Raw genomic sequence first — 57,671 nt, 5'->3', positions numbered from 1 at the left:
AAAGGTAAAGCCTATGTTGACAGTCAATCTTCAGATGATATGGCCATTCAAAAAGGTACACCGACGCAACCGGGAGTGGATGGGCCTTACAGAAATCGTTCAGTTGAAGAGAATTTAGAATTGTTTGAAGGCATGAAAAATGGCAATTTTCCGGAAGGAAGTCATGTTTTACGTGCTAAAATTGATATGACCTCAACTAACATGTTGATGCGAGATCCGTTGATGTATCGAGTTTTACACCGTCACCACCACCGAACCGGAAATGACTGGAAAATCTATCCCATGTATGATTATGCACATGGCGAAAGCGATTATATTGAGCAAATTTCGCATTCTATCTGTACGCTGGAATTTGTGATGCATCGGGAACTATACAATTGGTTTTTAGACCAAATTTATGTCGAAAATAAAGTAAGACCTCACCAATATGAATTTGCCCGTTTGAACTTGAATTATACCGTAATGAGCAAACGAAAACTTTTGCAATTGGTTCAGGAAAATATTGTAAACGGTTGGGATGACCCGAGAATGCCTACTATTTCCGGATTGAGAAGACGTGGTTACACGGCAGCTTCTATCCGTAAATTTTGTGATATTATAGGTGTTGCCAAGCGTGAAAACGTGATTGATGTTTCATTATTGGAGTTTTGTTTGCGGGAAGATTTAAACAAAACCGCTCCAAGGGTAATGGCAGTTTTAGATCCGATAAAGTTAGTGATTATCAACTATCCAGAGGAAAAAGAGGAATGGCTTGAAGCCGAAAACAATCAGGAAGATGAAAGTGCCGGTTATAGAAAAGTACCATTTTCAAGAGAACTTTACATCGAAAGAGAAGACTTTTTAGAGGAAGCTCCTGCCAAATTCTTCCGTTTGTCGATAGGAAAAGAAGTACGTTTAAAAAATGCCTATATCATTAGAGGCGAAAGTGTTGTAAAAGATGCAAACGGAACGATTACTGAAATTCATGTTACTTATGACGAAGATTCCAGAAGCGGGAGCGGGAGCGAGTCCAGTCAAAGAAAAGTGGCCGGAACCCTGCATTGGGTATCTATTAAACACGCCATTGAAGCCGAAGTTCGTTTGTATGACCGCTTGTTTATAGACGAAGCTCCAGACAGTCACAAGGAGAAAAACTTCTTGGATTTCATGAATGCCTCTTCTTTACAAATCGCAAAAGGTTTTGTGGAACCTAGCCTAAAATATGTAAAATCAGGAGATAAATTCCAGTTCCAACGTTTGGGTTATTTCAATGTGGATAAAGATTCTTCCACCGAAAAATTAGTTTTCAACAGAACTGTTGGGTTAAAAGACGCTTGGGAAGAAAAAGGCAAAAAAGAAGAAAATTTGTTGATGAACACACAAAAAGAAATTAATAAATACGTCAAGGAAAAAGATGAAAACAATGCCGGTTTGATTCTTACGAATATTGTTGATAACATCAAAAGCATTGATAATTTTAGTTTGTTAATTCAAACAGTAGTTAAGAATGTTAAAAATGACAACAATTCCTTATTGTTTGCTAATTTAATTTTAAACTATTCTGACAATGTTTTTGCAAAGGATATTGAACCGGAACTTTTGGCAAAATTATATGGAATGTCATTAAAAAGTCAATTGCCTTTAGTGAGGGTTTCTGTCATCTTAAATTTAAAAAAGGACTTGATAAATTTAAATAATTTCAAAACACAAGTATCCGAATTAATGCTGACCGAAAAAAACGAAAAAGTTTTGGAAGTATTAAATGAACTGCACTTTTAATAATTAAATTCACAATTATAGATATTAACAATGAAAAGCGCTTTTTACAAGGCGCTTTCTTTATTATTATATATTCTTATATAAAATACAATCCACATAAATTTTAACTATCAAAACCAGCCTCTTTAAACTGTTTTTAAAGACACTTTACAAACTTTACCACATCAACCACATTTATTATTTTTTCTTTTAAATATGAAGTTTTATTTGGTTTTTTGTAAATACTAACCGTCTGTTTTAACATCTTGTTAACAAAGTGCGGCTATTATATTTTGTAACTTTAATGTAGTATTAATTTAAAAAGTAAAGTCATGTCAAACAACACAGGTAACACATTAATAGCTCTTTTAGCAGGAGCTGCAGTTGGAGCAGGTATTGGAATTTTGTTTGCTCCAGATAAAGGAACTAACACTAGAGCAAAATTGAAAGAAGGCTATGGTGATGCTAAAAATAATTTTTTACACAAATTAGAAGAAGCGTCAAAAGGTATTAAAAGTAAGTTTTCGAGTGCCAAATTAGGCTTTGAAGATTCCTACGAAGATTTGGTCTCTAGCATGAATAACAAAAGTGAAGATGTAATCTCTTTCTTAGAAACAAAACTATCTGATTTGAAAGAGCAAAATGCAAAACATCACAATTAGATTCCAATCGGTATTGAAAACCTAAATAAAACGTTATGGCTTTTGAAGGACTGAAAGAAAACGCAGAAATTATTCAAGACCAAGCACAAGCTTTTATTGAGAGTAATGTGGCCTATTATAAATTATGGGGTTTTAAAGTGGCAATGAAATCCGTGACCATGATTTTAAAATTCATCTTAGTTTCGTTTTGCTTTTGCTTGGTCTTGTTATTTTTTTCTATTGCTGGAGCTATAGCTATCGGAAAAGCCATAGACAGTTATGCCTTGGGATTTTTAATCGTGGGTGGCGTCTATTTGCTTGTCATGGGGTTAATATTTTTATTTAAGAATAAAATAGTGGAAGGTCCAATCTTAGAAAAATTTTCGGAAATCTTTTTTAACGATTAATTTATGGCAACTAAAAAATATTCTTCGTACGCACAAATTAATAATGAATTAGAGATCTTGAAACTAGAGAAGGAAATCCATTATCGCAAAATAATTAACAGTGTCCAAAAAACCAAGGACAGTTTTGCGCCTAAAAATATAGTAACCGATTTAATTAGTTCTTCTAATTCCATGCTAACGGGGCCATATGGGGTTGTCCTAAAAATGGCAACCCCTTTTATTTTAAACAAAGCAATTCCGTTTTTTAAAAAATGGGTATCAAAAAAGAAAAGAGGCAATTAAGCCTCTTTTAATGGTTTGCATTGCAATTAAATTTCCGGTTCAGGAGTTTCCGGCGCTTGATGGCCTGAATGGTATTCATCCGTTTTTGGTTTTACTTTTTTGTTGTTTTTCTTCATCAATTCTCCCATTTGGTTAGAGGCTGTAAAAGAAGCCACCATATTATTGAGCATATCGCTTCCGGCCTGAGGTGAATTAGGCAGCAATATTAAATTTGAATTTGCGTCGGCTCCAATAGCTTGTAAAGTATCATAATGTTGGGTAACGACAATTAGGGCCGATGCTTCCTGAGAATTGATTCCTACACGGTTCAAAACCTCCACGCTTTCTACCAGCCCACGGGCAATTTCACGTCTTTGATCTGCAATTCCTTGTCCTTGTAAACGCTTGCTTTCCGCTTCCGCTTTGGCTTTGGCCACAATCCGAATTCGGGTGCTTTCTCCTTCAAATTCGGCAGCCGTTTTCTCTCTATCTGCGGCGTTAATGCGGTTCATTGCGTTTTTTACTTGAATATCGGGATCAATATCGGTAACCAAAGTATTGATGATATCGTAACCATAAGTGGTCATTGCTTCATTTAATTCCCGTTTTACGGCTATGGCAATATCATCTTTTCTTTCAAAAACATCGTCTAATTTTAGTTTTGGAACCTCGGCCCGAACCACGTCAAAAACATAAGCCGTAATTTGGTCGTGCGGATATTCTAGTTTATAAAAGGCATCATATACTTTATCCTGAATGACTTTGAACTGAACCGAAACTTTCATTTTCACGAATACATTGTCCTTAGTTTTGGTTTCGATAATCACATCCAGTTGTTGAATTTTGAGGTTTACCCGTCCGGCTATTCGATCAATCAATGGGATTTTTAATTGTAACCCCGAATTTCTGACGCTCAAGAATTTCCCAAAACGCTCGATAATCACTGAGGATTGTTGCTTGACCGTAAAAAAGGCAGATAGAAAAATAAATAACCCGAATACTAAAATAATAATAGAGGCAATGTTCATATAACGTTGAATTAAGTTAATAAATTAGGGTCAAATTACAAAAAATATTTTACGTTTGTTGTCAGTTAACATTATTATATGAAATTGCCATGATTCCAAATCACAAATAATGATGAAGAAAGGCGATACCATATTCCTTTAAGAAATAAATAGTATCCACAAATGAAAAAGAATTTTCTTCTTGTAACCTTTGTCCTGATGACAATTGTTGCATCTGCCCAGTATGGGTATAGAGACGGCAATAGAATTGGAATTACCCTTGGGATAACCCAAATGTCATTAGCCACAAATAATTTTAAAACAAAGCCTGAATTAGGATGGGTAGGAGGAATGGCAGTTCGGGGAAATTACTATGATAATTTCAGTATGATTTTTGGAATGCAGTTTACTGAAAGTAGTTTTTCGGTAGCAACCAAAACAAAAACATTTCTTAAAAATGAGGACGTAAAATATACATTGTCGGGTGCACAGATTAGATTGATATTGAGTTACAACATTATTAAAGACCGCGTTTCAATAGATCTTGGACCTATTTTACAAGTGAACGGAAAACTGAGAATCGACGCTAAATCTGAAAACAATATTGTTTTGGACAATTCAGGTAAACCAACAACTTTAATCGCAAAAGATATTATTGACGTGACAACCATTAATGGGAATCTTTATGCGGGAATTTCCGCAGGAAACAGACGTGTTCGCGCCATAATTTGTTATCAATGCGGGATGAATAACATGCTAAACCATTTGAATAAAGACCCGGAATTAATTACAAAAAATAACGGGAATAGCTTCAAAGGTCATTTAGGAATTTTAAGCGGACAGATCTTGTTTAATTTGTAAACAAAAAGCTCCTGAAATTTCAGGAGCTTTAATATCATTACTTAACCCTTTCAGAGTTTCAAATTCTGAAAGGGTTTTTTGATTATAATGAATCTATCGCTTTCTCTATTCGCTTAATCGTTTCCTCTTTTCCAATCAATTCTACAATATCAAATAAATGTGGGCCTTTTAAAGCACCCACCAAACTCAAACGGAAAGGTTGCATTACTTTTCCCATCCCAATTTCATTTTTCGTCATCCAGTCTTTTACGATGGTTTCTATATTTAGGGAGGTGAAATCAGTAATTTCTTCCAGAACCGAAATCAATTCCTGCATTAAAACCGGTGTCTCTTCCTTCCAGTTTTTTGATGCTTTTTCGTCATAAGAACTTGGAGCAACAAAAAAGAAATCACTTAAATCCCAAAACTCAGAAACAAAATGCGCTCGTTCTTTGATTAGAGAAACAATTTTTATTAAAATAACTTCTGGTACAGAAATCCCTTTTTCGGTTAAAAAAGGAGCAAAGGCTTTCGCCAAATTGGCATCATTTTGTTGAACCAAATACTGGTGATTGAACCATTTGTTTTTTTCCGGATCAAATTTGGCACCCGCTTTATGCACGCGGTTCAAATCGAATTTATCCACCAATTCTGCTAATGAAAATAACTCTTGTTCGGTTCCGTCATTCCAACCCAATAAAGCTAGAAAGTTGATCACCGTTTCCGGGAAAAACCCTTTTTCTCTATACCCTGACGATTTTTCTCCAGAAATTGGGTCGGTCCAATCTAAAGGAAATACAGGAAACCCTAATTTATCGCCATCACGTTTAGATAATTTTCCGTTCCCAACTGGTTTCAATATCAAAGGCAAATGCGCAAATTCCGGCGCTTCCCATCCAAAGGATCTGTACAATAAAACATGCAAGGGCATAGAAGGCAACCATTCTTCACCACGAATCACGTGCGAGGTTTCCATTAAATGATCATCGACAATATTTGCCAAATGATAGGTTGGCATACCGTCACTTTTAAATAAAACTTTATCGTCTAATAAATTGGTTTCAAATTTTATATCGCCCCGAATGAGGTCATGCAATTGTAAAGTTTCGTTTACAGGAGTTTTAAAACGAATGACATAATCTTCTCCATAAGTGATTCTCTTAGCAGTTTCTTCGGTAGAAATGACTAATGAAGTATCTAATTTTTCCCGGTTGTGCCAATTGTAAATAAATGTTTTTCCCTGTTCTTCGTGTTGTTTTCTATGAAAATCCAACGCTTCTGCAGTGTCAAATGCATAATAGGCATTTCCGGAATTAATTAATTGGTCAGCATATTCTTTATACAAATGTTTTCTTTCCGATTGACGGTATGGACCAAATTTTTCATTCTTTCCAATAGTTTCATCCGGAGAAATTCCCAACCATTCTAGCGCTTCAAGTATATAAGCCTCTGCTCCTGGAACAAAACGATTTTGGTCGGTATCTTCAATTCGCAAATAGAAAACGCCATTATTTTTTTTAGCAAAAAGGTAATTAAATAAAGCAGTACGAACACCGCCAATGTGTAATGGTCCCGTAGGACTTGGCGCAAAACGCACCCGAATTGGTTTAGACATTGTATAAAAATTTTAACTTAGTTCCTTTCAGCTTTTTGCCTAGGGTTGTGCAAAGATACGTTTTCATGCCGTCAATTGTAAAATGAGATAATCCTTTTTATAGCTTAAAAAGTTTGCGATTTTTTTAACGTTTTAGTATTCATATAAATTATTACTTTTATAGGTTATAAAAATAAATTGGAATCATTGGAATCTTCAAGCGCTATTTATCAAAAATTAGAGGCTTTTATTAAAAAATATTATACGAATGAACTAATCAGAGGAAGTATTTTCTTTGTTGGTTTAGGTTTGTTGTATTTCTTGTTTACGCTTTTCGTGGAGTACTTTCTTTGGCTCAAGCCAATGGGAAGAGCGTTTTTGTTTTGGACTTTTGTAGTGGTGGAACTTTTCCTAGTGTTTCGATTTATGCTATTTCCGCTTTTCAAATTATTCAAACTCCAAAAAGGAATTGACTACAAGGAAGCGTCAACAATAATAGGAAATCATTTCACGGAAGTCAACGACAAGTTGACCAATTTTCTTCAATTGTCGGATTTAGAAATCCACCAAGAGAAATCGGAATTGCTATTGGCATCCATAGAACAAAGAGCCAATTCATTGCAACCGATTCCTTTTGGTAAAGCTGTTGATTTTAAAACAAACAAGAAATTTTTGCCATTGGCGATACTACCCATTTTGTTTTTTGCTTTTTTTTATCTCTCTGGAAACAGCATGATGATTTCCCAAAGTTTAAACAGGGTAGTTCATTTTAAGGAACAATTTCTTCCGCCTGCACCTTTCAAATTTGTAGTGTTGAATAATCATTTGCAAACGGAACAAAACAAAGATTTTATACTTAGAGTAAAATCAGAAGGAAAGATAATTCCAGAAAATGCCATGATTTTCATAGACGATGAAAGTTATTTTATGGAAACGATAAAGGCAGGTGAATTTCAATTTAAAATTTCGAAGCCATTAGCCAACGTTTTGTTCCACGTGGAGGCCAATGCGGTTTCTTCCTCTGAATTTGAATTGAATGTAGTAACGGTTCCTTCGATTGCTAATTTTGAAATGCAGTTGAATTTCCCTTCTTATTTGAATAAAAAGCCAGAAATTGTTAAAGGTACTGGAAATGCTATTCTTCCTGAAGGCACTCGCGTAACATGGAAAATGAATACGCAAGCCACTCAAAAAGTAGATTGGACGGATTTGAAGTCGAATTTTTCTTTTTTGAAGTCGGATAACACTTTTACGTTATCTAAAAATATTTCACAAAACACAGAATATCAAATCTGTACGTCAAATGATAAGGTAAAAAACTACGAAAAACTAAATTATCAGATCTCGGTTATTAAAGATCAGTTTCCTACTATCAATGTTAATCATGTTCCTGATAGCTTAAAAACAGAAAAGAGTTATGTTTTAGGGCAAATTTCAGATGATTATGGCTTGTCTAAACTACAAGTGATTTATTATGAAAAAGACAAACCACAAAATGCCAAACGTGGAACAATTGCCGTCAGGAAAGATATTTTTGACCAATTTGTATTTTCTTTCCCAAGCACGCTTCCGGTTGTTGAGGGCGTTTCTTATGAATATTATTTTGAGGTTTTTGACAATGATGCCCTTCATAATTTCAAAAGCACCAAGTCTTCTGTTTTCTCAAATAGAATAGCGACTGATGTTGAAAAAGAAGACCAACTTTTGCAACAGCAAAACGACAATATCAATAGTTTACAAAAGTCATTAAAGAATCAGGACAAGCAAATATCTGAAATCGAAAAACTACAGAAAGCCGGAAAAGAGAAAGACAATCTTGAATTTAAAGACCAGCAGAAAGTGAATGATTTTATCAAACGTCAGAAACAGCAGGACGACATGATGAAGGAATTTGCCGAAAAAATGAAAGACAATTTGGATAAATTCAAAACCGACAAGAAAGACGATTTTAATGACGAATTGCAAAAACGGTTGGATAATGCCGAAAAGGATTTAGAAAAAAATCAAAAACTTTTAAACGAACTCAAAGAGTTGAATGATAAAATCAAGAATGAAGAATTGATGGAGAAGTTAGATCAATTCAAGCAAAACAGTAAAAACCAAACTAAGAATTTAGAACAGCTTGTCGAGTTAACCAAGAAATATTACGTCGAGAAAAAGGCAGAACAACTTGCTGATAAGTTAGAGAAACTTTCTGAAAAGCAAGAGGAATTATCAAATAACGAAAAGGAAAATAATGCCGTTAAGCAAGAGGAAATTAATAAGGAATTTGATAAAATTCAAGAGGAGTTAAAGGAATTAGAAAAGGAAAACAAAGAATTAAAATCGCCTATTGATATCCCTAAAGATGCCGATAAAGAAAAAAGCATTGATGAAGATTTAAAGAAAGCTTCGGAAGAATTGCAAAAGGAAAATAAAGGCAAGGCCAAACCGAAACAAAAAAGTGCATCCAAGAAAATGAAGGAAATGTCCATGAAAATGTCCGAAAGTTTGGAAAGCGGAGATATGGAACAAATAGAAGAAGACGTGAAAATGTTGCGCCAAATTTTAGATAATTTATTGGCATTCTCATTTTCACAGGAGGATTTAATGAAGGAATTCAAAGGATTGAAAAGAGGTGCTCCTTCGTTTAATAAAAATTTAAAAATCCAACAAGATTTAAAACAACAGTTCAAACATGTTGATGACAGTTTATTTGCTATGTCTTTGCGTAACCCAAAAATTGCCGAAGATGTTACCAAAGTAATAGGGAACGTCCATTACAATATTGATAAAGCGATAGAGAATTTAGTAGAAGCACAAATCCCAAAAGGATTGTCTCATCAACAATACACTATTTCGGCTTCCAATAAATTGGCTGATTTTTTGAGTGACATTCTTAATAACATGCAAATGTCACTTTCCGGAATGGGTACAGGTAAACCTAAGCCCGGTAACGGTGAAGGACAAGGCATGCAATTGCCCGATATCATAAAAAAGCAAGATGGGATAGGGGATAAGATGAAAGAAGGTATGAAAAAGGGATCTAAGCCGGGTGAAGGCAAGAAACCCGGTGAGGGTAAAAAATCAGGAGAAGGAGATAAAGGCAATTCTGGTAAGGACGGTAAAAGTGGAAATGGAGATTCTCAAGGTGGCAAAGGCGGTGAAAACGGGGATGATGGTGAAGGAGATGCAAAGGCCATTATGGAGATTTACAAAGAACAAAAACAGCTTCGGGAATCCCTTCAGAATGAATTAAATAAAAAGGGTTTGGGCGGAGTTAGTCAAAACGCATTAGATCAAATGAAGGAAATTGAAAAGCAATTATTGAACAAAGGTTTTAAAAATGAAGTACTCCAAAAAGTGTTAAATGTAAAGCAAGAATTGCTCAAATTAGACAAAGCCATACAGGAGCAAGGAGAAGAACAAAAGCGCCAATCGCAAACGAACAAGAAGGAGTTCAACAACCAAAGCAAGGCCTTGCCGTCTCGTTTACAAGATTATCTGAACAGTATAGAGATTTTAAATAGACAAAGCTTACCTTTGCGCTCCAATTTTAACCAGAAGGTTCAAGAATATTTTAAAAACAATGATAACTTTTAATTACGAAACCGAATTTGAATTACCCAACGAAACACAGATTTCAGATTGGCTCTCCCAAGTCATAATTTCCGAAAACAAGAAAGAAGGGGATATCAATTACATCTTTTGTGACGATGAATATTTGGTCCAAATCAACCAACAATACCTCGATCACGATACGTTGACGGACATTATTAGCTTCGATTACTCCGTAGGAAACGAATTACACGGAGATATTTTCATTTCGATCGAGAGAGTTCGTGAAAACGCTCTGGATTTTGGGGTTTCTTTCAAGGAAGAATTGCAGCGCGTATTGGTACATGGCGTTTTGCATTATTGCGGCTACAAGGATAAATCAGTAGCAGACGAATTGGTAATGCGGGGTAAAGAAGATGAAAAAATAAAATTGTTTCACGTGGAACAATAACAACTCTTTCCTGAATGGAATAATTGGAAGTGAATAGCTAGGGCTTTTTCATAATTGCATTTCCCGCTTTCATTCCAAATCTCCCGAAGAAAAATCAGGAGGATTTTCCCTTCAATCGAAACTTATAGAATAAATGGGGCTGACTATCTAGGAATGGCGGTCAATATAAAATAAAATGTTTCACGTGGAACAATAGTAAAAAACAAAGATTTTAATTTCGGTTTGTTGAGCCGGAAATCAAAAATCAGAAATCAAAAATAAAATGTTTCAAGACACATACGATGTAATAGTGGTGGGCGCGGGTCACGCCGGTTCGGAAGCGGCGGCGGCGGCGGCGAACTTGGGCGCCAAAACTTTGTTGGTTACCATGAGTTTGCAAAACATTGCGCAAATGTCCTGTAATCCGGCAATGGGCGGAATCGCGAAAGGACAAATCGTTCGGGAGATTGATGCGCTTGGCGGCTATTCCGGAATTGTATCCGACAAAACTGCAATCCAATTCAAGATGTTGAATAAGTCTAAAGGTCCTGCAATGTGGTCGCCTAGGGTTCAAAGTGACCGGATGCGTTTTGCCGAGGAATGGCGACTGATGTTGGAGCAAACCCCGAATCTTGATTTCTATCAAGAAATGGTCAAAGGATTAATCATCGAAAACGGAAAAATTAAGGGAATTCGAACTTCCTTGGGTATTGAAATCAAAGCCAAGTCTGTTGTTTTAACCAATGGAACTTTCCTTAACGGATTGATCCATATTGGAGACAAACAATTTGGCGGGGGCAGGGCAGGTGAGAGTGCGGCATACGGAATTACCGAAGATTTAGTGAATGCTGGTTTCGAATCTGGAAGAATGAAAACTGGAACGCCGCCAAGGGTAGATGGTCGATCGCTTGATTACTCCAAAATGAATGAGGAAAAAGGGGATGCAAAACCCGATAAATTCTCTTATTCGGACGTCACAAAACCATTAGTAATTCAGAAATCCTGTCACATGACGTACACTTCGCTTGAAGTTCACGACATTTTAAGAGAAGGTTTCGATCGTTCACCCATGTTCAACGGAAGGATTAAAAGTCTCGGGCCGAGATATTGTCCCTCAATCGAGGATAAAATTAACCGTTTTGCCGACAAGGAAAGGCACCAATTGTTTGTAGAACCTGAAGGTTGGAATACGTGTGAAGTGTATGTGAACGGATTTTCTACATCTCTACCTGAGGACATTCAGTTCAAAGCCTTGCGCTCCGTGGTTGGTTTTGAAAACGTAAAATTCTTTCGTCCAGGTTACGCAATAGAATACGATTATTTTCCGCCAACCCAATTAAAACACACTTTAGAAACAAAACTAGTGGAAGGATTATATTTCGCTGGGCAAATTAACGGAACTACCGGATATGAAGAGGCGGCTTCTCAAGGATTAATGGCAGGAATCAATGCGGCGTTAAAAGTACAGGAAAAAGCACCAATGATTTTAAAAAGAGACGAAGCCTATATCGGTGTTTTAATTGATGATTTGATTACAAAAGGAACTGAAGAGCCATATAGAATGTTTACGTCTCGAGCTGAATACAGAACACTTTTACGTCAGGATAATGCCGATTTTAGACTAACGCCTATGTCTCATGAAATAGGATTAGCTTCTGAAAAGCGTTTGAGAAGGATGGAACATAAACTAAATGAATCGGAGAAAATGGTTGTTTTTTTCAAAGAAACCAGCGTTACCCATTTAGAAGCGAATCCAATTTTGGAAGCAAAGGAAACAGCTTTAGTAAATCAATCGGATAAAATGTTCAAGATATTCTCCCGTCCCCAAATTGATTTGGAAGACATGATGAAGTTTGAAAAAGTGGCGGCATATGTCGAAGCGAATGAGGTGGATCAGGAGATTTTAGAACAAGCTGAAATTCAAGTAAAATACTCGGGTTATATCGAAAAGGAAAGAAACAATGCCGACAAACTAACCCGTTTGGAAGACGTAAAAATCCCGGAATCTTTCGATTACAATAAAATCAAATCGATGTCGATTGAGGCCAAACAGAAGTTAAGCAAGATTCGTCCGGTGACGATTTCCCAGGCTTCAAGGATTAGTGGCGTTTCACCAAGTGACATTTCGGTGTTGTTAATTTATATGGGAAGATAAGTGCCCAAGCCCCCAAAGGAGGAAAGTAGGTGTTTAATAGTTCTTTAAACTTTTGTTTCACGTGAAACAAATCTTGTTAGCCCTTGTTATGATTAGGAAAGTTATATTGTTTTTTGTTTTTATTGTTCTAAACAGTTGCGTTGGAATAAGACCATCCGTTCAAATTACGGATTATGTTTTAGTTCCAAACGGAAAAGAAATTATTGGAAATAATAACCTGACAGCTTTCATTTTTGAAAACAATGTAAAGAAATTGCCTATTGAACAATTCCTTTCCGCTAGATTCAAAACGGATAATTATCTTCAAAACGAGTTCTGGATTACTATCGACAAGGAGAGATACAAAATTATTATTTATGACAAAGCCGATTTTGAAAAGTATTTTATCAATTCTAATTTTGCTGTTGTAAATCAAGAACCAGAAAATGCAAGATCCAACGACCAGAGGAAATTTATTGCCATTTCGATGATTAATTCCAGCAATGAAGACTGCCTGAAAGACGGCTCTTTGTTTCAAAATATAGCCGTAACCTATTTAAAAAGTTTAAAAGACGAATTTTACAATCAATAAAGGACATGTCAAAACAAAAATTATTTCTTACTGTAAATGATCATTCTGTTTCCAAAGAAACGTTTGAATTGTATCGTGATGAAAAACTAGATTTGGTATATACGCACCCGCAACCAGATGAAATCCATTTGCCGAAATATTATGAAAGTGAGGATTATATTTCCCATACAGATGGAAAGCGATCTGTGTTTGAAAAAGCGTATCACTTTGTGAAAAATATTGCTTTAAAAAACAAACTCAATTTAATTAATAGTTTACAGGGTTTAAAAGGATCAATTCTCGATATTGGTGCTGGAACGGGAGAGTTTTTGAACGTTGCAAATGAGGATGGTTGGAAATGCGTTGGAGTGGAACCTAATGGTAAAGCAAAGGCAATTGCGGTTAAAAAAGGAGTTTCATTTGTTGATAATACGAGTCTTTTAGAAGACCAATCTTTTGACGTAATTACCATGTGGCACGTTTTGGAACACGTTCCAAACATCGAAAAACAAATAATGGAATTGAAACGATTGCTAAAACCTAACGGAACGATTCTGATTGCGGTTCCTAATTTCAATTCTTTCGATGCAAAATATTACGGAATTTTTTGGGCCGCTTATGACGTCCCAAGGCATTTGTGGCATTTCTCGAAAACAGCCATAAAAGTGCTTTTTCAAAAACAGGATATGGAAACGATAAAAGTCTTACCCATGAAATTTGATGCGTTTTATGTCTCCTTACTTTCAGAAAAATACAAATCCGGAAAAATGAATTTCATCAAAGCTTTTTTCATTGGTTTACAATCCAATTGGAAGGCGAAACAAAATTTTGAGTATTCTTCTCATATTTATGTGATAAAAAACGCTAAAAATTAAAATAAAAGCCTTGGTTCGATAATTTGCAACATTAACAGTCATTTGTTGTCGTTAAAAAGAAAGGCTTTTAAATCGTTTTATTTGAATCCAAAACCAATAGTTTTAAATTATATAGTATTTCAAAGTAATAATCGTACCTTATAGTTAATAAAACTATAAAAATCCCCTGAAATTTTTTAACGTGTAAAATTTGTAACTTAAATTTTTATACTTTTGAGTCCAAATAAAAAATCAACTTATAAAATCCCATAATGAAAAAATCATTAATAATTATCGCATTAGCATTTTCTATCATTTCATGTAATAATAAATCGGCAGAAGTCAAAGAAATTAAAACTGCTTATGTGGATACTTCAAAACTATTGCAAGAATATACGGAAGCCAAAGATATTGATGCAAAATACAAAGCCAAATCGGAAGAAATGGGTAAAGAATTAGAAGGAGAAGTAGCCCGTTTTAAATCGGACGCTGCTAATTTTCAAAAAAACGCGCAAGCCAATGGTCAGGCATGGGCACAACAAAACGGTGCAGCTTTACAAAAAAGGGAACAGCAGTTGAGTTATGCTCAGCAAGCAATGATTCAACAATTACAACAAGAAAGCGGAGTTGAAATGGATACTTTGGTTAAGAATGTAAAAAAATTCATTAAGGGTTACGGTAAGGAAAAAGGGTATGCTTATATTTATGGAACAGGCGAGGCGGCTTCTATTTTATATGCTGAAGATAAATATGATATTACAAATGAAATCGTTAAACTCTTAAATGAAAAATACAAATCGGCACCAACAACAGATGTTAAAGCCGATACCAAAGCGGAACTGGAAGCGATTGAAAAAAAGAAATAAATCCTAAATAAGCAAAATTTTAAAAGCCTTCATCTGATTTAGATTGAAGGTTTTTTTGTAGGTTATATTCTGAAAAACAATAATCTAAAAACAACTCCATTAAATTATTTTGAATATTTTAGCCACTTAATTACACGCCAAATGGAAAACCTATCTGAGGCAGCAAAATACACGCTCCAATTCATCAATCAAACGCAACGATCCATTTTCCTTACTGGGAAAGCCGGAACTGGAAAAACCACACTTTTAAAAGAAATTATTCAATCCACACATAAGAATGTGGTGGTGGTCGCGCCTACAGGTATTGCCGCTTTGAATGCTTCCGGTGTGACGATTCACTCCATGTTTCAGTTGCCTTTTGGCGGTTTCATTCCCGATAATTCAGCTCCGCATTTTTCCGAATCGGTGAAGTTTGAAAGCAAAAGCACTTTAGCCAGACATTTCAAAATGAGCGGTTTGAAGAAAGCGGTTATAAGAAACATGGAACTGCTTATCATTGATGAAGTGAGTATGCTTCGTTCCGATTTGTTAGATGCGATGGACTTTATGATGCAATCCGTTCGGAAAAAAAGAATCCCTTTTGGCGGCGTTCAGGTTTTGTTTATTGGTGATTTGTTGCAATTGCCGCCTGTAATTCGGGATGAGGAATGGAGAACTTTGAAGAATTATTACAAAGGAAAATTCTTTTTTCATTCCCATGTTATCCAGCAAAATCCGCCTTTGTATATCGAGCTTTCCAAGATTTTCCGTCAAACGGATGATGTATTTATCTCGATTTTGAATAATCTGCGCAACAATCAAATTTCACAGGAAGACATTCAGAATTTGAATCAATATGTAAAACCTGATTTTGATTTAAAAGCCAACAAAGGCTACATCACTTTAACAACCCATAATGCTAAAGCGGATGCGATGAATGCTCAGGCACTTTCGGACTTGGAAGGGAAATTAGTGAAATACAAACCCGAAATTGTGGGTGATTTCCCAGATAAAATTTATCCTGTCGATGAAAATTTGCAATTGAAAGTAGGGGCACAGGTCATGTTTATAAAAAATGATTTGTCACTTGAAAAAAAATATTTTAATGGTAAAATGGGCTTCATTAAATCACTTTCTGGGCAGGAAATTCTCATTCACTTTCCAGAGGAAAACAAAACCATTGAAGTCGAAAAATACGAATGGCAAAACATTCGCTACAAGGTTGATGAAATGACCAAGGAAATCGAGGAAGAGGTTTTGGGAACTTTTGTGCATTATCCCATAAAACTGGCTTGGGCCATTACAGTTCATAAAAGCCAAGGGTTAACTTTTGACAAAGCAGCTCTTGATGTTTCGCAAGTTTTTCTTCCGGGTCAGGCTTATGTCGCGTTGTCGCGTTTGCGCTCTTTAAACGGCTTGATTTTACTTTCTCCACTACGAATGAATGGCATTTCGAACGATCAAGAGGTGATGGATTATGCCCTAAATAAAGCCAGTGAGGAAGTCTTGAAAAATTCTTTGAAATTGGAAACCAAAAACTTTATTCATAATTACCTTAAAAACACCTTCGACTGGGGTGATTTGGCACAGGAATGGCGCAATCACCAGTTTAGCTATAGTGAGAAATCAGAAAGTTCGACCAAATCAAAGCATGCGATTTGGGCCAAAAACAATTCAGAAACTGTAGGACAATTGGTAGAACCAGCAAGAAAATTTCTTTCACAATTAGACAAGCTTTTTGCAGCAGATATGTTTGACGTTAATTTTGTTTCCGAACGGATTCAAGCGGCATTTGATTATTTTTTTCTTCCGATGGACAACTTAGTCAACGAAATTCTTTGGAAACTAGAAGAAGTAAAACGCATCAAGAAAGTGAAAGCTTTTTATGATGAATTAATCCTCTTGGAAGATTTACAGGTAAAAGTAGTTTTACGATTGATGAGAGCCAAATTATTAATCAATACAATTGCTTCTGGCGAAACGATCTCTAAAGAAAAATTAATTTCGGAAGAAATTAAATATTACAAAATCCGGAAACTGGAACGGATTCAGGAAGATTTCAAAAAGATAAATGTCACGCTCATTGAGGACGAATATGACATTGAACGATACAATTCTAAGAAATCATCTAAGACAAAAGAAACTAAAAAATCTACTGTTCAAGAAACATACGAATTGTGGCAGCAAAACAAATCGATTCAGGAAATTGCAGCAATCAGAAAACTCACGCAACAAACTATAGGCGGGCATTTTGCCAAACTTATTGAAGCTAAAACCGTCTCCATATCAGACATATTAACAGAAGATAAAATTCAAGAACTAGCCAAAGCATTTGAGGGATATACCGAAGATTCCTTAAATCCTTTAAAGGAAAAATACGGCAACACCTTTACTTGGGACGAGTTAAAAATGTTCAAAGCAAGTTTGAATATGAAGTAAATTACATGAATTGGGTTCATGGATGTGTTTTGATGTCACATATTTATTTAATTCCTTTTTACATTCCTTATATACTCTACTAATTTCAGATTTTATCCTGACGCTGTTTTTTATGTTAAAAAAAATAGCTTATATGTTAAAAAAATATATATCTTAGCGAATTATCTTGCTATTTATATACCATTTGAAATCGCAAGAGCTAAATTAAGTTAAAAGGAATAAGCCGAAAATCCTAAACAGAGTAGGCAACCAAAAACCAATTAAATATGAAGAACAAATTACTACTGTTGCCCTTTTTATTTATTTTATTTACCGTTAATGCTCAGGATAATGGTAAAATTTCAGAAACAAAGAAAGACCAAAAAAATGCGATTTTGCTTAATTTTGGATCTTTAGGATTAGGCTTAGGATATGCAAGATCGTTTACAGATCATTTGTCGGTAAGGGTTCAAGGATCCTATTTAAATATTCATCAGAAACGGGATGGAGTTAAATTAAACGACAGACTTATTGATGTTGACGCTAATTTCAAATCTATGAATTATGAAGCTTTGTTAGATTATACCCCTTTTAAAAAGAGTTCCTTCAAATTGGTTTCTGGGGTGTCCCATATTTCGACCAAGGGAAGTGCCATATTAATACCCGCTGGTGAAGTTAAGTACGGTGATATAGTAATACCAAAAGACAAAGTAGGAGAAATAAATACAAGTGCCGACTGGGCTGGAATAGCTTCTTACGCAGGTATAGGCTTTGGAAGAGCGGTTCCAAAACACAAATTGGGTTTTGGTTTTGAAATGGGTGGTTATTTTCTAAAAAAACCTAATTTTATCTTTGATGCAACAAAAATGCTTACTCCAAATGAAGAACAAGAGAAAGAAAGTCATGAAATTCAAAATTGGTTGAATAAATTTACATTTTTGCCAAGTATTATGTTTCATATTAACTATAAATTGTAAAACCAAAAACTATGAAAAAATTATTTATTATTCCCATTTTAACAGTCTTGTTGACTGGGTTTTTCACTAATTGTGATATGCCTAAAACGGACGTAATTGTATCTCAGGATTTCATGACGCACGTGGCTCAGGTAAGTTTCGTTAATGACGTTTCAAATGTAGCGGCAGGTAAATTGAATACAGATTTAGACAACACAACCGTTAAAATTACAGGTCCTGATGCTGCAAAAGTTTGGAACATTGAAGGTAAAAAAGTATTTACTATTCAAGGAGGTACATTGCAACTGTTGTTAGACCCATCAGTTGAATTTATAACAGATTCAAAAACGTATACCGTAAATCTTATTGTTGAAGCTACGGGGTATTTAAAAAGAAACGTGCCAATCACTTTTGTTAAAGACATTAATAATGCTTTTGTTGAAGTTGCTATGGTAAAAAAAGCAACTTTGCCTGCTGGAATTAGACTAGCTACTGACACTTCTGGAAATGTAAGTGATCTGACGGGTTTAAACAAAGTAATTAATATAGTTGCCAGCAACACTTTGACTAACGGAGTTACTACAGAAATAACAGTACCTCTTGGCGTTAAAATGAGAGATGCAGACGGAAATCCATTGTCTGGAGCATTAAATACTGAAGTGATTAGTTTTTCTGAAGGGAATGACGGAACGGCTTATTTCCCTGGAGGATTAACGCCAGACAATGTTAAAATGCTAGACGGAACGACTGCATCTGGTGCGTTTGTATCGGCAGGTTTTGCGGCCATTAACATGACGATTGGTGGTAAAAATGTAAGGACTTTTGAAGGAGGAAAAGTTGCGGTAAAAATGACATTAAGTAAAACGAACTTTAATCCAGAAACAAGCCAAGCCTACAAAGCAGGTGACAATCTTGATATTTGGAGTTATGAGGATGACAATGGACAATGGAAATTGGAATCAACAGGTAAGGTAAAAGCAGATACGGACGGTTCACTTTATGTTAGTTTTGAAACAAGTCACCTGAGTTATTTCAATTTAGATTATTTTGGGTCTTCAAGCAGATGCGATTTAGCAAAAATAAAATTAAAATGGAATGGTGCTACTACTCCTGTAAACTGCCGTTTAACAACTAGATATACCTATTATCCATATACCTGGTATCAGTCAATTCATTCATCAGAGACTCAAATTCAAGATGGAACAGAAGAGATGTTTTTAAATGCTCCAACCAATATGCCTATAGAAATCGAAATATTTGATATTGACAACAATAGATTATTAGTTAAAAAGATTTTTGCAAAAGGAGATTTGTGTAAAGGTGGTACGATTGATATTACTGCACCTGTTATAAAAAAACAATTGGTTTCGTTAACCTACAAAGGAATGTGTTCTAATACCATAATTTATCCTCCAGTAGGTACGAGAGTATATTACAGAGAAGTGGGAGGAGCTTGGAAATTATTTCATTATGTGTACTATGCCAACCGTTTTGACAACAAAATTGTAACAGATAAACTTAAAGTAGGTCAAACCTATGATTTCATGGTATTTGCGGGAAATAAGTCACAACTAAGAACAATTACTATAGCAAAAGCCGACAATAATATCGAGGTTACACTTTCGGATGCACTTTGTAAGGCATTACTAAAAGGATAAAAATGGTCGTCTAGATTAATGCCTAGACGGTACCAAATTTTTTAAACACTTAGAAACATAGGGTTTAAATTCAGTGATTTTAATAGATTTTTTTACATGGATTTCATTAACCATGAAAAAATTTATTATCATGAGTTGTTTTTCCTATGTTCCTAGGTGTTTTTTTATGGAAATTTCACAAGTAATCTTTTTACCCATTTTATAAACCGTCATTAAAGCTAAAACAGCATAATATTCAATGACCAGAAACAGTAAATAAAAATTTCATTATTTCTCAATTCATTAATTCATAATTAGTCCTAAATTTGCACCCGACCCAAAAGGGCGAATGAATGAAGTAATCTAAAATACAAATAATGTATAGAAGTCATAACTGTGGCGAATTGAACGCCTCGCATATAAATTCCGAAGTTACACTATCAGGTTGGGTACAAAAATCACGAGACAAAGGATTTATGAATTGGGTCGATTTGCGGGATCGTTACGGCATTACTCAATTGGTTTTTGATGAAGGTCGAAGCAACAAAGCTGTTTTTGAATTAGCCAAAACCCTTGGTCGTGAATTTGTAATTCAAGTAAAAGGAACCGTGATTGAGCGTGAAGCCAAAAACAAAAATATGGTGACTGGCGACATTGAAATTTTAGTTTCAGAATTAAATATTTTGAATCCAGCACTTACGCCACCATTCACGATTGAAGATGATACCGATGGAGGAGAAGATATTCGGATGAAATACCGGTATCTTGACATTCGAAGAAATCCCGTAAAAAACAATTTACTTTTCCGACATAAAGTAGCTATGGAAGTGCGAAAATACCTTTCAGATTTAGATTTCTGTGAAGTAGAAACCCCTTATTTAATCAAATCGACTCCAGAAGGTGCCAGAGATTTTGTTGTTCCTTCAAGAATGAACGAAGGGCAATTTTATGCTTTGCCACAATCGCCACAAACTTTCAAACAATTATTGATGGTGGGCGGAATGGACAAATACTTCCAAATCGTAAAATGTTTCCGTGACGAAGATTTGCGTGCAGATCGACAACCGGAATTCACCCAAATCGATTGCGAAATGGCGTTTGTAGAACAAGAAGATATCTTGAATGTTTTTGAAGGATTGACACGCCATTTGTTGAAAGAAATAAAAGGTATTGAAGTGGAAAAATTTCCTCGGATCACCTATGACTATGCCATGAAAACGTATGGAAATGACAAACCGGACATTCGTTTCGGAATGGAATTTGGTGAATTGAACGAATTTGCACAACACAAAGAATTCCCGGTTTTCAACGCTGCAGAATTGGTTGTGGGAATTGCAGTTCCTGGAGCTGGAAATTATACTCGTAAAGAAATTGACGGCTTGATTGATTGGATAAAACGTCCACAAATTGGCGCCAGCGGAATGGTGTATGTAAAATGCAACGAAGATGGAACGTTCAAATCATCTGTTGACAAATTCTATGACCAGGACGATTTGACGAATTGGGCAAAAATAACTGGAGCCAAAGCTGGCGATATGATATTTGTGCTTTCTGGCCCCGCCGATAAAACCAGAACACAACTTTCTGCTTTAAGAATGGAATTGGCGACTCGTTTGGGATTGAGAAACCCAACAGAATTCGCTCCACTTTGGGTGGTCGATTTCCCTTTATTGGAATTTGACGAAGAAAGCGGCCGTTATCACGCCATGCACCATCCGTTTACTTCACCAAAACCGGAAGATCTGGAACTCATTCATTCCAATCCGGGAAAAGTTCGTGCAAATGCCTATGATATGGTATTAAACGGAAATGAAATTGGAGGTGGTTCAATCCGAATTCACGATAAAGAGTTGCAAAGCCGAATGTTCTCTTTATTAGGATTTACACCAGAACAAGCCGAAGATCAATTTGGTTTCTTGATGAATGCGTTCCAATTTGGCGCTCCGCCACACGGAGGTTTGGCTTTCGGATTAGACCGATTGGTGTCTATTTTAGGTGGACAGGAAACGATTCGTGATTTCATCGCTTTTCCAAAAAATAATTCCGGACGCGATGTGATGATAGATGCTCCTTCCGTAATTGATGAAACCCAATTAAAAGAATTACATATTAAGTTGGTTTAAAATAATTTTTATTCAATTTAAAATTGGAAAACGCTGAAAATCAATAATTTTTATAAAAAATTAACACATTAGCGTCTTTCGTATGAAATTAAAGATTACATTTGCCTCATTATAAATTATTATTACTATTACAATGCGTACAGGTACAGTTAAATTTTTCAATGAATCTAAAGGTTACGGATTTATTACAGACGAAGAAACAGGAAAAGACATTTTTGTTCATGCATCAGGAATCAACGCAGAAGAATTGCGTGAAGGTGACAGAGTTAGCTATGAAGAAGAAGAAGGAAGAAAAGGAAAAGTTGCTGCGAAAGTAGCAGTTTTGGACTAATAAAAATAAAATTATTTTTATTACCTAACAGAATGTTTAAAGCGTTCCGATTCGTTTCGGGACGTTTTTTTTTGCACATATTTTATTCAAAACAAAACTTTTTTTAGGTTTGGATTCAACTAAACTTAAACACTTCTTAAAGTAAAAATTTTTTGTTATTTATAATTAATAAAAATTGTAAATTTGCATCTATATAGTTACAAGGAAATTTATACTTTTCATTGCCAATTAATTCTTGACGACTATCTTTGTGCCAAATTTTTTCGATTAATAAATTTACGTAATTATGCAATCAACCCAGTCGGATTATATTCCAATTTTAATACAACTTCTGGTAGCAGTAGGTTTTGTTGTTAGTATGATATTGATTTCTGGGAAATTAGGTCCCAAAAGATCTTCTGCCACCAAAGACAAAAATTTCGAATGCGGGATTGAATCTGTGGGAAATGCGCGTATTCCCTTCTCTGTAAAATATTTCCTTGTTGCCATCCTTTTCGTGCTTTTTGATGTGGAGGTTATTTTCCTATATCCTTGGGCAATTAATTTTAAGGAATTAGGAATAGAAGGAATGGTTAAAATGGTCATTTTTATGCTTTTGCTTTTGGTGGGTTTTTTCTACATCATCAAGAAGAAGGCATTGGAATGGGAATAAAAATTATTTTAAATGTTGAATGCTAAATTTTAGATGCTATTCATTTTTAATTCAAAATTCAAAATTTTTAATTCAAAACAATAAAAAATGAGCGATTCAAATATAAAAATGGTTGCCCCGCCAGAAGGAGTTGTCGGAGAAGGTTTCTTCGCTACAAAACTGAATGACGTTGTGGGTTTGGCTAGAGCTAATTCTCTTTGGCCTCTTCCTTTTGCCACTTCTTGTTGTGGAATAGAATTTATGGCCACCATGGCTTCACATTATGATTTAGCAAGATTTGGTTCTGAACGGGTAAGTTTTTCTCCCCGTCAAGCGGATATGCTAATGGTAATGGGAACGATATCCAAAAAAATGGCCCCTATCTTGCGTCAGGTTTATGAACAAATGGCAGAACCCCGTTGGGTTATTTCCGTTGGTGCTTGTGCCTGTTCAGGTGGTATTTTTGATACCTATTCCGTTCTTCAAGGGATCGACAAAGTGATTCCGGTAGATGTTTACGTTCCGGGTTGTCCGCCTAGACCCGAACAAATTGTGGATGGCGTGATGAAATTGCAAGAATTGGTAAGAAGCGAATCTGTAAGAAGAAGAAGTTCGCCTGAGTACCAAGAATTATTGGCTTCTTATAATATCAAATAACGAAATGGCTTTAGAAAATACAGACATTCAAGATAAATTGGTTGGAACATTTGGCGAAAGTGCTTTCAATTTTCAGCAAGAAAGAGACATTTTTTCTTTTGAAATCAAAGCGGACAAAAATACTGCTATTATTTTGTTCTTGAAAAATGATCCAACCTTACAATTTCATTTTTTGACTGATTTATGTGGTGTTCATTATCCAGATAATGATGAAAACCATCAGTTTGCAATAATATATCATTTGCACAATTGGTACGAAAACAAACGTATCCGAATTAAGGCATACCTCAATGGAACTCCGGAAATAAAAACTATTTCAAATATATTCCTTTGTTCCAATTGGATGGAAAGGGAAACGTATGATTTTTACGGTGTAAATTTCATAGGCCACCCGCAATTGAAACGCATTTTGAATATGGATGAAATGATTTCTTTCCCAATGCGGAAAGAATTTCCGATGGAAGATGCAGGAAGAACCGATAAGGATGATAGATTCTTTGGAAGAACAACAATAAATAGCTAAAAAATATAATTTTTCACATTCTATAAATGTCAGAACTATTATTACCACCAGAGCATCGATATGCTAAGATAATACAGGAGAAACTAAACGAAGACGGAAGTGAACTTTCGATTCTAAATTTAGGGCCTACTCACCCCGCAACACACGGTATTTTCCAAAATATTTTGTTGATGGATGGAGAGAAAATTCTCGAAGCGGAACCAACTATTGGTTACATTCACAGGGCTTTCGAAAAAATTGCCGAAAACCGTCCTTTTTACCAAATTACGCCACTTACGGACAGAATGAACTATTGTTCTTCACCCATCAATAACATGGGATGGTGGATGACATTAGAAAAACTGTTAGGTGTTGAAGTTCCCAAAAGAGCCCAATATCTTAGAGTTATTGTAATGGAATTGGCACGAATTACAGACCACTTGATTTGTAATTCCATTCTTGGTGTAGATACGGGTGCATATACCGGATTTTTATACGTTTTCCAATTTAGAGAAAAGGTGTACGAAATCTACGAAGAAATTTGTGGAGCTCGTTTAACAACAAATATGGGAAGAATTGGCGGTTTCGAAAGAGATTGGTCGCCAGAGGCTTTCCGTAAATTAGACGTGTTTTTAGAGGATTTTCCAGTTGCTTGGAAAGAATTTGAAAACCTATTTGAAAGAAACCGAATTTTTATTGACCGAACCGTAAATGTTGGACCAATTTCTGCTGAAAAAGCAATGTCTTACGGATTTACAGGCCCAAACTTACGTGCCGCAGGAGTTGATTATGACGTTCGTGTGGCGCATCCTTATTCGTCTTATGAAGATTTTGAATTTATCGTACCCGTTGGAAAATCAGGCGATACGTACGATCGTTTTTGTGTTCGTAACGCCGAAGTTTGGGAAAGTTTGAGTATCATTCGTCAAGCATTGGCCAAAATGCCTGAAGGAAACGAATATCACGCAGAAGTCCCGGATTACTACTTGCCTCCAAAGGAAGATGTGTATCACGATATGGAATCCTTGATTTATCATTTCAAAATTGTGATGGGTGAAATTCCCGTTCCGGTTGCAGAAATATACCATGCAGTGGAAGGTGGCAATGGAGAATTAGGTTTCTATTTGGAAACTGACGGAAGCAGAACCCCATATAGATTGCACTTTCGCAGACCTTGTTTTATTTATTACCAAGGGTATCCAGAAATGATAAAAGGTGCATTATTATCTGATGCAATTGTAATTTTGTCCAGTTTAAATGTAATTGCTGGAGAATTAGACGCATAAATTATGGAACATACACATTACAAACAAGAAATAAACATGACTCAGGAATTGATGTCTCGCATCAATGAATTGATTAGTCATTACCCTGAAGATAAAAGAAAATCAGCTTTGTTGCCCGTTTTACACGAAGTTCAAGATGCTCACGAGAATTGGTTGAGTCTTGAATTAATGGATAGAGTTGCTGAAATTTTACGCATTAAGCCTATTGAAGTATATGAAGTGGTTTCGTTCTATACGATGTACAATCAAAGACCAATTGGGAAATACATGTTCGAATTCTGTCAAACTTCTCCATGTTGTTTGAACGGGGTGGAAGACTTGATGGATTATACTTGCGACAAATTAGGCGTAAAAATAGGCGAACCCACCCCCGACGGACTCTTTGAAGTAAGAGGCGTGGAGTGTTTAGGCGCTTGCGGATATGCTCCAATGATGCAATTGGGCGATTTTTACAAAGAGCATCTGAATAAAGAAAAAATTGACCAACTGATAGTTGATTGTAGAGATAATAAAATTACGTTACACGATAAATAATATGTCACAAAAAATATTATTAGACAAAATAAATGTTCCAGGTATTAAAACCTATGAAGTGTATCGTAAAAACGGCGGTTATGCTTCTGTAGAAAAAGCCTTAAAAACATTAACTCCAGACGAAGTGGTTGAAGAAGTGAAAACTTCTGGATTACGAGGTCGTGGTGGTGCAGGTTTCCCAGCAGGAATGAAATGGAGTTTTATTGACAAAAAATCAGGAAAACCAAGACATTTGGTTTGCAATGCCGATGAATCGGAACCAGGAACTTTTAAGGATCGCTATTTGATGGAATTTATCCCTCATTTATTGATTGAGGGAATGATTACTTCCAGTTATGCTTTGGGAGCTAACCTTTCTTATATCTACATTCGTGGAGAATACATGTGGGTTTATAAAATATTGGAGAAAGCCATTAACGAAGCCAAATCTGCTGGTTTTTTGGGAAAAAATATATTAGGTTCTGGATATGATTTAGAACTTTATGTTCACTGCGGTGCCGGAGCTTACATTTGTGGAGAAGAAACAGCGTTGATTGAATCTTTGGAAGGCAAACGTGGAAACCCAAGAATCAAACCGCCGTTCCCTGCCATTTCTGGACTTTGGGCTAACCCAACCGTGGTGAATAATGTAGAAACCATTGCTTCGGTGCCTTGGATTGTCAACAATTCGGGTGCGGATTATGCAAAAATTGGAATAGGTCGTTCTACGGGAACCAAATTAATCTCCGCTTCCGGACATATTAAAAATCCCGGAGTTTATGAGATTGAATTGGGATTAAGCGTCTACGAATTCATGAATTCCGATGAATATCTAGGCGGAATGAGTTCCGACAGACCATTAAAAGCATTCGTTCCGGGAGGAAGTTCTGTTCCCGTTTTACCAGCAAACTTGATATATAAAACCGCTGCAGGCGAAGACCGATTGATGTCTTACGAAAGTTTGAGTGACGGTGGATTTGCAACTGGTTCCATGTTAGGATCGGGAGGGTTCATTGTTTATAATGACACTGCTTGTATCGTTCGCAATACCTGGAATTTCTCGAGATTTTACCACCACGAAAGTTGCGGACAATGTTCGCCTTGCCGTGAAGGAACCGGTTGGATGGAAAAAGTATTGCACCGAATAGAAAATGGTCACGGTCGTGAAGAAGACATCGATCTACTTTTAAGCATTCAGAGTAAAATTGAAGGAAATACGATTTGTCCGTTGGGTGATGCAGCAGCCTGGCCTGTAGCAGCCGCAATTCGTCACTTTAGAGATGAATTTGAATACCACATCCGTTTCCCGGAAAAAATAAAAAATAGAGATCATTTTGTAAATGAGCCTTTTTCGAAAGTCGTAATGTCCTAAAGTTGAAAGTCATAACGTAAAGAAAGAATGGGGAAATTTAAATCTTTTGAAGAGATTAATTCTTGGCAAAAATCTAGATTATTTAATAAAAGGATTTATGAAATAACAGAGAATACAATTTTTAAAAAAGATTTCGATTTAGTTAGACAAATTAGAAGAGCTTCAATTTCAATTTCTTCAAATATTGCCGAAGGTTTTGAAAGGAATACAGATAAAGAATTTGTTTATTTTTTGTATGTATCAAAAGCATCAGCTGCCGAAGTAAGGTCGCAATTATATTTAGCATTAGATTTAAACTATATTTCAAAGATAGAATTCGATGAATTATTTTTAAATGTTTCAGATATATCAAAATTATTAAGTGGATTTATAAAATATTTAAATGACAGTCAAAAGAAGTAAAGTCGAAATGTATTCGACATTAAGACATTTGACATTAAGACGTTAAGACTTTAAACATGAAAGTAACCATAGACGGTCAAAGTATAGAAGTAGAACCAGGAACAACCATCTTGCAGGCTGCACGTATGATTGGTGGAGAAGTCGTTCCGCCAGCCATGTGCTATTATTCTAAACTAAAAGGCAGTGGCGGAAAATGCCGTTGTTGTTTGGTTGATATTACCAAAGGAAGTGAAGCCGACCCAAGACCCATGCCAAAATTAATGGCATCTTGTGTAACAGGCTGCCAAGACGGAATGGAAATTGCCAGCAAATCTTCGCCTAGAGTGGAAGAAGCAAGGAAATCGGTAACGGAATTTTTGTTAATCAACCACCCATTAGACTGCCCAGTTTGTGATCAAGCGGGAGAATGTGATTTGCAAAATTTGAGTTTCGAACACGGTAAATCTGAATCCCGTTATATTGAAGAGAAAAGAACGTTTGAGCCGGAAGATATCGGACCGAATATTCAACTGCACATGAATCGTTGCATACTTTGCTACCGTTGTGTGATGGTTGCCGATCAATTGACAGACAATCGGGTGCACGGAGTTATGGATAGAGGGGATCATTCTAATATTTCGACTTGCATTTCAAAAGCCATTGACAATGAGTTTTCAGGAAATATGATTGATGTATGCCCTGTTGGAGCATTGACGGATAAAACGTTTCGATTCAAATCTAGAGTTTGGTTCAATAAACCCTACAATGCACACAGAGATTGTCCTACCTGTTCTGGAAAAACAACCGTTTGGATGTTTGGTGACGAAATTCAACGGGTTACCGGAAGAAAAAACGAATACCACGAAGTAGACGAATTCATCTGTAATGGATGTCGTTTTGACCACAAAGAATTGAAAGACTGGGTTATCGAAGGGCCAAGAAAATTCGAGAAAGATTCGGTAATCAACCAAAACAAATACTACAGGAAACTACACAAAGTGGAGATCGCTACCGAGAAAAATATTTTATTGGGTAGGGATATTGACCGTAAAAAAATCAGTATGCCAGCTATTCCTTTGACTGATGAAGACATTATTAACCAACAAAGTCTAGGCAATAATGAATAGTACACTTATCATAGACAAAAGCGTCATAATACTAGTGGTTTTTGGTGTAACCATGCTTATGGCAATGTATTCTACTTGGGCAGAACGTAAAGTTGCCGCTTGGCTTCAAGATCGGATTGGTCCGAATAGGGCAGGTCCCTTAGGATTGTTTCAGCCTCTTGCGGATGGTTTAAAATTGTTTTCTAAAGAAGAATTTTTCCCTAATACGCCTAATAAATTTTTATTCGTTGTTGGCCCGGCAATTGCCATGAGTACGGCTTTAATGACGAGTGCTGTTATTCCTTGGGGAGATCGATTTCATTTATTTGGAAGGGATATTTTACTTCAGGCGACTGATATTGATGTAGCTTTGTTGTATGTTTTCGGAGTTGTATCCGTTGGAGTTTACGGAATCATGATTGGCGGATGGGCATCTAACAACAAGTTTTCCTTAATGGGGGCGGTTCGTGCCGCATCACAAATGGTTTCTTATGAAGTGGCCATGGGTCTTTCAGTGATTGCTTTGTTAATGATGACCGGAACATTGAGTTTGAGGGAGATTTCGGCACAACAATCCGGAATGGGTTGGAACGTTTTTTACCAGCCTTTATCGTTTTTAATCTTTTTGATTTGTGCTTTTGCAGAAACCAACAGAACGCCTTTTGATTTAGCGGAATGCGAAACAGAATTAATAGGCGGGTATCACACGGAATACTCTTCCATGAAAATGGGATTTTATCTGTTTGCTGAATATGCGAATATGTTTATATCGTCCACCATATTGGCAGTTTTATTCTTTGGGGGGTATAATTATCCTGGAATGAGTTGGGCTGTTGAAAACTGGGGCGTTAATATTGCCAATGTCATTGGAATAGCCGTTTTATTTGCAAAAATTTGTGGATTTATCTTCTTCTACATGTGGGTTCGTTGGACGATTCCAAGATTTAGATACGACCAATTGATGCATTTGGGATGGAGAATACTGATTCCGTTGTCTATCATTAATATTATGATTACAGGAATTGTGCTTTTGAGACACGATATTGCAACTTATTTAGGATTTTAATATTTCAAAGATTAATTCTAAACATGAGTGAAATAATTATTCCAGATGAAATAATAACTAATAAAATTTATTTTGTTAGAAACCAAAAGGTGATGTTAGATAAAGATTTAGCAGAATTATTTGATGTGGAAACTAAACGAATTAATGAACAAATAAAGAGAAATTCATTAAAATTTCCAGAGCATTTTATGTTTCAACTGAATGAAAATGAATTCCAAAACTTGAAGTCGCAATTTGCGACTTCAAGATGGGGAGGAACAAGAAAGCTACCTTATGTTTTTACTGAACACGGTGTGTTGCAGTTGGCAAACGTGTTAAAAAGTGAAAGAGCAACTCAAATGAGTATTAAAATAATTGAAGTATTTGTGAGTTTGAGGGAATTTATAACCAATAATTTGAATACGAAACTAGAAATAGAAGAGATTAAAAAGAAATTAATCAATCACGATAAAAACATAGAATTGGTTTTTAGTTATTTGGATGAATTAATGGAAAAACAAGATAATAAAGTGGAACGAAATAAAATAGGTTATAAAAATTAAAAACATAATTAATAGCGAAAAGCCCTAGCCCTGATAGCAGTGGAAATCCCATTCGTCGCGGCGAATGGATTGAAACGGATAGCAGGATTAAGCTTCAAATAAAAATTACGAAATGTCAATACAAGAAATATCCTTATCGGGAAGAAAAAAGGTGGTTTCCAACAAGGAAATGACTTTTTTGGAAACAATGTATCTTATAGCGATTGTTAAGGGCTTATGGATTACCTTAAAACATTTGTTTCGCAGAAAAGTGACCATTCAATACCCTGAACAAGTAAGAACGATGAGTCCAGTTTATCGCGGACAACACATGTTGAAACGTGACGAACAGGGACGTGAGAACTGCACCGCCTGCGGATTGTGCGCCCTGTCTTGCCCGGCAGAGGCCATTACGATGAAGGCGGCCGAGCGCAAAGCAGACGAAAAACATTTGTACAGAGAAGAGAAATATGCGGAGATCTACGAAATCAATATGTTGCGTTGCATTTTTTGTGGGTTATGTGAAGAAGCCTGTCCGAAAGATGCTATTTATTTGACAACCTCGAAAGTTTTGGTGCCGTCAAGTTACGAAAGGGAAGATTTTATTTTTGGAAAAGATAAATTAGTGATGCCTTTAGATATGGCAATGAAAAATACTCAACTTAAAAACGCTAACTAAATGTCCATTTTACTTATACTTTTTTGTATTCTATCTGCCATAACATTGTTAACGGCTTTTTTGACCGTTTTTAGCAAAAACCCCATACATAGTGCTATTTATTTAGTGATTTGCTTCTTTTCGGTTGCAGGTCATTACTTGTTGCTGAACGCCCAGTTTTTAGCCATTGTTCATGTCATAGTTTATTCTGGGGCAATCATGATTTTGTTCTTGTTTACCATTATGTTAATGAATTTGAATAAGGAAAATGAGGTTCACAAGCCCAGAATTACACGATTAGGTGCTATTGTTTCCTTTTGTTTGATTTGCTTTGTTTTGATACTGATTTTCATAAACTCAAAACCAATTGCCGATGGTTCTTATGATGTAACTGGCGAAGATTACCAATCCATTAAGGTATTGGGTAAAGTCTTGTTAAACGAATATATGGTTCCTTTTGAATATGCTTCCATATTGCTTTTAGTTGCCATGATTGGCGCCGTTTTATTGTCTAAAAAAGAAAAACTAGAGAAATAATATGAATAATATATTAAATCAAATTGGTATAGAAAATTACATCTTCCTTTGCGTAATACTTTTTTGTATTGGCGTTTTTGGGGTGTTGTACAGACGAAATGCCATCATCGTATTTATGTCAATTGAGATTATGCTGAACGCGGTCAACTTGTTGTTTGTGGCTTTTTCAACGTATCATCAAGATGCTCAAGGACAGGTTTTCGTGTTTTTCTCCATGGCGGTAGCAGCAGCAGAAGTTGCCGTAGGTTTGGCAATTTTAGTGTCGATATTTAGAAATTCAGGAACGATTGACGTGGCCAATTTAAAAAACTTAAAAGGATAATTTTCAATGGATACCAATTTAGCTTTAGTCTTACTGTTAACTCCTTTATTAGGATTTTTAATAAATGTTTTCTTCGGGAAAAAATTAGGAAAGACCTTTTCGGGAATTGTAGGAACGCTTTCAGTAGTTGTTTCTTTTGCTGTAACTTTATATTTTTTTGGATATATTACAGTTGCAAAACAACCAATTCAAATTATACTTTTTGATTGGATTTCCATCAGCAATTTCAACCTTAGTTTTGGATTGCTTTTAGACCAATTATCGATTTTATGGTTGCTTTTTGTGACGGGAATAGGTTCTCTGATTCATTTGTATTCCATTAGTTACATGCACGATGATGAGAAGATGCACACGTTTTTTGCTTATTTGAATCTATTCGTATTTTTCATGATTACCTTGGTAATTGGAAGTAACTTATTAGTAATGTTCATTGGTTGGGAAGGCGTTGGTCTTTGTTCTTACTTATTGATTGGCTTTTGGCATAAAAACCAAGAGTATAATGATGCTGCGAAAAAAGCCTTCATTATGAACCGAATTGGGGATTTAGGATTGTTAATCGGTATCTTTATTCTGGGAATGTTATTTTCAACCTTAGATTTCACCACTTTAAAAACCGCAATTTCTGGAGCAACCAATCTTAATTCTTACTGGCTTGGCGTTGCCGCATTTGCCTTATTTATTGGTGCCTGCGGAAAATCGGCACAAATTCCGTTATATACTTGGTTACCCGATGCAATGGCTGGTCCAACACCAGTTTCGGCATTAATTCACGCGGCGACAATGGTAACTGCCGGAATTTTTATGATTTCAAGATTAAATTTTTTATTTGATTTAACTCCAGAAGTTCAAAATATAATTGCCATAATCGGTGCTATAACTGCATTAGTTGCCGCAACTATTGGATTGGTTCAAAATGACATCAAGAAAGTTTTGGCCTATTCTACCGTTTCTCAATTGGGATTGATGTTCTTGGCTTTGGGATTAGGAGCTTATCAAGTTGCTATTTTTCATGTTGTAACGCATGCTTTCTTTAAAGCTTGTTTATTCTTGGGTTCCGGTTCTGTAATTCACGCATTAGGAGGAGAACAAGACATGCGCAAAATGGGCGGTTTGAAAAAAGCAATGCCAATTACTTTTATGACCATGTTAGTCGCTTCTTTGGCGATTGCGGGAATTTTTCCTTTCGCAGGGTTCTGGTCTAAAGATGAAATTTTAATCACTGCTTTCGAACACAATATTGTTCTTTGGGTTATTGGTTCTGTCGCCTCGATTATGACTGCATTTTATATGTTTAGATTGATGTATTTGACGTTCTTCAAAGAATTTAGAGGAACAGAAGACCAAAAACACCATTTACATGAAAGCCCTTCTTTGATCACCGCGCCGTTAATTATACTTGCTGTTTTATCTTTCATTGGTGGTTTAATTAGTTTGCCAAAAAATAGTTGGTTGAATGAGTATTTGGCTCCCATTTTCAGAAAAGTGACTGAAGAAGAACACACTTTGGGAACTTTTGAATATGGCTTAATGGCAATTGCTTTGGCTGGTGCATTCATCGGAATAGGAATTGCCTATTCTAAATACATCAAACAAAATAGTGTTCCCGAAGAAGATTCTAAAATCACAGGAATTTCAAAAGTGCTTTACAACAAATATTATGTTGATGAAGCGTATGATGTCCTTTTCGTGAAACCAATCAATGCATTGTCCGGTTTCTTTAGAGATTATATCGAGACTTCTATATCAGCATTGGTTTTTGGATTAGCGAAAGTGACCAATGAATTAAGTTTTCAAGGTAAAAAATTACATAACGGAAGCATTGGGTTTTATCTTTTTGCTTTTGTTCTCGGACTTTGTGCCATTATTTCCTATTTATTCTTAGCTCAATAATTTCTACTATGAACGTATCTCTTCTATTAATTTTACTTTTAGTTGGTGCATTTGCAACTTATTTGGCTGGTGACAAACTAGCTTCAAAAGTGGCTTTGTTCTTTAGTTTAGCCGTCTTAGGCTGTTCAATTGTCTTGCTAAACCATTTTAATGCCGGCGAAAACATCAGTTTCATCAACCAATGGATTTCACAACCGAACATCTCTTTTGCTTTACAAGCGGATGGACTTTCCTTGGCGATGCTTTTATTGACAACTGCTTTAACCCCGTTAATTATATTTTCTTCTTTCGGGAATGAATATAAAAACGCCAAATCTTTTTATGCTTTAATCTTGTTTATGGCATTTGCCATGGCAGGAACCTTTCTTGCCGCTGACGGATTGTTGTATTACATTTTCTGGGAATTGTCATTAATCCCAATTTACTTCATTGCTTTGCTTTGGGGTAACGGAGATGCCGAAGAACGTAAAACGGCTGTGGTAAAATTCTTTATCTACACCTTAGCGGGTTCGTTATTCATGCTGGTTGCTTTTATTTATTTGTACCAAAGAGCAGGAAGTTTGCTAATAGATGATTTATACAAATTAGATTTAACCGCTTCTGAGCAATTGTGGATATTCTTGGCTTTCTTCTTGGCTTATGCCATCAAAATTCCAATAATCCCTTTTCATACCTGGCAAGCAAAAGTCTACCAAAAAGCACCAACCGTTGGAACCATGTTGCTTTCTGGGATTATGCTAAAAATGGGATTGTACAGTGTCATTCGTTGGCAATTGCCCATTGCGCCATTGGCGGCTAAACAATACATGTTTGTTTTCATAGCGCTTGGAATTGCAGGAGTAATTTATGGCTCAATAGTCGCTTTACGCCAAAAAGACTTGAAGAAATTATTAGCTTATTCCTCCTTGGCACACGTTGGATTAATTGCCGCAGGAGCTTATACCTTAACCCTTGACGGATTGCGTGGTGCGGTTTTGCAAATGATTGCCCATGGTTTTGTGGTGGTAGGATTATTTTTTGCGGCCGAAATCATTTTCAGAAGATACGATACCCGAACCATTTCAGAAATGGGAGGTATTCGTTCCCAATCCCCTAAATTTACTTCCATGTTTATGATTTTGGTATTGGCCTCTGTTGCATTGCCATCCACATTTAACTTTGTTGGTGAGTTTACCGTTTTGTACAGCCTTTCTCAAATTAACATTTGGTTTGCCATTTTAGGTGGAACAACCATTATTTTAGGAGCGTATTATATGCTGAAAATGTTTCAACACGTGATGCTGGGAGAAACAAACAAGAAAATTTTTGCAGATGTAACCCTAAACGAAGGATTAACAATGGTGATTATTGTCGCCGTATTATTCTTTTTTGGAATGTATCCAAAACCAATCATAGACTTGATCACGCCAAGTCTTGAAAATATCCTAACTCAAATAAACCGTAACTAGTCAAATAAAAAAATGAATACATTAATAGCTATAACAGGATTAGGTGTTTTATGCCTTTTATTTGAAATTTTAAATTTAAGAAAAGCCATTGTTCCAATGACCATCATCGGATTATTAGCTATTCTTGGATTAACGGTATCGGAATTTAATACTTCCGGAAGTTTCTACAATAACATGATTGTAGTTAATAAATTTTCAATGGCATTTTCAAGTTTGTTCATCGTACTTACCATTTTCTTGGTGGGTTTAAGCCATAATTTCTATGAGGATCATCAATCCAAGTTGTCTGATTTTATTGCCATAAAAATATTTTTATTGTCAGGCGCAGTGGCTATGGTTTCTTTTGGAAATTTAGCCATGTTCTTTTTAGGGATAGAAGTATTGTCTATTTCACTGTATGTTTTGGCAGCAAGCAACAGGATGAATTTAAAAAGCAACGAAGCCGGTATGAAATATTTCCTAATGGGCTCCTTTGCCTCGGGAATCATATTGTTCGGAATTTGCTTGATATATGGTGCTATGGGAAGTTTTGACGTTGTCGAAATTAGCGAATTGTCTCGTTCCGCTGAATTACCAATTTGGTTTCCAATAGGAATAGCAATGGTTACCATCGGAATGCTTTTCAAAATTGCAGCTGTTCCTTTTCATTTCTGGGCTCCCGATGTTTATGAAGGTTCACCTGCATTGACAACGGCAACCATGAGTACGTTAGCCAAAGTGGTTGCTATGGCTACGTTATACAAATTATTGTCAGTAATGAATGCCAATATCTCCTATGCGTTTCAAATTATTATTGTCGTCCTTTCTATAGCTTCGATGACCGTTGGGAACATCATGGCGTTAAGACAAACGAACGTGAAACGAATGCTGGCTTTTTCCGGAATTTCTCACGCTGGTTTTATGTTAATGGCTTTGTTGAGTTTGTCAACATCCGCAAGCGACTTATTATATTATGCTTCCACTTATTCCTTGGCTGGAATTGCTGCTTTTAGTGTTATTTTATATGTTTGCAAAAATCGGGATAATGAAGATATTGTGAACTTTCACGGTTTGGGAAAAACCAACCCATTATTAGCGGCTGTATTAACCGGAGCCTTGCTCTCCATGGCTGGAATCCCTATTTTCTCTGGGTTTTTCGCCAAATTAGTATTGTTTAATCAAACCATAGAGGCGGGATATCTTGTAGTGGTGATTGTCGCAGTAATCAACTCCATCATAAGTGTGGGTTACTATTTTAAGCTGATTTTAGCCATGTATACTAAAGAGCCTAACGAAGAACGAGCAGGTACGCCGTTCTTTATTTATGCGGTGGCTGTTGTATCGATAGCATTGAATGTTGTATTGGGATTATTTCCTTCTTTGGTATTGGATTTATTAGGTTAAATTTTTCCCTTAAAATATATTTAAAGACCATCCTTACAGATGGTTTTTTTATTTCAGGAGTATGATTTTCTAAAATCAATACCCAACTTTTTAAACTAAATTTGCTTTTAATAGTTATAAATCATAGAATCAATTCTGAATGATGTATAAAAATAGTAATTCGAAAATTATTCGTTGGGGCATTTTGGGCTGTGGAAATGTCACCGAAATAAAAAGTGGCCCTGCTTACCAAAAAACAGATGGATTTCAAATCGTTGCCGTGATGAGAAGAGATGGTGAAAAGGCTGCTGATTATGCAAAGAGGCATCATATCAACAAATTTTACACGAATGCCGATGAACTAATCAACGACCCAGAAATTGATGCTATTTACATTGCCACGCCCCCTGACAGTCATAAACATTATGGACTTAAAGTAGCTCAGGCAGGTAAAATATGTTGTATTGAAAAACCATTAGCGCCAAATTATGCTGATTGTCTTGTTATTTGCGAAGCATTCAAACAAAAAAATATTCCTTTATTTGTTGCATATTATAGACGTTCTCTACCGCGTTTTAACCAAATAAAAAAATGGATTGACAACAATTCCATAGGTAACATTAGACATTTGAGATGGCATTTGAGTAAACCCGCATCACCACTAGATTTGAGTAAAAATTACAATTGGCGTACCGATTCTACTATTGCAACTGGTGGTTATTTTGATGATTTGGCTTGTCATGGACTTGATTTGTTTACCTATCTTTTCGGAAATGTAAAAGAAGTCTCTGGCATTTGTATCAATCAACAAGGCTTATATTCCGCAAATGATGCTTTAACAGCCTGTTGGCTACATGAATCAGGAATTACGGGAACTGGAAGTTGGAACTTTGGCTGTAGCATGCGAGAAGATGTTGTTGAAATTTTTGGAAGTCAGGGTAAAATTCACTTCTCGGTATTCGATGACAAACCAGTGGCTCTTATTAACGAACATGGAACAACCGAACTTTACATAGAAAATCCTGAACACATACAATTGTATCATGTTGAAAATATGCGCAATCATCTTCTTGGTGAAACGACACATCCTTCTAGCGGATTAACAGCTGCACATACCAGTTGGGTTATGGATCAAATTATTGGAAATCTTTAGAATAAAGATTTTTTCATTATAAAATTGGAGGGAGTCTTAATAGAGATGTGCTAATAGTTTTTCGCTTTGATACTTTTAATTAATTTCACATGTCTTATCTTTGTTAAATCGAATCGAAACAAAATGAAACCCATAAATGAAATTTTAAAAGAAGTAAAGGTAAAAATCAAGAATTCACCTTTAGACCTTAAATTGCTCTTTCTCTTTTCATTCTTAATGACAATTGCAAGCATCTATATTCATCTAGGATCAAATAAAGATTTATATAGAAGTATAATTCCATATACAGGATGGTCGCCAGGACAAGAATATCTCTCTCTACTGTTTTTTATACCTTTTTTTAGTCAAAATATTACAAACCTTCAAAAAAGTATAATATTAACTAGGCGTCTTAGTGCTGCTCTTTTAGGAATATCTTTAATATCTGGAATTATATTTTGGACTTTGGTTTCGCCAGAAGATTATACTAATCCCAATCCTTATTTGCGTTACGATTCTCTAACGCCCATTTTTACTATTGCATTGCCTTTATTTTGGATATTAATTTTGGGCGGTTTTCAATTAAAAGATTATTTCAATAACAAGAATAATTCAATGACGTTAAGAGAATTTTAAAGCTTCAAAAATCAATACTTAGTTATTGACAACATCATTAGATTATCAAAAACAGAACTTGTCATAAGTAATTTTGAAACTATTAAGTATGTGTTCCCTTAAAATCAGGCCAAAAACAGCCGCATTTAAGACAGAAATAAACAATTTAAATGGTTTTCACCGAACGAATGTTTAATGCGTCAATAAAGCCAAATAAATAGGAGTATTTATTAAATAAAAAACAGCAGTAAACATTTGCTTACTACTGTCTATTTTTTTTAAAATGCTATTCCAAGTTTTTTTAAACCTTATGTTTTGGATTAAAACCGTCCACTAATTTTCGGTGTTTGTATTCGGCAGTCATCAATTCGCCATAATTTACTTTTTTATCTCTACCTAAACGTACTCTTATGCTATCAAAAATAGCATATACTACAGGCACAACTATCAAAGTAAGGAAAAGGGAAGACATCAAACCTCCGATAACTACCCATGCCAATCCGTTGTTCATTTCGGCAGCGGCGCCTTTGGCCAAGGCAATAGGAATCATACCAATTACCATGGCAATTGTCGTCATCAAAATAGGACGAAGACGCGAATGATTGGCTTGAATTAAGGCGTTGAATGTCGTTTCTCCAGCCTCTTTTCTGTGGTTAGCAAAGTCAACTAATAAAATCGCATTCTTACACACCAGACCAATCAACATGATAATCCCTAATATTGTAAAGATATTTAGTGAGTTGTTTGTTAAAGCCAAGGCTAATAAAGCTCCGATGAACGATAACGGAATGGAAAACAACACCACAAATGGAGTAACAAAATCATCATACAAAGCTACCATTACAAGATATACCAAGATAATAGCCGCTAAAAGTGCAATTCCAAGTGTTCCAAAACCTTCGGTCTGGTTTTCCATATCACCACCCCAAATATAATTTACACCCGCTGGTTTCTCCATTTTTGAGAAAACGGCTTCCCATTCGCCAGCGATTGTGCCAGAAGGACGACCAACAGTTTGTGCTTGTATAGTTACAGCAGTACTCTTGTCTCTTCTCTCTAACATACTTGGTCCAGAACTTTCTATTACATCGGCAAATTGCGATAACTTAATTTGTTGACCTGCATTGTTTATGAAAATTAAGTCGTTGACATCTTTAGCATTCGAACGGTCATATTCATTAAAACGAATGTTAATGTCGTACTCGTATTCTCCAGCGCGGAATTTTCCATCTGTATTCCCACTAAAAGCCGTTTGCATGGTCATCCCCACTGTTTGAAGATTCAACCCTAAAGTAGCCATTTTATCACGGTTTACAGCCACTTTAATTTCAGGATTTCCTGCTTCGGAGGTTAATTTAACTTCTGATGATCCCGGAATTTTTTTCAATTCAGCTGCCGCTTTGGTAGCAAAGGCTATCACATCTTCAAAATTTGACCCCGTAACGGTTAACATAATTGGCGCTTGGTCAGCTCCCATTATCCCCATAGGAACGGTTTTAACTTTAGCTCCAACCAATACTTTTTCTAATTCACGTTTGATTTTTGCCGCAAATATGAAGGAGTCGTCATCACGTTTGGTTTTGTCAACCAATGAAACTAGGATTTCCGCTTTGTAAGCAGTAGCTTGTGTGGCTCCCATTCCTTCACTGGTTTGCCCAACGGTAGTAATCAAATCCACCACATTTTTATCGTTTCGTAAAAATTCCTCGGCTTTTTGGGTCATGAAATTGGTTTGCTCTACCGAAGCATCTTTTGGCATTTCAATTTGTACCAAGAATTCTCCTTTGTCTGTTTTGGCAAAGAATTCCCCTCCAATAAAACCTCCACCAACTAATCCCATCGTCGAGGCCAAGAAAAGTACTGAAACAATGGCAAGAGTAGTTTTTTTATACTTCAATGACCATTTTAAGATGTCGGTTACTTTGTGGGTAAAGACGTCTAAATAAGATTCGAAACCTAAAATAACTCGACCAAAGAATGTCTTTTTGGTGATGTGTTCTAATTTTCCATAACGGGAGAACAACCAAGGCACGATGGTAAATGAAGCTAGCAAGGAGAACAAGGTGGCAATAATTACCGTTACACAAAATTGAGTGATGATATTGGAAACAAGTCCGGTACTCATTGCAATTGGAAGGAATACCACGATGATTACCAACGTAATCGCCATTACGGTAAAACCAATTTCGGCAGCTCCGTCATAAGCAGCACGTACTTTGTTTTTACCCATTTCCATATGGCGGTGAATGTTTTCCAGAACCACAATCGCATCATCCACAAGGATACCTACCACTAACGAAAGTCCTAATAAACTCATCAAGTTTAAGGTGTAATCCATTAAATATATTCCGATGAAAGTCGCAATTAGCGAAGCTGGAATCGAAACCATAACGATCAATGCATTACGAATACTGTGCAAGAAGAACAACATTACAAAAGCCACCAAGAATATGGCAATAAATAAATCATGCATTACCCCATCGGCAGCAGTTAGGGTAAATTCGCTACTATCGTTGGCTACCGCTAATTTCAAATTCGATTTGGCATAATCTTTCTCGATTTGGGCAATGGCTTTTTTTACTTTGGCACTTACCTCAACGGCATTGGCATCCGATTGTTTGATAACTTGAAGAATGATGGAACTTTTTTGATTTACTCTCGAAATTTTTTCTACATCTTTTTGTGCGTCTTGAACATCGGCAATGTCTCCCAAACGAATTTGTACACCATTGTTTGATGAAATAACCAAATTACGCATTTCTTCCACCGATTTGTATTTTCCAGACAAACGAATTTGTGTTTTGTTTTCTCTGGTTTTGATGTTTCCTGTTGGAAAATCAAGGTTGGAACCAAGAACGGCTTGTTGTACCTGAGGAACAGAAAGTCCATATCCTTGCAGTTTTTTGGAATCTAAACTTACTTTGATTTCTCTCTCTTGTCCACCCACGAGGTTTACCTGTGCCACACCGGGAACACGAGACAATATTGGTTGGATTTTTTTGTCCAATAAATCATAGAAGGCAATTTCGTCCATTTTTCCAGTGGCGCCAATTGTCATGATCGGCAAATCGCTCAGCGAGAATTTGCTCAAGGATGGTGGATCAACATCTTCCGGAAGGTCTTTTAATACCGCATTGATTTTTCGTTGGGCATCATTCAAGGCGTAATCGGCATCGGCTTCAGTAGTTAGGGTTATCATTACCACCGAAAGACTTTCGTACGATTTGGATTCAATTTTCTTGATGTTTTCCATGGTGGAAATGGCATCTTCCAGTTTTTTGGTCACGGTATTTTCAACCTCACCCGGCGAAGCTCCTGGATATACGGTCGAAACTGTAACTACATTGATTTCAAATTTTGGAATTAATTCGTAGCTCAGTTGTTTGTAACTGAACAGGCCACCCAATAGTAATATGGTAAATAATACTATGACTATTGATGGTCGTTTTATGGATATATCAACTATTTTCATTTGTTGTCTTTAAGGAAATTATTTAACGATGCTTACTTTGGTACTGTCGCTCAAATTGATTTGTCCGCTTGTAACGACAGTATCGCCATTGTTTAATCCGTCCAAGATCTCTACTTTGTCGCCAAAGATTCTTCCAGAAACGATTTTTTTCAAAGTAGCTATATTGTTGGATACCACAAATACTTGGTTGCTGCTCACACTACCTACGAAAGCCGTTCTTGGTATAGTTTTGACATCGGCTTGTTTTGCAGTATTGGTTCCAAAAGTTGCAGTTCCGTACATTCCTGCTTTGATTTCGTTATTTGGATTGTTGGCTATTTCAATTTCTATTGGGAAATTTAGAGTTTCATCCGCTTTTGAAGCAATAAAAGTGATTTTGCCAGTTAGTGATTTGTCTGGAAATACACTTGCAGCAATAGCTACACTGTTTCCTAGTTTCAAGCTTGCCACTTGGCTTTCGTTAACACTAACTTTTAACTTTAGTTTAGAAACATTCACAATGTCAAACAATTCAGTTGCTGGCATTCCTGTTAAAATAGAACCCTGCTCAATGTATTTTTTATTGATAAAACCACTAATTGGAGCTTTAATTCTAGTATCTCCAACGTTGATATTTGATTGGGTTAATTGAGCTTTAGCATTTATCATTGCCAGCTTTGCTTGATCTAATTGTTGTTTAGTAACACCTCCAGTTTTAAAGGCATTTTCATATCTGCTATAATCTGCTGCTGCATTTTGATAGGATGAATTTGCAGTTTGGGCATTAACGTTTATGACATCGCTTCTAACGATTGCCAATGTTTGTCCTACAGTTACATAGTCGCCTTCTTTTGCTAAAACACGAATTACTTTTCCTGATTTTTCTGCCGAAAATGTTAATTCTTGAATAGGTTCAAAGTTTCCGTTTGCTTTAAATACGTCATCCAATTTTCCGGTAGTCACTGTGGCAGTTCGTACGGCAACAGAACTATTTTTTTCGGCTACAATGGCTGTATCTTCTGCGTTTTTCTTCTTGTTGTTGATTAATGTGAATGCTGCACCTCCTATTAATGCCACAGCAATTATGATGTAAATTGTTTTTTTCATTTTGAGTTATTTAGTTTACTAAGTTTTTTAATTCGCCTTTTGATTTGATTAATTGAATTTCTGCTAATTTGTAATCTAATATTGCTGAAGTGTAATTGTTTTGTGCTTCGGTTAAAGCATTTTCAGCATCTAATAGATCGGTTAAGGAAGCCAGTCCTTGATAGTAATTGTTTTTGGTATTGTCTAAAACTTCTTGAGCCAATTGTGCATTTTCTTTTTGGGTTTTTATGGTCACTAAGCTGTTGTCTATTTGCAGTTTGGAGTTTTCATAGGCCAAATCAAGCGCCAGCTTGGTGTCACTCAAATCCTCTTTTATTTTTTTCAATTCAATATCTGCTTGTCTTATTTTGGCACGAGTCCCGAAACCGGTAAACAAAGGCACTCTTAAATTTAATCCGACCGATGAAAAATTTGTCCAATACACTCCGTCTGAAGGAAGTGCTCCCAACGGCATTTTTTGACCTTGACCAATAAAATTGTAGTTGCCATTTAAAGAAAGTGTTGGATAATACCCTGCTACGATTGATTTTTTCTGAAATTCCAGTAATTGTTCATTTTTCTTTAAAAGCAAATATTCCGTTCTGTTTGTTGTGTTTGGTGCTTCGGAAAGTGCTTGTGGGGTCACTTCAAATACCGCTTGTGGAATGTTTATTTTAGTTTCAATTGGCATTCCCATATAAAACTTCAATGCGTTTTCTTGCAGTTGAACCGCATTGGAAATTTGTTGGCGTTGCGTACTAATATTGGATAGTTTTACTGAAATTCGATCCAAATCAATTTTTTTTGCCAGACCATTTTCATATTGTGACTTCACAATATTTTTAATCTTTGAAGTGTTTTTGAATGTTGTATCAATAACCGTAAGTTTTTGGCGTTGCACATACACTTGATAATAGGCGCTTGCAACACGTTCAATCACTTGTTCTTCTGTTAATTGCTCGTTTATCTGATAAAACTCTCTTGTTGACCTAGCTGCTTTTAAACCAGTAAAAACGGATTGATCAAACAAATTCTGAGTTAAGGAGACTCCCGCAGTAGCACTCCAAGGCTGTCCAAATTTAGCTTGTATGATTGTTCCCTTTTCACCTCCGAAGGCACCTGCATCCAAGAAAGTAGATTGTATTACAGGATTGTAGGTTAAACTTCCATTGGCAGAAATTTGTGGTAATGCTCTGGAACGTACCTCTTGTATTTGATATTCGCTGTTTTCTACTTTTAGCCTTGCTTTTTTAGCCTCGGCTTTATTTTCTAGGGAGTAAGTTATCGCTTCTTTTAGGGTTAACGATTTTATTTCTTGTGCATTTGCTACTATGGCAAAGGTTAGGAAAGTGATTAAAATTATTCTTTTCATGAATGGGTGTTTATATATTAAAATGTAATAATTGTTTTTCAAGTTCTATAATTCCTTTTGGTGTTGCCATAGCTCTGGTGTGGTATTCCAAGGCTTGCAATTCCAGTTCTTTTGCTTTATTTTCGGAGCTGGTGTTCCCATTAATGCTAAAAATCAGGGTGTAATAAAAACCAACATAGGTGACAATTGAGATGTCTTTTCTGTACAAACCCTGCTCGATTCCTTTTTCTATGTTTTGTTTAAAAACGGCATTGCATTCATTTATTTCTCGGGACATTACCTTGTCATAGATTTCAGGATAATGTTTTCTTAGTTGATAGGCAGGAGAGGCTTCTCCTGTTTTAAACATTTCTTTAAACATCTTCCTGATTTCAAAATTTTCCTCTATAGCATTGTGGTTTTTGGCAACTATAGTGTCAATACTTTGATGAATTGCCTTATGAACTATTTCTGTTGTTTCTGCAATGAGGATTTCCTTGTTGCAGAAATATTTGTAAATTGTTTTTTTAGATATGCACATTTCACAGGCAATATCATCCATGGTGACGCTTTTAAAACCGAGTTTTAAGAAAAGATCGGTTGCTTTTGCTATAATTTTATCTTTCATTTTTCCTTAATATGTTTCAAATTGATAGTAAACTTTGTTCTAAATCCAATGAGTTGAATGTCAAAATAATTTTCTTGTTCTTTATTAAACCTTAAATTCCAAATTAGCAATAAGCTTGATGTCTTGTCCCGATGCTATTCCTCCCGTTTGGGTAAAGGAATTAAATGCCAGTCCAAAATCTTTGCGATTGATGTCTCCGGTTATTTCAAAAGCAGCTTTTCGATCTCCATTATAGGTGTTGTATCCTATGAATTCGGTATCAAGTTCGACCACTTTTGTTATGTTTTTAATGGTTAAGTTCCCTTTCAAAAAATTGATGTTTTTATTTACTTTTTGGAAAGACGTAGATTTAAAACTGATAATTGGGTATTCATTGATATCTAAAAAATCGTTTAGCCTTAAATGAGTATCTATTTGTTCCAGTTTGGTATCCTTGTTGTTTACGTCTAATGAAAATTCTATCGATGCGTCCTCAATTTCATTGTCCTTAATATCAACATGACCATTAAATTTATTTATTGTTCCGGCTAAGTAAGCGATTATGGAATGCCTCATTTTAATCAAAACATCCGATTGGCTTGAATCAATTTCCCAAGTTGTTTTCATAATTTGTTCTGTTAATTTATTTTTTGGGCTTTGGTTGAAGTAATGAAGAACCTTTCTTAATTCAGAAAAGATCTCTATATCCGGTGCAAATATACAAAGGAAACTTTAAATACCAAAAAAGTTTCCAATGTTTTTAATTATTTTGGAGAGAGAACAATAGCGACTATAAATTTGAACCGTTTTTAAAACTCATAATTCATAATTGAATTGTATCTTTGCTATTTTCAAATTTGAACCTTATTTTATGCATTCCATATACCAATATCAGGAGTTTATTTCAGATTATTTACAAGAACAATATGAAGATAAGGAGCCTAAAAACTTGTATGAACCTATACGGTATATTCTGGAACTTGGTGGTAAAAGAATACGCCCTGTTTTGACTCTAATGAGTAGTGAAGTTTTTGATGCCGACTATAAAAAAGCGCTTCCAGCAGCCTTGGCTGTTGAGGTTTTTCATAATTTTTCTTTAATCCATGATGACATAATGGATGATGCGCCTTTGCGAAGAGGAAACGAAACGGTTCATGAAAAATGGGATATTAATACTGGAATTCTTTCGGGAGATGCCATGCTGATTTTGGCGTACCAATTTTTTGAAAAATACGAACCCAATATTTTTAAGGAGTTGGCAAAATTATTCAGCAAAACTGCACTTGAAGTTTGCGAAGGTCAGCAATGGGATGTTGATTTTGAAAACAGGGAAGACGTCACCATTCCTGAATATCTAAAAATGATCCAGTACAAAACCGCTGTTCTTGTGGCAGCAGCGATGAAAATGGGAGCCATTATTGCAGAAACTTCGAATGAAAATGCCAATTTAATTTATGATTTCGGTTTAAATTTAGGTTTGGCGTTCCAGTTGCAGGATGATTATCTGGATGTTTTTGGAGATCCGGAAACTTTTGGAAAACAAGTTGGTGGGGATATCATCGAAAACAAAAAAACGTATTTATACCTTAAAGCTATTGAGTTTGCTTCTGAAGATGAGAAAGAACAACTCCTGCATTTGTTTTCAATTCATCCTATTGATAACGTAGATAAAATCAACTCTGTAAAAGCAGTCTTTAACGCAACTGGAGCATCTCGTGTCACAAAAAAAGCTATACAGGATTATACTTTAAAAGCGTTTGAAACTTTGCATAAAATAAATATAGATGACGACAAAAAAGCAATTTTACAATTGTTTGGAGAAAATTTGATGGGAAGAAAAGTATAGTAATGTAGTTTTATGGATAAATTTTTTCAACATTCTGTTTTCAATCGCGATCATTCAAATCAGAAACAGCAACTGTTTTATGCAATTTTTTTTACCGTATTTACGATAGCTGCCTTGGGGATTGATTCTGTATTTTTCACCCGACATTTTTTTAATGCCAGATTAATAACCAATTTTTTTGCCATTATTTATTTTTCACTTTTCTTTCTGTCTTCGGATTCGCATTTAAGAAAATTGATGTTTGTAATGGTTTTTCTATCCTATATTGGCGAATTGATTTTTTGCAATTTATTAGGGATGTACAATTATAGGACAGATGCTATTCCGTTGTATGTCCCCTTTGGCCATGCCATAGTCTATGGCTCTGGATATGTCTTTGCCAACACAAAATTTGCGATTAAAAATGAAACTATTTTGCGATTGTTTTTCGTCTTTTTTTTCATTGTATTATTTTTGTCGGTTGTGATTTTTCTAAATGACATTTTTACTTTAGTTTTTGGAGGGCTGTTTTTTTTGATTTTAATGAGGAAAAAATGGCAAAACCTCTATTGTTTCATTGCACTTTGTGTTATCTTTATTGAACTTGTGGGTACGTATTTTCAGTGTTGGATTTGGGTTCCCAAAATTTTTGGCTCTATTCCTGCGGCAAATCCACCAATGGGTGCCGTGTTTTTTTATGCGGGAGGCGATGTCCTATTGGCTAAAATTGTATCCGCTTGGGATAAAAAATCAAATAATATTTTTATTGCTCCATGAATTTCATTTCCCCAAAATCTACTGATTTGTTGCTTTCTGAGGCAAAGAGCGAAAGCTTGTACTTAAAATTAATCGAACAAATTAATAAGGATTTTAATTTGGCTAATGAGGGCATTGATTTGCCTATGAGCATTTCGCCTAATGAATTAAAGATTCAATTGCACGAAAAAATCTACCGATTAATTCAATATAAATTTGCCGAATATCTCAATTTGCTTTACATAATAGATGTTTCTGAAGATGAGATAAAAAAATTAGATGGTTCAGATATAGTCATCCTTGCTGAACATGTCACTTTTTTGATATTGAAAAGAGAATGGCAGAAGGTGTGGTTTAGAAACAGATTTTGATAGAAACGGAAATTAGCCCATCATTACCTATAAATTCAGATATAAAAGTCATCCACGAATAATTTTATTGAAAAAATATAATAATCTGCAAAATATTTCTTAAATTTAGGTATAAGTTTAAAATAATTAACTAACAATCTAAATCAAATCACATGAATTCACAATTTACTTTACTCGTAAGAATAGTATTAGGGACTGTGCTCATTGTTTTTGGAAGTAACAGTTTTTTACATTTCATCCCGTTACCAACTCCAACTGGTGCGGCTGCAGATTTTATTAAATTATTGAGCGCCACAAAATATATCTTTCCAGTTGTGGGTATTTTGGAAGTATTTATTGGAATTATGTTGCTCTTAAAAAAAGGGGTTCCTTTTTTTATATTGGTATTGGCTCCTATTTCAATTAATATCTTGCTTTTTTATCTATTATTAGATTTTCCAGGGGTGAGCGCAGCTTTAATAATTGCATTGTTAAATGCGATATTGATTTATAAATATTGGAAACGGTATTCCCCGCTTTTTTTATAATATTCTCAAATGATTTGAAACAAATGGGATATTAATGACTAATGGAGTTTTGAAATTTACCGGAAATTAGTAGTCTAATTTTCCTATATATTTCATTTGTTTTACAATTCGATCTTTTCGCCTATTTATAAAGGTAGTCGAATTCGTGGCTTTAAATTTTCTTGGATTTGGAAGAATTGCGGCAATTCCCGCAGCTTCCTGTTTCGTTAATTCGGAGGCGTTTTTCCGATACCAATAGTGTGAAGCTGCTTCTGCACCATAAACACCATCGCCCATTTCTATGCTGTTGAGGTAGACCTCCATGATACGTTCTTTTCCCCAAACTAATTCAATCAAAACGGTAAAATAGGCTTCTAACCCTTTACGGAGATAACTTCTTCCTTGCCAAAGAAATACGTTTTTGGCTGTTTGTTGCGATATTGTACTACCGCCTTTCAGCTTTTTACCTTTTTCGTTGTTTTTCATTGCTTTTTCAATGGCATTAAAATCGAAACCACTGTGTTTTAGGAAAGTTGCATCCTCACTAATAATTACCGCTTTCTGTAAATTTAAGGATATTTTCTCTAAAGGTTCCCAATCATGGCTGCATATCATGTCTTTCCCTTCTGATACATTTTCAATGGAACGAATAACCATTAACGGCGTTAAAGGAACGGGTATATATTTAAAAATGACAACACCCAAAACGGATAGGGCAAAAAACCATAGTAGAATTTTGGATAAAAAACGAAGTGTTTTTCTCAACATATTAAGTTTGTTTAATCGTTCTATTTCGTTCTGTCCTCAATATACCCAATCTAGGAAAAAAGATTACAGAAACGGCATTTACGCTTCTCTGGAGCCCAAATTTACTATTATGATCTTCATATTTAAACCCGGTCACACAAAATTACTTTTTTTATTCTATTTTGAATGTTTTCTGTGAGGACTAATTTTATTCCCAACCTTTATTCCGAGAATTTATCCATTTACCAATACAATTGATTTAGAATAATGTCAAATTAGTAATTGAGATAATTAGGAAATTTTTAGGTACAAAAAAAGAGGCTATAAAGCCTCTTTAATAGTTTGAAAACAATAAAAATTAGTTTATCGTAATGTCATCCAATTGTATTGTTGTAGTCACCGTAGGTGTCCCAGAATATTGGAATACGAAGAATCCAGTACCTGTTAAACTTGCTGGAATAGAATATGTTCCTGCACTTGAGAAAGAATTATCCGATGAGCCGGAAGCCGGATATACCAAGCTGAATGAGGATGTAATGTCTGTGAATTTAGTCACGTCTATTGGTCCGTTTGGTGCATAATTGTCGGACGTTACATAAAACACTTTTAAAACTTCACCAGCATTATAACGAATTTCTTTTTTGAAAGTAAAAGTGTTGGCTGCTGTGAAATCAACGGGAACTAAGAAATAGCTTTTTGCAATTACACCACCACCACCAAAAGAGGTCATTTCGATATATTTATTTCCAGTTCCTGTAGGGAATTGCTTTAATGCCCAATATCTATTGCCAACCGTTTGATCGTTTATAAATTTAGGGAACACCTTATCACCTACTGAATAACTTTCAAACGACTCTGTTAATGATCCTGTGAACTGAAGTGCTGGATCCACAGGAGGTGAAACTCTAGGGCTTTCCATTTTTACGTCTCTTTCGGTTCTCATAATGATTTGATAACCTGTGCCATATTTAGTCAATACGCCTCTTATTTTTCCATGTCCTCTTGGAACTTTATACCCTGCAAAATTAGCGTATCGGCTTACTCTCACATCTAATTCAATAGATCCTTTAACTCCGCTATTGATAATAGTGCTTGAATCAGAGTTATCTGTCCTGTCAGTATCGTATGTACCTCCAGCTGTCGCGTCACTAAATTGCACGTCATCTATTTCAACAAGGGTATTTAAATAGATATCCTTTTTTACTTCAGATAGTGATAAATGTTTTACAATAGCATCTTCACTAACCACATCGCATGATGGAATAATATATTGCTTATAGGTTAATTCTGAAAGTCTGTCAACAGCAAATTTATCTGTTGGTGGCGCACCAAATATTAAGCCTATTCCAAAACTAGTAGGATTAGCAAAAGCCAAACCTTTAAGTTTCAAGAATACTTTTTTACCAGGTTGTAAATTTTTGGCGTATACATTCCCTTCATTTATAGAAAAGTTGAATCCTTTAGACCCATCAAGAGGCTGTAAATACATGCTTTTGAAAAAATTTCCTCCCTCATCACTTGATATTACATAGGCTTCTATAATGTCATCCTCTGTATAAGTTGGTGAATTTGCGGGTGTACCCGTAGGGTTTTTTGCAATAGCATAAATATCTTTTACTTCTTTTGTTGCTATCAATCCAGGATTGACACAATCTGCAACAATCGGATTAGCATATTCTTCTTTTACGCAGCTTGAAAACAAGCTAATCATAGCAGAAACTAATAAAACATTTTTGATTTTATTTTTCATAACTTTATTTTTTAAAAGGTTAAATATATGTTTGCCATATACGTTCTTCCGTAACCGTAGAAGTATTTAGGTGCAAAAGCACTAGCTCCCCCACTTTGATGATCTTCGTAATCTTGTTTGTAAGATGAATTTCTAGACTGTTCAAATCCACCTGTTTTGTATGTAACGTCTAAAACGTTGTTGATGTTGGCGAAAAGACCCAATGTATATTTATGGGCAATTTTCCAAGATTTCCCACCTACTAAATTAACCAATGCAAAAGCTTTGAATTTTTCTTGTTTCAAATAGCTGTTGGCTAATGTTTGATCTACGGTTATACTTGGATTATTTAAAGGATCATAATAGTTATCTGTTCTTCTAATTGTTGATACATCTATGTAATTATCGGAAAGATAATTGTAATTGGCTCCAATCCACCAAAACTTAGGGTCTCTATATTCAATTCCACCAGAATAGGCTTGTTGTGGCATTCCGGATTGTTTGTATCCGGCTAAATGAGCTTTTTGCGGTTGAAGGTTTAACAATCCTGCATCATCTTTAACACTAACCGTTGGGTCATTTGTAAAAGTATATTCGCCATAAGCCGCCACTCCAGTAAGTTTAATAGTAGAAGTTAATTGATATTCAAGTCCTACTTCACCACCTCTGTTTCTCTTGTTTATACCTGTTACAACTTCAGATACAAATGCATTTATTCCCCCAAGACCATCTCCGTAATAGAAATTGATGTCTGTTGAGTTTAATGTTTCAGAAAAATACCCTGTAAATCTCGCTTTGAAACTTGGGGCTTTAATGATATAACTTAAATCTACACTTTTAATGGTTTCATTAGTGATGTTTGGCGTGATGTCATTATTTAAACGAGCATTAGCGAAAACGTCTTTAGTATTTGGGGCTTTTGACATATAGATACCATTAAAGTCAATAAATTGTCTTCCGGTAATTTTATAAGTTGCACCACCTTTAAATCCGAAATTGTCAAAAATCGTTTTTTCACTTTTCCCGAATGAACTGGTTGGATAGTAACCGTTTTTATACAATCCCTCTCTTTGGTATGCAGAACGGGAAAATGTTTGTGCCAAATAAAAATCGATTTTTTTGTATACGAATTTGAATTGGGTAAAAGCATCTAATTTAGTGGCATCAATATTATAATTGTAACCAAATTTATTTCCAACTACAACAGATCTAAATGGATTATTCAAATCGGCTTGTTGTTGATCCTGAGTTATTCCAAAAGTAGAAACATCAACAAAATGATCCCCTCCTAAAAGATCTAGCATATTTTTGAAATTCTTAGTTCTAGAATTCAAATAATTTACACCTGCATTCATGAAGATATTATCAGACAGTTTACTTGATAAATTAGAATTTACAGTAGCAATGTTTTCGTCATTTCTGTCTTCATACAAAACAAATCGGCTTCCGTTTGCGATATTTTCACCATTTACACGGTACATGCTACTCCAATCTAATTGTTTGTTGGCTAAAAAGGCCTCTTTTAAAACTCCTGCTTCTGCAATATTTTCAGGAGTATTTCCTAAATAAACACCAGCACTTGAAAATTCATTTAATACATAACTTGGTAATTTTCTGTAATAAGTAGGGTCTGGATTGTCAGATTTCGTATAATCAATACGGCTATTTCCTATTTGTCCAATTTGATATGATGCGGTTGTGTTGATATTGGTTTTAGAATTCACTTTCCAATAATGGGTCAACATCAATAATGGTTCTTCCGTTTTTTTTACTCTAGAATTTCTTCTTCTACCACCTTGTTCACCCCAATACGAATTGTATTTAAGGCCCGCTAAGTCGGTTTGCTCTTGAGTATTTGGTGAGTTTTTACCTCTTTTATTTTGAGCGTAAATTGAAGTAAAGTTCAAACTGTGTTTTTCGTTAAATTTTTTCTCCACACTGGCAAACAATGAATTTGCGCTATAATTAGTACCTTCATAAAAGCCTTCTTGCGCCCATCTTCTACCCGCTGAAATTACATAAGCCCAACCGTCCTTATTCATTCCGGAAGCCATGGTACCCATAGTTCTAAAACTATAATTAGTATTTGTATTTAGGAAAGAAAGTCTTGTCCCCGGTCTGTAAATGGAGGCTCTGGTATTGATTTCTTGAGTTCCTGCAATTCCCCCAAATACATAATCAGAAGCAGCCGAACCATTGGTGAATTCTTGGTTTCTGGTGGCGTCATTTAATCCGCCCCAATCACCATACTGTGGTCTACCATCCCCAATGCGGTTCATAGAAATTCCGTTAATCATAACATTAGAGTATTCATTGTCAATTCCTCTAACGCTAAAACGAGCCTGTCCAAAATTGTAGGCAGCTGCTTGTAAAAAGGTGTCGCGAGAAGATTGCAGTAAGCTACTGGTGCTTTCAGAGCTATTGCTTTCGTCTCCTAGATCACTTTCGGTAATTGCGATTAAACTGGTTTGTTGTTCCTGAGTAATGTCCTCTTGCATAACCACAACTCCTAAATCGAGCATTTTACCAGAAACAACTTCAATTTGAAGCAACTGGTCTTTATAACCTTGTGTTCTAATTTGTAATAATTGTTTTCCTACAATAGCATCTTTGAAGGAAAATTTCCCAGTAACATCTGTCAATTGGGTTAAATTGGTGTTTTGAATCGATGCAACAACGTCCTGTAATGGTTTTTGTGTTTTAGAATCAATCACTTTACCAGAAATTCCAGTAACAGTTTGAGCAAAAACAAAACACACTTGCATTACAAATAATGTACTAATAACAAGCTTTTTCATAAATTAAATTTAGTTAATTCGTCTTTTTTTTAAAGAATAATCATTTCTTAACGAATGCAAATGTACATTATTAATTAATATTATTTACTTTTGCTCTCAAGTTTGTGTTAAACTTGATAATAAATTAATATATCGCTTATGAAAATTAAACAAAGTATTGCATTTTTCTTATTACTGGTTGTAATATTAAATGCTAATGCGCAACAAAAAAAATTCCAAGTGCACACTGTTGCATTTTACAATTTCGAAAATCTTTTCGATACCATCAACAATCCGAACAATGACGAGGAATGGACTCCAACAGGAGCACAACATTGGACCTCTGAAAAGTACAAACAAAAAATACAAAATCTTGCTCGGGTCTTATCTCAAATCGGGACAGGTGAAAACCCAAACTCTCCAACCCTTATTGGCGGATCGGAAATTGAGAACCGAGGTGTTCTGGAAGATTTAGTTAAAGATCCTCAATTAATCAATAGTGATTATGGTATTGTACATTTCGATTCTCCGGACAAAAGAGGGATAGATGTGGCTTTATTGTATCAAAAAAAGCATTTTCAACCTACAAGCTATATCAATATTCCGCTGTTAATTTATAGAAAAGATTCAAAAGCAAAAGAAAAAGATTCAAAAGAAACTGCCGAAGATAAAGCCGACAATGATAAAATTGTTGTTGACGCAAAAGAACGGGTTTATACGAGGGACATTTTGCTTGTAACCGGTTTTCTGGATGGTGATGAAGTTAATGTAATGGTAAACCACTGGCCATCTCGATCTGGCGGAGAAAAAAAGAGTAGCCCGTTTCGGGAAGAAGCCGGAAGATTAGACAGAAAAATAATGGACTCTATCTATAAGTCAAATCCAAACGCCAAAATCATCAATATGGGCGATTTGAATGATGGGACTTACAATAAAAGTGTTAAAGAAGGTGTTGGTGCAAAACTAAAGAAATCGGAAGTTAAAGAATTTGGAGTTTATAATCCTTTTGAGGAAATGGCAAGAAAAGGGAATGCTTCCTTATTCTACCGTGATGCAGGAGATATTTTTGACCAAATCATGGTTTCTGAAACGTTAATCAAAACCGATTATTCGTCTTTTCGCTATTGGAAAGCAGGAATCTACAACAAGCCTTTCATGATTACTACCACTGGACAATATAAAGGGTATCCACTTCGACATACTGCAAATGAAGTTGGTTTTAGTGATCACTTCCCAGTTTATATTTACCTGATAAAAGAGGTTAAATAAGTAAGAGCAATAAAAAGGTTAGTTAACACTAACCTTTTTTATTTTGTTTAAATTAGTCAATATCATTTTATCTGGAATAATCAAAATTGGGATTATTTTAGAATAAGTTATTCGCATGAATATGGGAAGGTATGCGTAAATCTAGGAAAGAAATAAATTCAATTTTTTGTGCTTAAAAGTTATACTTTTGCATAAAAATAAATTATCCGAAAAATGGACGATTATTATTCGAGGAGAATTAAAAACAGGTAGAAAAAGCGTTTGATTTTTTGCAATCGCTATTTCTAATTAATAGCGTATTGCACAATGATAACTTTTTACAAAAACCAAAATGGTTTAATTCAAACCGAAACTCAGGAAAACAACAGTTGGATCAATGTAGTTTGCCCAAACAAACAAGAAACTAATTTTCTACTCAAAGAACTGCAAATTCCGGAAGCCTTTTATAGTGATATTGAGGATATTGACGAACGCCCCAGAATTGAATTTGAAAACGGATGGTATTTAATTGTTTTACGAATACCATTTAAAAGTAAAGATCCAAAACTGCCTTTCAATACAGCTCCCTTAGGGTTAATGTTTAAAGACGATGTGTTTGTTTCACTCTGTTTTCATCAAACGGATATCCTTTCCGATTTTGTTTTATATACCAAACGCAAAAAAATAACCATAGACAATCATTTTGACTTGGTATTAAAATTGTTGCTTTCTTCCAGCATCTGGTTCTTAAAATATCTGAAACAAATCAACCAACGGATCAAATCAGCCGAGGACAATTTAGAAGAATCCATCAAAAATGAAGAACTTCAAGCCTTGTGGCAAATAGAAAAATGTCTCGTGTTTTTTGTCACCTCATTAAAAGGGAATGATGTTTTATTCCGTAGGATTAAAAATTTAAAAGACCATAAAGACACTTTTGATCCTGAACTGCTCGAAGATGTAGAAATAGAGTTAAGACAAGCCGAAGAGACCACAAATATCTACAGTAACATCTTAACGGGAATGATGGACGCCTATGCTTCGGTTATTTCAAACAATTTGAACGTGATTATGAAACGGCTAACTTCAATATCCATAATCTTGATGATACCAACATTAATTGCCAGTTTGTATGGTATGAATGTTCCGAACAATTTAGAGGAAAATCATTTTGGTTTTTGGATTGTTTTGCTAATTTCCCTCTTAATCTCTATCTCGGGGGTATTTCTGTTCAAGAAAAAGAATCTTTTTTAATTCAATTGGGAGCTTTCCCCGCTGTCCGTTTTTCAACGCTAAAAGGCGTGGGATGCCTCTACCACCATCTGTCGGCAGACAGGTCGGGCAATAAATAAAATCAAACATTTAGCGTAATTTTATTAGACATTAGTTTTCTATTTGACGTTTAAACAATATCTTTACAATAAATATAACAATTATCATCAAAAAAGTTACAATGATAACAATAGCGCAACAATTTGGCATAACCGAAGCCTTGAAACAACTTGGCGTAAAAGCAATAAACGAAGGTACATCAACAGGGCAAAACCATTTTTCAAATGGGGAAATCATGGAAAGTTTTTCACCAGTTGACGGACAATTAATCGCAACGGTAAAAACATCAACTGCCGCCGATTATGAAAAGGTAATGCAAACGGCAACTGAGGCTTTCAAAACGTTTCGATTAATGCCAGCGCCGCAACGCGGAGAAATTGTGCGCCAGTTTGGTGAAAAATTGCGTAAAAACAAAGAAGCCTTAGGGAAATTGGTTTCCTACGAAATGGGAAAATCCCTGCAAGAAGGATATGGCGAAGTACAGGAAATGATAGACATCTGCGATTTTGCAGTTGGTCTATCCCGTCAATTGCACGGCCTAACCATGCACTCGGAACGACCTGGACATAGAATGTACGAACAATACCACCCGCTGGGAGTTGTCGGAATAATTTCGGCATTTAATTTCCCCGTGGCCGTATGGGCTTGGAATACGGCTTTGGCTTGGATTTCTGGAGACGTTTGCGTTTGGAAACCATCGGAAAAAACGCCTCTTTGTGGTGTTGCCTGCCAAAACATTATTGCTGAAGTTATCAAAGAGAACAATCTTCCCGAAGGAATTTCTTGTTTGATTAACGGCGATTATAAAATAGGAGAATTATTGACCAACGACAAACGAGTTCCTTTAATTTCCGCTACAGGTTCCACCCGAATGGGGAAAATCGTGGCACAGGCCGTTGCAGGTCGTTTGGGAAAATCGTTGTTAGAATTAGGAGGCAACAACGCTATTATTGTAACGCCCGATGCTGACATTAAAATGACCGTTATTGGAGCCGTTTTTGGAGCTGTGGGAACTGCCGGACAGCGTTGTACTTCAACCCGTCGATTAATTATTCACGAAAGTATTTACGACAAAGTAAAAGATGCCTTAGTATTGGCTTATGGACAATTGAAAATTGGAAATCCGTTAGACCAGAACAATCACGTTGGGCCTTTAATTGATGTACATGCTGTTAAAATGTACACTAATGCTTTGGAAAAAGTAGTTGCCCAAGGCGGGAAAATTTTGGTGGAAGGCGGCGTTCTTTCTGGCGAAGGCTATGAAAGTGGTTGCTATGTAAAACCAGCTATTGCCGAGGCTAATAATTCATTCGAAATCGTGCAACATGAAACCTTTGCTCCCGTTTTATATTTACTGAAATATTCGGGTTCAGTTGAAAATGCCTTAGAGGTTCAGAATGGAGTGGCTCAAGGATTGTCATCGGCAATTATGACCAATAATTTACGTGAAGCCGAACTGTTTTTATCGGTTGTTGGTTCCGATTGTGGAATTGCCAATGTGAATATTGGAACTTCCGGAGCTGAAATTGGAGGCGCTTTTGGCGGAGAAAAAGAAACGGGTGG

The 57,671-nt window shown here is 35.6% G+C and carries 51 protein-coding genes (2 of these 51 running past the window's edge); 41 read left to right on the top strand and 10 right to left on the bottom strand.

The window, feature by feature from the left end:
• The 4 genes from DB895_RS02870 to DB895_RS02855 all read left to right on the top strand — a co-directional run.
• On the top strand, positions 1–1,758 hold the 3' portion of the coding sequence (locus DB895_RS02870; RefSeq protein WP_116723839.1) for a glutamine--tRNA ligase/YqeY domain fusion protein. The gene continues 345 nt to the left of window position 1, outside the view; 1,758 of the gene's 2,103 nt are visible here — the last part of the coding sequence; its start codon lies off the left edge, out of view; its stop codon occupies positions 1,756–1,758.
• Positions 1,759–2,069: 311 nt separating this feature from the next.
• On the top strand, positions 2,070–2,399 hold the full coding sequence (locus tag DB895_RS02865; protein WP_116723838.1) for a YtxH domain-containing protein: 330 nt from the start codon (positions 2,070–2,072) through the stop codon (positions 2,397–2,399).
• Between the two features lie 35 nt (positions 2,400–2,434).
• Complete coding sequence (locus tag DB895_RS02860) at positions 2,435–2,785, top strand: competence protein (RefSeq protein ID WP_116723837.1); 351 nt, start codon at positions 2,435–2,437, stop codon at positions 2,783–2,785.
• 3 nt (positions 2,786–2,788) lie between these two features.
• On the top strand, positions 2,789–3,067 hold the full coding sequence (locus DB895_RS02855) for a DUF6327 family protein (RefSeq protein WP_116723836.1): 279 nt from the start codon (positions 2,789–2,791) through the stop codon (positions 3,065–3,067).
• A 26-nt stretch (positions 3,068–3,093) separates the two neighbouring features.
• Here the strand turns inward: DB895_RS02855 and DB895_RS02850 are convergent, their stop codons facing one another.
• On the bottom strand, positions 3,094–4,074 hold the full coding sequence (locus tag DB895_RS02850; protein WP_116723835.1) for an SPFH domain-containing protein: 981 nt from the start codon (positions 4,072–4,074) through the stop codon (positions 3,094–3,096).
• Between the two features lie 162 nt (positions 4,075–4,236).
• On the opposite strand from DB895_RS02850, the gene DB895_RS02845 reads away from it, so the two are divergent.
• Entirely contained in the window at positions 4,237–4,914 is a 678-nt protein-coding gene (locus DB895_RS02845) for a PorT family protein (protein ID WP_116723834.1), read from the top strand.
• A gap of 82 nt (positions 4,915–4,996) precedes the next feature.
• Here the strand turns inward: DB895_RS02845 and gltX are convergent, their stop codons facing one another.
• Positions 4,997–6,508 (bottom strand): glutamate--tRNA ligase, encoded by a 1,512-nt coding sequence (gene gltX, locus DB895_RS02840; RefSeq protein WP_116723833.1) that lies wholly within the window; start codon positions 6,506–6,508, stop codon positions 4,997–4,999.
• 186 nt (positions 6,509–6,694) lie between these two features.
• On the opposite strand from gltX, the gene DB895_RS02835 reads away from it, so the two are divergent.
• The 29 genes from DB895_RS02835 to DB895_RS02695 all read left to right on the top strand — a co-directional run bounded on the left by DB895_RS02835 (position 6,695) and on the right by DB895_RS02695 (position 38,343).
• Positions 6,695–10,069: a DUF4175 family protein gene (locus DB895_RS02835; protein ID WP_116723872.1), complete on the top strand. Its 3,375-nt coding sequence runs from the start codon at positions 6,695–6,697 to the stop codon at positions 10,067–10,069.
• Positions 10,056–10,475, top strand: a complete 420-nt coding sequence (ybeY, locus tag DB895_RS02830) for an rRNA maturation RNase YbeY (RefSeq protein ID WP_116723832.1) — start codon at positions 10,056–10,058, stop codon at positions 10,473–10,475. The genes DB895_RS02835 and ybeY overlap by 14 nt, the downstream gene beginning before the upstream one ends.
• Before the next feature lie 262 nt (positions 10,476–10,737).
• Entirely contained in the window at positions 10,738–12,609 is a 1,872-nt protein-coding gene (gene mnmG, locus DB895_RS02825; RefSeq protein WP_116723831.1) for a tRNA uridine-5-carboxymethylaminomethyl(34) synthesis enzyme MnmG, read from the top strand.
• A gap of 61 nt (positions 12,610–12,670) precedes the next feature.
• Positions 12,671–13,180 (top strand): hypothetical protein, encoded by a 510-nt coding sequence (locus tag DB895_RS02820; RefSeq protein WP_133242634.1) that lies wholly within the window; start codon positions 12,671–12,673, stop codon positions 13,178–13,180.
• 5 nt (positions 13,181–13,185) lie between these two features.
• Entirely contained in the window at positions 13,186–14,034 is an 849-nt protein-coding gene (locus DB895_RS02815) for a class I SAM-dependent methyltransferase (protein WP_116723829.1), read from the top strand.
• Positions 14,035–14,285: 251 nt separating this feature from the next.
• The gene (locus DB895_RS02810; RefSeq protein ID WP_116723828.1) at positions 14,286–14,879 is read left to right on the top strand and encodes an OmpH family outer membrane protein; all 594 of its coding nucleotides are present in this window, start codon (positions 14,286–14,288) and stop codon (positions 14,877–14,879) included.
• A gap of 141 nt (positions 14,880–15,020) precedes the next feature.
• On the top strand, positions 15,021–17,297 hold the full coding sequence (locus DB895_RS02805; protein ID WP_116723827.1) for a helix-turn-helix domain-containing protein: 2,277 nt from the start codon (positions 15,021–15,023) through the stop codon (positions 17,295–17,297).
• Positions 17,298–17,563: 266 nt separating this feature from the next.
• Positions 17,564–18,253 (top strand): hypothetical protein, encoded by a 690-nt coding sequence (locus DB895_RS02800; protein WP_116723826.1) that lies wholly within the window; start codon positions 17,564–17,566, stop codon positions 18,251–18,253.
• An 11-nt stretch (positions 18,254–18,264) separates the two neighbouring features.
• Positions 18,265–19,890 (top strand): hypothetical protein, encoded by a 1,626-nt coding sequence (locus DB895_RS02795; RefSeq protein WP_116723825.1) that lies wholly within the window; start codon positions 18,265–18,267, stop codon positions 19,888–19,890.
• A 356-nt stretch (positions 19,891–20,246) separates the two neighbouring features.
• Positions 20,247–21,992, top strand: a complete 1,746-nt coding sequence (gene aspS / locus DB895_RS02790; protein WP_116723824.1) for an aspartate--tRNA ligase — start codon at positions 20,247–20,249, stop codon at positions 21,990–21,992.
• 133 nt (positions 21,993–22,125) lie between these two features.
• Positions 22,126–22,323 (top strand): cold-shock protein, encoded by a 198-nt coding sequence (locus DB895_RS02785; RefSeq protein WP_116723823.1) that lies wholly within the window; start codon positions 22,126–22,128, stop codon positions 22,321–22,323.
• Positions 22,324–22,609: 286 nt separating this feature from the next.
• Positions 22,610–22,975, top strand: a complete 366-nt coding sequence (locus DB895_RS02780; protein WP_116723822.1) for an NADH-quinone oxidoreductase subunit A — start codon at positions 22,610–22,612, stop codon at positions 22,973–22,975.
• An 87-nt stretch (positions 22,976–23,062) separates the two neighbouring features.
• Positions 23,063–23,611, top strand: a complete 549-nt coding sequence (locus tag DB895_RS02775; protein ID WP_116723821.1) for an NADH-quinone oxidoreductase subunit B — start codon at positions 23,063–23,065, stop codon at positions 23,609–23,611.
• A gap of 4 nt (positions 23,612–23,615) precedes the next feature.
• Positions 23,616–24,134 (top strand): NADH-quinone oxidoreductase subunit C, encoded by a 519-nt coding sequence (locus DB895_RS02770; protein ID WP_116723820.1) that lies wholly within the window; start codon positions 23,616–23,618, stop codon positions 24,132–24,134.
• Between the two features lie 26 nt (positions 24,135–24,160).
• Positions 24,161–25,399 (top strand): NADH-quinone oxidoreductase subunit D, encoded by a 1,239-nt coding sequence (locus DB895_RS02765; protein ID WP_116723819.1) that lies wholly within the window; start codon positions 24,161–24,163, stop codon positions 25,397–25,399.
• A gap of 3 nt (positions 25,400–25,402) precedes the next feature.
• Entirely contained in the window at positions 25,403–25,933 is a 531-nt protein-coding gene (locus DB895_RS02760) for a complex I 24 kDa subunit family protein (protein ID WP_116723818.1), read from the top strand.
• Between the two features lies 1 nt (position 25,934).
• A complete protein-coding gene (gene nuoF / locus DB895_RS02755; RefSeq protein ID WP_116723817.1) occupies positions 25,935–27,284 on the top strand; it encodes an NADH-quinone oxidoreductase subunit NuoF in 1,350 nt (449 codons plus the stop codon).
• A gap of 27 nt (positions 27,285–27,311) precedes the next feature.
• The gene (locus DB895_RS02750; RefSeq protein WP_116723816.1) at positions 27,312–27,686 is read left to right on the top strand and encodes a four helix bundle protein; all 375 of its coding nucleotides are present in this window, start codon (positions 27,312–27,314) and stop codon (positions 27,684–27,686) included.
• A 56-nt stretch (positions 27,687–27,742) separates the two neighbouring features.
• The gene (locus DB895_RS02745; protein ID WP_116723815.1) at positions 27,743–28,792 is read left to right on the top strand and encodes a 2Fe-2S iron-sulfur cluster-binding protein; all 1,050 of its coding nucleotides are present in this window, start codon (positions 27,743–27,745) and stop codon (positions 28,790–28,792) included.
• Positions 28,785–29,837, top strand: coding sequence for an NADH-quinone oxidoreductase subunit NuoH (gene nuoH / locus DB895_RS02740; protein WP_116723814.1), 1,053 nt, complete (start codon positions 28,785–28,787; stop codon positions 29,835–29,837). The genes DB895_RS02745 and nuoH overlap by 8 nt, the downstream gene beginning before the upstream one ends.
• Positions 29,838–29,860: 23 nt before the next feature.
• Positions 29,861–30,379, top strand: a complete 519-nt coding sequence (locus DB895_RS02735; protein WP_116723813.1) for an ORF6N domain-containing protein — start codon at positions 29,861–29,863, stop codon at positions 30,377–30,379.
• Positions 30,380–30,491: 112 nt separating this feature from the next.
• Entirely contained in the window at positions 30,492–31,037 is a 546-nt protein-coding gene (nuoI, locus tag DB895_RS02730; protein WP_116723812.1) for an NADH-quinone oxidoreductase subunit NuoI, read from the top strand.
• Entirely contained in the window at positions 31,038–31,553 is a 516-nt protein-coding gene (locus DB895_RS02725) for an NADH-quinone oxidoreductase subunit J family protein (RefSeq protein ID WP_116723811.1), read from the top strand.
• Between the two features lies 1 nt (position 31,554).
• Positions 31,555–31,875, top strand: coding sequence for an NADH-quinone oxidoreductase subunit NuoK (gene nuoK / locus DB895_RS02720; RefSeq protein WP_116723810.1), 321 nt, complete (start codon positions 31,555–31,557; stop codon positions 31,873–31,875).
• Positions 31,876–31,881: 6 nt separating this feature from the next.
• Positions 31,882–33,765, top strand: a complete 1,884-nt coding sequence (nuoL, locus tag DB895_RS02715; RefSeq protein WP_116723809.1) for an NADH-quinone oxidoreductase subunit L — start codon at positions 31,882–31,884, stop codon at positions 33,763–33,765.
• Between the two features lie 8 nt (positions 33,766–33,773).
• A complete protein-coding gene (locus DB895_RS02710) occupies positions 33,774–35,213 on the top strand; it encodes a complex I subunit 4 family protein (protein WP_116723808.1) in 1,440 nt (479 codons plus the stop codon).
• 12 nt (positions 35,214–35,225) lie between these two features.
• Positions 35,226–36,596 carry an NADH-quinone oxidoreductase subunit N gene (locus DB895_RS02705; RefSeq protein WP_116723807.1) on the top strand — a complete coding sequence of 457 codons (1,371 nt, stop codon included), beginning with the start codon at positions 35,226–35,228 and terminating at the stop codon, positions 36,594–36,596.
• 139 nt (positions 36,597–36,735) lie between these two features.
• Entirely contained in the window at positions 36,736–37,728 is a 993-nt protein-coding gene (locus DB895_RS02700; protein ID WP_394336316.1) for a Gfo/Idh/MocA family protein, read from the top strand.
• Positions 37,729–37,851: 123 nt separating this feature from the next.
• The gene (locus DB895_RS02695) at positions 37,852–38,343 is read left to right on the top strand and encodes a hypothetical protein (RefSeq protein ID WP_116723806.1); all 492 of its coding nucleotides are present in this window, start codon (positions 37,852–37,854) and stop codon (positions 38,341–38,343) included.
• A 280-nt stretch (positions 38,344–38,623) separates the two neighbouring features.
• Here DB895_RS02695 and DB895_RS02690 read toward each other — a convergent pair whose 3' ends face one another.
• The 5 genes from DB895_RS02690 to DB895_RS02670 form a co-directional block, all read right to left on the bottom strand.
• Entirely contained in the window at positions 38,624–41,794 is a 3,171-nt protein-coding gene (locus DB895_RS02690) for an efflux RND transporter permease subunit (protein ID WP_116723805.1), read from the bottom strand.
• A gap of 18 nt (positions 41,795–41,812) precedes the next feature.
• A complete protein-coding gene (locus tag DB895_RS02685; RefSeq protein WP_116723804.1) occupies positions 41,813–42,880 on the bottom strand; it encodes an efflux RND transporter periplasmic adaptor subunit in 1,068 nt (355 codons plus the stop codon).
• A 10-nt stretch (positions 42,881–42,890) separates the two neighbouring features.
• Positions 42,891–44,231 (bottom strand): TolC family protein, encoded by a 1,341-nt coding sequence (locus DB895_RS02680; protein ID WP_116723870.1) that lies wholly within the window; start codon positions 44,229–44,231, stop codon positions 42,891–42,893.
• Between the two features lie 10 nt (positions 44,232–44,241).
• On the bottom strand, positions 44,242–44,838 hold the full coding sequence (locus DB895_RS02675) for a TetR/AcrR family transcriptional regulator (RefSeq protein WP_116723803.1): 597 nt from the start codon (positions 44,836–44,838) through the stop codon (positions 44,242–44,244).
• A gap of 84 nt (positions 44,839–44,922) precedes the next feature.
• Positions 44,923–45,444, bottom strand: coding sequence for a YceI family protein (locus DB895_RS02670; RefSeq protein WP_116723802.1), 522 nt, complete (start codon positions 45,442–45,444; stop codon positions 44,923–44,925).
• A 244-nt stretch (positions 45,445–45,688) separates the two neighbouring features.
• Between DB895_RS02670 and DB895_RS02665 the strand changes: the two genes are divergently transcribed.
• The 4 genes from DB895_RS02665 (at position 45,689) to DB895_RS02650 (ending at position 48,296) form a co-directional block, all read left to right on the top strand.
• Entirely contained in the window at positions 45,689–46,663 is a 975-nt protein-coding gene (locus DB895_RS02665) for a polyprenyl synthetase family protein (protein ID WP_116723801.1), read from the top strand.
• A gap of 12 nt (positions 46,664–46,675) precedes the next feature.
• Positions 46,676–47,419, top strand: a complete 744-nt coding sequence (locus DB895_RS02660) for a hypothetical protein (RefSeq protein WP_116723800.1) — start codon at positions 46,676–46,678, stop codon at positions 47,417–47,419.
• Entirely contained in the window at positions 47,416–47,769 is a 354-nt protein-coding gene (locus DB895_RS02655; protein WP_116723799.1) for a hypothetical protein, read from the top strand. Before DB895_RS02660 ends, DB895_RS02655 begins: the two co-directional genes overlap by 4 nt.
• Before the next feature lie 152 nt (positions 47,770–47,921).
• Positions 47,922–48,296 carry a DoxX family membrane protein gene (locus DB895_RS02650; protein ID WP_116723798.1) on the top strand — a complete coding sequence of 125 codons (375 nt, stop codon included), beginning with the start codon at positions 47,922–47,924 and terminating at the stop codon, positions 48,294–48,296.
• 66 nt (positions 48,297–48,362) lie between these two features.
• Here DB895_RS02650 and mtgA read toward each other — a convergent pair whose 3' ends face one another.
• The 3 genes from mtgA to DB895_RS02635 form a co-directional block, all read right to left on the bottom strand.
• The gene (mtgA, locus tag DB895_RS02645; protein WP_116723797.1) at positions 48,363–49,043 is read right to left on the bottom strand and encodes a monofunctional biosynthetic peptidoglycan transglycosylase; all 681 of its coding nucleotides are present in this window, start codon (positions 49,041–49,043) and stop codon (positions 48,363–48,365) included.
• A gap of 337 nt (positions 49,044–49,380) precedes the next feature.
• Complete coding sequence (locus tag DB895_RS02640; RefSeq protein WP_208012126.1) at positions 49,381–50,772, bottom strand: DUF5689 domain-containing protein; 1,392 nt, start codon at positions 50,770–50,772, stop codon at positions 49,381–49,383.
• 11 nt (positions 50,773–50,783) lie between these two features.
• Positions 50,784–53,549: a carboxypeptidase-like regulatory domain-containing protein gene (locus DB895_RS02635; RefSeq protein WP_116723796.1), complete on the bottom strand. Its 2,766-nt coding sequence runs from the start codon at positions 53,547–53,549 to the stop codon at positions 50,784–50,786.
• A 138-nt stretch (positions 53,550–53,687) separates the two neighbouring features.
• On the opposite strand from DB895_RS02635, the gene DB895_RS02630 reads away from it, so the two are divergent.
• From DB895_RS02630 to amaB, 3 genes are all read left to right on the top strand, one after another.
• A complete protein-coding gene (locus DB895_RS02630) occupies positions 53,688–54,797 on the top strand; it encodes an endonuclease/exonuclease/phosphatase family protein (protein ID WP_116723795.1) in 1,110 nt (369 codons plus the stop codon).
• 306 nt (positions 54,798–55,103) lie between these two features.
• Positions 55,104–56,030: a magnesium transporter CorA family protein gene (locus tag DB895_RS02625; RefSeq protein ID WP_116723794.1), complete on the top strand. Its 927-nt coding sequence runs from the start codon at positions 55,104–55,106 to the stop codon at positions 56,028–56,030.
• Between the two features lie 199 nt (positions 56,031–56,229).
• A protein-coding gene (gene amaB / locus DB895_RS02620; protein ID WP_116723793.1) for an L-piperidine-6-carboxylate dehydrogenase crosses the window boundary here: on the top strand, positions 56,230–57,671 show its 5' portion. The gene runs 112 nt beyond the window's last position; the window shows 1,442 of its 1,554 coding nt (coding positions 1–1,442); the start codon lies at positions 56,230–56,232; the stop codon falls past the right edge of the window.

It is taken from the genome of Flavobacterium psychrotolerans, assembly GCF_003097635.1.
GTDB classification, from domain to species: Bacteria; Bacteroidota; Bacteroidia; order Flavobacteriales; family Flavobacteriaceae; genus Flavobacterium; species Flavobacterium psychrotolerans.
This window is presented reverse-complemented; position numbering and strand designations above follow the sequence as displayed.

What these genes read in the sequence shown, in the direction of transcription:
- DB895_RS02865 (WP_116723838.1), top strand. Translation starts at nt 2,070, where the DNA reads ATGTCAAACAACACAGGTAACACATTAATAGCTCTTTTAGCAGGAGCT.
- DB895_RS02860 (WP_116723837.1), top strand. Translation starts at nt 2,435, where the DNA reads ATGGCTTTTGAAGGACTGAAAGAAAACGCAGAAATTATTCAAGACCAA.
- DB895_RS02855 (WP_116723836.1), top strand. Translation starts at nt 2,789, where the DNA reads ATGGCAACTAAAAAATATTCTTCGTACGCACAAATTAATAATGAATTA.
- DB895_RS02850 (WP_116723835.1), bottom strand. Translation starts at nt 4,074, where the DNA reads ATGAACATTGCCTCTATTATTATTTTAGTATTCGGGTTATTTATTTTT.
- DB895_RS02845 (WP_116723834.1), top strand. Translation starts at nt 4,237, where the DNA reads ATGAAAAAGAATTTTCTTCTTGTAACCTTTGTCCTGATGACAATTGTT.
- gltX (WP_116723833.1), bottom strand. Translation starts at nt 6,508, where the DNA reads ATGTCTAAACCAATTCGGGTGCGTTTTGCGCCAAGTCCTACGGGACCA.
- ybeY (WP_116723832.1), top strand. Translation starts at nt 10,056, where the DNA reads ATGATAACTTTTAATTACGAAACCGAATTTGAATTACCCAACGAAACA.
- mnmG (WP_116723831.1), top strand. Translation starts at nt 10,738, where the DNA reads ATGTTTCAAGACACATACGATGTAATAGTGGTGGGCGCGGGTCACGCC.
- DB895_RS02815 (WP_116723829.1), top strand. Translation starts at nt 13,186, where the DNA reads ATGTCAAAACAAAAATTATTTCTTACTGTAAATGATCATTCTGTTTCC.
- DB895_RS02810 (WP_116723828.1), top strand. Translation starts at nt 14,286, where the DNA reads ATGAAAAAATCATTAATAATTATCGCATTAGCATTTTCTATCATTTCA.
- DB895_RS02805 (WP_116723827.1), top strand. Translation starts at nt 15,021, where the DNA reads ATGGAAAACCTATCTGAGGCAGCAAAATACACGCTCCAATTCATCAAT.
- DB895_RS02800 (WP_116723826.1), top strand. Translation starts at nt 17,564, where the DNA reads ATGAAGAACAAATTACTACTGTTGCCCTTTTTATTTATTTTATTTACC.
- DB895_RS02795 (WP_116723825.1), top strand. Translation starts at nt 18,265, where the DNA reads ATGAAAAAATTATTTATTATTCCCATTTTAACAGTCTTGTTGACTGGG.
- aspS (WP_116723824.1), top strand. Translation starts at nt 20,247, where the DNA reads ATGTATAGAAGTCATAACTGTGGCGAATTGAACGCCTCGCATATAAAT.
- DB895_RS02785 (WP_116723823.1), top strand. Translation starts at nt 22,126, where the DNA reads ATGCGTACAGGTACAGTTAAATTTTTCAATGAATCTAAAGGTTACGGA.
- DB895_RS02780 (WP_116723822.1), top strand. Translation starts at nt 22,610, where the DNA reads ATGCAATCAACCCAGTCGGATTATATTCCAATTTTAATACAACTTCTG.
- DB895_RS02775 (WP_116723821.1), top strand. Translation starts at nt 23,063, where the DNA reads ATGAGCGATTCAAATATAAAAATGGTTGCCCCGCCAGAAGGAGTTGTC.
- DB895_RS02770 (WP_116723820.1), top strand. Translation starts at nt 23,616, where the DNA reads ATGGCTTTAGAAAATACAGACATTCAAGATAAATTGGTTGGAACATTT.
- DB895_RS02765 (WP_116723819.1), top strand. Translation starts at nt 24,161, where the DNA reads ATGTCAGAACTATTATTACCACCAGAGCATCGATATGCTAAGATAATA.
- DB895_RS02760 (WP_116723818.1), top strand. Translation starts at nt 25,403, where the DNA reads ATGGAACATACACATTACAAACAAGAAATAAACATGACTCAGGAATTG.
- nuoF (WP_116723817.1), top strand. Translation starts at nt 25,935, where the DNA reads ATGTCACAAAAAATATTATTAGACAAAATAAATGTTCCAGGTATTAAA.
- DB895_RS02750 (WP_116723816.1), top strand. Translation starts at nt 27,312, where the DNA reads ATGGGGAAATTTAAATCTTTTGAAGAGATTAATTCTTGGCAAAAATCT.
- DB895_RS02745 (WP_116723815.1), top strand. Translation starts at nt 27,743, where the DNA reads ATGAAAGTAACCATAGACGGTCAAAGTATAGAAGTAGAACCAGGAACA.
- nuoH (WP_116723814.1), top strand. Translation starts at nt 28,785, where the DNA reads ATGAATAGTACACTTATCATAGACAAAAGCGTCATAATACTAGTGGTT.
- DB895_RS02735 (WP_116723813.1), top strand. Translation starts at nt 29,861, where the DNA reads ATGAGTGAAATAATTATTCCAGATGAAATAATAACTAATAAAATTTAT.
- nuoI (WP_116723812.1), top strand. Translation starts at nt 30,492, where the DNA reads ATGTCAATACAAGAAATATCCTTATCGGGAAGAAAAAAGGTGGTTTCC.
- DB895_RS02725 (WP_116723811.1), top strand. Translation starts at nt 31,038, where the DNA reads ATGTCCATTTTACTTATACTTTTTTGTATTCTATCTGCCATAACATTG.
- nuoK (WP_116723810.1), top strand. Translation starts at nt 31,555, where the DNA reads ATGAATAATATATTAAATCAAATTGGTATAGAAAATTACATCTTCCTT.
- nuoL (WP_116723809.1), top strand. Translation starts at nt 31,882, where the DNA reads ATGGATACCAATTTAGCTTTAGTCTTACTGTTAACTCCTTTATTAGGA.
- DB895_RS02710 (WP_116723808.1), top strand. Translation starts at nt 33,774, where the DNA reads ATGAACGTATCTCTTCTATTAATTTTACTTTTAGTTGGTGCATTTGCA.
- DB895_RS02705 (WP_116723807.1), top strand. Translation starts at nt 35,226, where the DNA reads ATGAATACATTAATAGCTATAACAGGATTAGGTGTTTTATGCCTTTTA.
- DB895_RS02700 (WP_394336316.1), top strand. Translation starts at nt 36,736, where the DNA reads ATGATGTATAAAAATAGTAATTCGAAAATTATTCGTTGGGGCATTTTG.
- DB895_RS02695 (WP_116723806.1), top strand. Translation starts at nt 37,852, where the DNA reads ATGAAACCCATAAATGAAATTTTAAAAGAAGTAAAGGTAAAAATCAAG.
- DB895_RS02690 (WP_116723805.1), bottom strand. Translation starts at nt 41,794, where the DNA reads ATGAAAATAGTTGATATATCCATAAAACGACCATCAATAGTCATAGTA.
- DB895_RS02685 (WP_116723804.1), bottom strand. Translation starts at nt 42,880, where the DNA reads ATGAAAAAAACAATTTACATCATAATTGCTGTGGCATTAATAGGAGGT.
- DB895_RS02680 (WP_116723870.1), bottom strand. Translation starts at nt 44,231, where the DNA reads ATGAAAAGAATAATTTTAATCACTTTCCTAACCTTTGCCATAGTAGCA.
- DB895_RS02675 (WP_116723803.1), bottom strand. Translation starts at nt 44,838, where the DNA reads ATGAAAGATAAAATTATAGCAAAAGCAACCGATCTTTTCTTAAAACTC.
- DB895_RS02670 (WP_116723802.1), bottom strand. Translation starts at nt 45,444, where the DNA reads ATGAAAACAACTTGGGAAATTGATTCAAGCCAATCGGATGTTTTGATT.
- DB895_RS02665 (WP_116723801.1), top strand. Translation starts at nt 45,689, where the DNA reads ATGCATTCCATATACCAATATCAGGAGTTTATTTCAGATTATTTACAA.
- DB895_RS02660 (WP_116723800.1), top strand. Translation starts at nt 46,676, where the DNA reads ATGGATAAATTTTTTCAACATTCTGTTTTCAATCGCGATCATTCAAAT.
- DB895_RS02655 (WP_116723799.1), top strand. Translation starts at nt 47,416, where the DNA reads ATGAATTTCATTTCCCCAAAATCTACTGATTTGTTGCTTTCTGAGGCA.
- DB895_RS02650 (WP_116723798.1), top strand. Translation starts at nt 47,922, where the DNA reads ATGAATTCACAATTTACTTTACTCGTAAGAATAGTATTAGGGACTGTG.
- mtgA (WP_116723797.1), bottom strand. Translation starts at nt 49,043, where the DNA reads ATGTTGAGAAAAACACTTCGTTTTTTATCCAAAATTCTACTATGGTTT.
- DB895_RS02640 (WP_208012126.1), bottom strand. Translation starts at nt 50,772, where the DNA reads ATGAAAAATAAAATCAAAAATGTTTTATTAGTTTCTGCTATGATTAGC.
- DB895_RS02635 (WP_116723796.1), bottom strand. Translation starts at nt 53,549, where the DNA reads ATGAAAAAGCTTGTTATTAGTACATTATTTGTAATGCAAGTGTGTTTT.
- DB895_RS02630 (WP_116723795.1), top strand. Translation starts at nt 53,688, where the DNA reads ATGAAAATTAAACAAAGTATTGCATTTTTCTTATTACTGGTTGTAATA.
- DB895_RS02625 (WP_116723794.1), top strand. Translation starts at nt 55,104, where the DNA reads ATGATAACTTTTTACAAAAACCAAAATGGTTTAATTCAAACCGAAACT.